At 42.2% G+C, this 57671-nt stretch carries 41 protein-coding genes and 4 pseudogenes (1 of these 45 running past the window's edge); 24 read left to right on the top strand and 21 right to left on the bottom strand.

The window, feature by feature from the left end:
* Positions 1-15, top strand: partial view of a hypothetical protein gene (locus NLP_RS32005; protein WP_104910217.1) — the 3' portion only. It extends 672 nt beyond the left edge of the window; the window shows 15 of its 687 coding nt (coding positions 673-687); the start codon falls outside the window, past its left edge; the stop codon is at positions 13-15.
* Positions 16-200: 185 nt separating this feature from the next.
* Here the strand turns inward: NLP_RS32005 and NLP_RS33900 are convergent, their stop codons facing one another.
* The gene (locus NLP_RS33900) at positions 201-431 is read right to left on the bottom strand and encodes a hypothetical protein (protein ID WP_158680633.1); all 231 of its coding nucleotides are present in this window, start codon (positions 429-431) and stop codon (positions 201-203) included.
* Here NLP_RS33900 and NLP_RS32000 point away from each other — a divergent pair.
* Positions 397-897, top strand: a pseudogene (locus NLP_RS32000) (IS66 family transposase); the annotation flags it as partial. The gene NLP_RS33900 and the pseudogene NLP_RS32000 overlap by 35 nt on opposite strands.
* Here the strand turns inward: NLP_RS32000 and NLP_RS31995 are convergent.
* From NLP_RS31995 to NLP_RS31975, 5 genes and pseudogenes are all read right to left on the bottom strand, one after another.
* Positions 894-1199, bottom strand: coding sequence for a hypothetical protein (locus NLP_RS31995; RefSeq protein WP_158680632.1), 306 nt, complete (start codon positions 1197-1199; stop codon positions 894-896). The pseudogene NLP_RS32000 and the gene NLP_RS31995 sit on opposite strands and share 4 nt — an antisense overlap.
* A 290-nt stretch (positions 1200-1489) precedes the next feature.
* Positions 1490-1699 (bottom strand): YgaP family membrane protein, encoded by a 210-nt coding sequence (locus NLP_RS31990; protein ID WP_104910216.1) that lies wholly within the window; start codon positions 1697-1699, stop codon positions 1490-1492.
* Positions 1700-1851: 152 nt separating this feature from the next.
* Positions 1852-2391, bottom strand: a complete 540-nt coding sequence (locus NLP_RS31985; protein WP_104910215.1) for an RNA polymerase sigma factor — start codon at positions 2389-2391, stop codon at positions 1852-1854.
* Between the two features lie 122 nt (positions 2392-2513).
* A pseudogene (locus NLP_RS31980) lies at positions 2514-2699 on the bottom strand (hypothetical protein); the annotation flags it as partial.
* 204 nt (positions 2700-2903) lie between these two features.
* Positions 2904-4211, bottom strand: a complete 1308-nt coding sequence (locus tag NLP_RS31975; protein ID WP_442946664.1) for an IS4 family transposase — start codon at positions 4209-4211, stop codon at positions 2904-2906.
* Positions 4212-4404: 193 nt separating this feature from the next.
* Between NLP_RS31975 and NLP_RS31970 the strand changes: the two genes are divergently transcribed.
* The 8 genes and pseudogenes from NLP_RS31970 to NLP_RS31935 all read left to right on the top strand — a co-directional run bounded on the left by NLP_RS31970 (position 4405) and on the right by NLP_RS31935 (position 22868).
* Entirely contained in the window at positions 4405-4785 is a 381-nt protein-coding gene (locus NLP_RS31970) for a hypothetical protein (protein WP_104906665.1), read from the top strand.
* Positions 4786-5294: 509 nt separating this feature from the next.
* Positions 5295-5450: pseudogene (locus NLP_RS35395) on the top strand (transposase); the annotation flags it as partial.
* A 1128-nt stretch (positions 5451-6578) separates the two neighbouring features.
* Positions 6579-8180 (top strand): vanadium-dependent haloperoxidase, encoded by a 1602-nt coding sequence (locus NLP_RS31960; RefSeq protein WP_104910223.1) that lies wholly within the window; start codon positions 6579-6581, stop codon positions 8178-8180.
* Between the two features lie 423 nt (positions 8181-8603).
* Positions 8604-10868 carry an AMP-binding protein gene (locus tag NLP_RS31955; RefSeq protein ID WP_104910214.1) on the top strand — a complete coding sequence of 755 codons (2265 nt, stop codon included), beginning with the start codon at positions 8604-8606 and terminating at the stop codon, positions 10866-10868.
* 24 nt (positions 10869-10892) lie between these two features.
* Positions 10893-12149 (top strand): cytochrome P450, encoded by a 1257-nt coding sequence (locus NLP_RS31950; protein ID WP_104910213.1) that lies wholly within the window; start codon positions 10893-10895, stop codon positions 12147-12149.
* Between the two features lie 68 nt (positions 12150-12217).
* A complete protein-coding gene (locus NLP_RS31945) occupies positions 12218-16462 on the top strand; it encodes a type I polyketide synthase (protein WP_104910212.1) in 4245 nt (1414 codons plus the stop codon).
* Positions 16459-20658, top strand: a complete 4200-nt coding sequence (locus NLP_RS31940; RefSeq protein ID WP_104910211.1) for a non-ribosomal peptide synthetase — start codon at positions 16459-16461, stop codon at positions 20656-20658. The genes NLP_RS31945 and NLP_RS31940 overlap by 4 nt, the downstream gene beginning before the upstream one ends.
* A 698-nt stretch (positions 20659-21356) precedes the next feature.
* Entirely contained in the window at positions 21357-22868 is a 1512-nt protein-coding gene (locus tag NLP_RS31935; RefSeq protein ID WP_104910210.1) for a DHA2 family efflux MFS transporter permease subunit, read from the top strand.
* Positions 22869-23443: 575 nt separating this feature from the next.
* Here NLP_RS31935 and NLP_RS31930 read toward each other — a convergent pair.
* A complete protein-coding gene (locus tag NLP_RS31930; RefSeq protein ID WP_104910209.1) occupies positions 23444-23902 on the bottom strand; it encodes a helix-turn-helix domain-containing protein in 459 nt (152 codons plus the stop codon).
* 76 nt (positions 23903-23978) lie between these two features.
* Here NLP_RS31930 and NLP_RS31925 point away from each other — a divergent pair, with 76 nt between their 5' ends.
* The 6 genes and pseudogenes from NLP_RS31925 to NLP_RS31900 all read left to right on the top strand — a co-directional run bounded on the left by NLP_RS31925 (position 23979) and on the right by NLP_RS31900 (position 29420).
* Complete coding sequence (locus NLP_RS31925) at positions 23979-24881, top strand: tyrosine-type recombinase/integrase (RefSeq protein ID WP_104910208.1); 903 nt, start codon at positions 23979-23981, stop codon at positions 24879-24881.
* Positions 24882-25063: 182 nt separating this feature from the next.
* A pseudogene (locus NLP_RS31920) lies at positions 25064-27242 on the top strand (Tn3 family transposase).
* 365 nt (positions 27243-27607) lie between these two features.
* Positions 27608-28201, top strand: a complete 594-nt coding sequence (locus NLP_RS31915) for a ParA family protein (protein WP_104910207.1) — start codon at positions 27608-27610, stop codon at positions 28199-28201.
* Positions 28198-28605 (top strand): hypothetical protein, encoded by a 408-nt coding sequence (locus tag NLP_RS31910; RefSeq protein WP_104910206.1) that lies wholly within the window; start codon positions 28198-28200, stop codon positions 28603-28605. Before NLP_RS31915 ends, NLP_RS31910 begins: the two co-directional genes overlap by 4 nt.
* A gap of 129 nt (positions 28606-28734) precedes the next feature.
* Positions 28735-28974, top strand: coding sequence for a DUF2281 domain-containing protein (locus NLP_RS31905; protein WP_104910205.1), 240 nt, complete (start codon positions 28735-28737; stop codon positions 28972-28974).
* A gap of 2 nt (positions 28975-28976) precedes the next feature.
* Positions 28977-29420, top strand: coding sequence for a type II toxin-antitoxin system VapC family toxin (locus NLP_RS31900; RefSeq protein ID WP_104910204.1), 444 nt, complete (start codon positions 28977-28979; stop codon positions 29418-29420).
* 79 nt (positions 29421-29499) lie between these two features.
* Here NLP_RS31900 and NLP_RS31895 read toward each other — a convergent pair whose 3' ends face one another.
* Positions 29500-30492: a tyrosine-type recombinase/integrase gene (locus NLP_RS31895; protein WP_104910203.1), complete on the bottom strand. Its 993-nt coding sequence runs from the start codon at positions 30490-30492 to the stop codon at positions 29500-29502.
* A gap of 235 nt (positions 30493-30727) precedes the next feature.
* On the opposite strand from NLP_RS31895, the gene NLP_RS35390 reads away from it, so the two are divergent.
* The gene (locus tag NLP_RS35390; protein ID WP_234017408.1) at positions 30728-30922 is read left to right on the top strand and encodes a hypothetical protein; all 195 of its coding nucleotides are present in this window, start codon (positions 30728-30730) and stop codon (positions 30920-30922) included.
* Between the two features lie 327 nt (positions 30923-31249).
* Here the strand turns inward: NLP_RS35390 and NLP_RS31885 are convergent, their stop codons facing one another.
* Positions 31250-31414 carry an EVE domain-containing protein gene (locus tag NLP_RS31885; RefSeq protein ID WP_442946682.1) on the bottom strand — a complete coding sequence of 55 codons (165 nt, stop codon included), beginning with the start codon at positions 31412-31414 and terminating at the stop codon, positions 31250-31252.
* Positions 31415-31433: 19 nt separating this feature from the next.
* On the opposite strand from NLP_RS31885, the gene NLP_RS31880 reads away from it, so the two are divergent.
* Together NLP_RS31880 and NLP_RS31875 are read left to right on the top strand one after the other, a co-directional pair.
* Positions 31434-35744, top strand: a complete 4311-nt coding sequence (locus tag NLP_RS31880) for a non-ribosomal peptide synthetase (protein WP_104910202.1) — start codon at positions 31434-31436, stop codon at positions 35742-35744.
* Between the two features lie 8 nt (positions 35745-35752).
* Positions 35753-39028, top strand: a complete 3276-nt coding sequence (locus NLP_RS31875; RefSeq protein ID WP_104910201.1) for a non-ribosomal peptide synthetase — start codon at positions 35753-35755, stop codon at positions 39026-39028.
* Positions 39029-39221: 193 nt separating this feature from the next.
* On the opposite strand, the gene NLP_RS31870 is transcribed toward NLP_RS31875, so the two are convergent.
* A complete protein-coding gene (locus tag NLP_RS31870; protein ID WP_104910200.1) occupies positions 39222-40331 on the bottom strand; it encodes an alpha/beta fold hydrolase in 1110 nt (369 codons plus the stop codon).
* A 423-nt stretch (positions 40332-40754) separates the two neighbouring features.
* Between NLP_RS31870 and NLP_RS31865 the strand changes: the two genes are divergently transcribed.
* Positions 40755-45464 carry a non-ribosomal peptide synthetase gene (locus tag NLP_RS31865; protein ID WP_104910199.1) on the top strand — a complete coding sequence of 1570 codons (4710 nt, stop codon included), beginning with the start codon at positions 40755-40757 and terminating at the stop codon, positions 45462-45464.
* Between the two features lie 220 nt (positions 45465-45684).
* On the opposite strand, the gene NLP_RS35385 is transcribed toward NLP_RS31865, so the two are convergent.
* The 11 genes from NLP_RS35385 to NLP_RS31810 all read right to left on the bottom strand — a co-directional run bounded on the left by NLP_RS35385 (position 45685) and on the right by NLP_RS31810 (position 52129).
* The gene (locus NLP_RS35385; protein ID WP_234017407.1) at positions 45685-45858 is read right to left on the bottom strand and encodes a hypothetical protein; all 174 of its coding nucleotides are present in this window, start codon (positions 45856-45858) and stop codon (positions 45685-45687) included.
* Between the two features lie 210 nt (positions 45859-46068).
* A complete protein-coding gene (locus NLP_RS31850) occupies positions 46069-47892 on the bottom strand; it encodes a hypothetical protein (RefSeq protein WP_104910198.1) in 1824 nt (607 codons plus the stop codon).
* On the bottom strand, positions 47889-48467 hold the full coding sequence (locus NLP_RS35380) for a hypothetical protein (RefSeq protein ID WP_104910197.1): 579 nt from the start codon (positions 48465-48467) through the stop codon (positions 47889-47891). The genes NLP_RS31850 and NLP_RS35380 overlap by 4 nt, the downstream gene beginning before the upstream one ends.
* Before the next feature lie 71 nt (positions 48468-48538).
* Complete coding sequence (locus NLP_RS31840) at positions 48539-49210, bottom strand: hypothetical protein (protein ID WP_104910196.1); 672 nt, start codon at positions 49208-49210, stop codon at positions 48539-48541.
* Between the two features lie 8 nt (positions 49211-49218).
* Positions 49219-49662 carry a hypothetical protein gene (locus tag NLP_RS31835; RefSeq protein WP_104910195.1) on the bottom strand — a complete coding sequence of 148 codons (444 nt, stop codon included), beginning with the start codon at positions 49660-49662 and terminating at the stop codon, positions 49219-49221.
* A gap of 91 nt (positions 49663-49753) precedes the next feature.
* Positions 49754-49948, bottom strand: coding sequence for a hypothetical protein (locus NLP_RS33890; RefSeq protein ID WP_158680630.1), 195 nt, complete (start codon positions 49946-49948; stop codon positions 49754-49756).
* Between the two features lie 8 nt (positions 49949-49956).
* A complete protein-coding gene (locus NLP_RS31830; RefSeq protein ID WP_104910194.1) occupies positions 49957-50193 on the bottom strand; it encodes a hypothetical protein in 237 nt (78 codons plus the stop codon).
* A 28-nt stretch (positions 50194-50221) separates the two neighbouring features.
* Entirely contained in the window at positions 50222-50440 is a 219-nt protein-coding gene (locus NLP_RS31825) for a hypothetical protein (RefSeq protein ID WP_104910193.1), read from the bottom strand.
* A 94-nt stretch (positions 50441-50534) separates the two neighbouring features.
* The gene (locus NLP_RS31820; protein ID WP_104910192.1) at positions 50535-50780 is read right to left on the bottom strand and encodes a hypothetical protein; all 246 of its coding nucleotides are present in this window, start codon (positions 50778-50780) and stop codon (positions 50535-50537) included.
* Positions 50777-51010: a hypothetical protein gene (locus tag NLP_RS31815; RefSeq protein ID WP_104910191.1), complete on the bottom strand. Its 234-nt coding sequence runs from the start codon at positions 51008-51010 to the stop codon at positions 50777-50779. Before NLP_RS31815 ends, NLP_RS31820 begins: the two co-directional genes overlap by 4 nt.
* A 3-nt stretch (positions 51011-51013) precedes the next feature.
* Positions 51014-52129, bottom strand: coding sequence for a ParM/StbA family protein (locus tag NLP_RS31810; RefSeq protein WP_104910190.1), 1116 nt, complete (start codon positions 52127-52129; stop codon positions 51014-51016).
* A 276-nt stretch (positions 52130-52405) separates the two neighbouring features.
* On the opposite strand from NLP_RS31810, the gene NLP_RS31800 reads away from it, so the two are divergent.
* The 4 genes from NLP_RS31800 (at position 52406) to NLP_RS31785 (ending at position 56963) form a co-directional block, all read left to right on the top strand.
* The gene (locus NLP_RS31800; RefSeq protein ID WP_158680629.1) at positions 52406-52585 is read left to right on the top strand and encodes a ribbon-helix-helix domain-containing protein; all 180 of its coding nucleotides are present in this window, start codon (positions 52406-52408) and stop codon (positions 52583-52585) included.
* A 76-nt stretch (positions 52586-52661) separates the two neighbouring features.
* Complete coding sequence (locus NLP_RS31795) at positions 52662-53387, top strand: hypothetical protein (RefSeq protein WP_104910188.1); 726 nt, start codon at positions 52662-52664, stop codon at positions 53385-53387.
* Between the two features lie 277 nt (positions 53388-53664).
* Positions 53665-53904, top strand: coding sequence for a hypothetical protein (locus NLP_RS31790; RefSeq protein ID WP_104910187.1), 240 nt, complete (start codon positions 53665-53667; stop codon positions 53902-53904).
* The gene (locus tag NLP_RS31785) at positions 53904-56963 is read left to right on the top strand and encodes a DUF5906 domain-containing protein (RefSeq protein WP_104910186.1); all 3060 of its coding nucleotides are present in this window, start codon (positions 53904-53906) and stop codon (positions 56961-56963) included. Before NLP_RS31790 ends, NLP_RS31785 begins: the two co-directional genes overlap by 1 nt.
* The last annotated feature ends 708 nt before the right edge of the window (positions 56964-57671 follow it).

Genomic DNA, 57671 nt, shown 5'->3' with positions numbered 1-57671 from the left:
TGCTTAACGGTGTAAATAGCGATTTTATTGAGAAGTTGTTGTGAAGCGATTTTGAAGAAAAGGTGATCACCGAAGACATTCACCGACAGTTCATTCTAAGATGGGCACATATACAGAAATCTTTATAGCGAACTCTCATTATTCGATTGTGTCCTTTTAGGCACATCAACCACATCAATTGCCCCCAGAAGGGGGTATTTTTATGGCGGTAGTGGCTCAAGCGAGGTAACAATCAAATGAGCGTGGCTCACTACCTCAGATGGTAGTGTTAGGCGATCGCTGTAGACATCAATGAATCTAGAAGACTTTGGGGCATCGATTCCACCTTTGACTAAATAGGTGTAACAGAAGTCCGGGGGTAAATGAGCAATCGTACAGATAGTTACGCTGGGGTGTTTCCTTAAACTAATTATACTTCCAGGTCTCCACAACCAAGCTATTGGCGAAGCGTTTGTTAATTTAATTGATGAAGCCTTTAGAAATTACGCTCAGTGGTTTGAGACTCTTGACTCCTTCAGTTACAACGATTGGGTCAATCAATTCAAATATAAGTTGCAACAAACACTCCATCAGTGGATTGCTATAGCAAGAGCTACAGTTGGTCACCTTTTACGTTTTTTGCGTGATAAAGCAAGTCAATGGTGGTATTTTCTTGACTACCCTGAAGTTCCTCCTGATAACAATCAGGCTGAACGTTCCCTTCCTTTGGCTGTAACGAAACGTAAGGTTAGTGGTGGCTCCCGTTCAATGGACAGGTTTAAACACACTGCCCATCTGTTGACAGTGGTGCAAACCTGTCGTCGTCAAGGTAGGTCTGTGATTGATTTTTTTGCACAAGCACTGTTGGCTAATTCTAATAATTATCTGTCTCGCCCATCCCTGCTTCCTAAATATTAGACCTGAATCCTTACCTCAATTCTTAAATTTAGAATTGCTGAGATGCTTCCTCTTAAGTTGCCTATCTCGCCAGGACATTCTGGATCGGAAACGCTGGATTTGTCGGTACAGGGTTTCAAAAAATCCAATTGTCCAGCAAATTGGGCATCCTCGGAACAAGATAAGTGAGAATATACCCAGCCCAAGCGAAGCTGGAGTCGCCCACCATGTGGTGGGGTTTTGCCCCAGTTTAATAGCAAAGTAAATAGCGGCAATCCCAAATATACCTCTAATAAGATGTTCGCCCAAAGTCTGGCTGGCAAATAAGTTTTTGCTTGAAGACATAATTTTCAGTAAACTCGGATATTCACAAATTCCAACTGGACTTTGATGCACTTACAAATGATTTCGTGATCCTGCTTACACCTATGAGTCTTTTACAGGATGTTTGAAAAGTCCTCTTGCCAGTATTAAAAGTTTTAGATACCTCTAAATCCCCCGATAAATTGGAGGTTTTAATTCCGGTTCCACCCTTTTTAAAGGAGGTTAAGGGGACTCTAAAAGTGCCTAAAGTTACAGCGAAACACTTTTCAAACAACCTCTTAGACCGCGATCACTTGGAGGATTTAGGTTTTCGCCCTAGCATTGCACAGGCTGGGCAAAACCCAAAAAATCCGGTTAATCCAACACATACTCCTGATGTGGCAATTAAATAGCCAATCGGCATTCCCTTGAGTCCAATGAGTCCACAGATTGCTATTGCGACACCAGCAGCACCGCGCATCATACGCTCCCACATTGGTAAATTTTTTTTGTACCACATAGACTTTTTCCTATTTTGGTTAATCGCGTATTTATAAAGAGTGCTTATTAATAAAGAGGCCTAGGAGGACTAAAAGGATTCATTTAAATTCCCATCAATGCCTGTTATTTACAACTTTCTACTCTAAGATCCCTATTCAGAGTCATTTTTGATCAATCAACTAGATACTGTTGCAGGGTTGCTCTGATTATTTTTCTTGCTCGGTGAAGACGGCTTTTTACTGCCTCTACAGTAATGCCTAGTGTCATTGCTGTCTCTGGAGCAGTCATTTCTTCGATATCTCGCATAATCAGGACTTGCCGATAAATTATTGGTAGTCTTGTAATGGCAGTTACAATCTCTTGACTAAGCAAAGTTGATTGTATTCTATTGTATTCAGATGTATCCTGTACTTCGGGGAGGGTATCAGTGAGTAATTCCTTAGTCCTTAGCCTGAGCAGACGATAACACTCGCGCTTTACCACTCTGAATAGCCATGATGTAAAGGCAGCAGCGATTCGCAAGGTATTTATCTTTTTTGATAAAATAATTATGGTTTCCTGAAGGGCGTCTTCAACATCTTCAGGAGTCGCGCAGACAGTGCGTGCAAATCGCTTAATATCGGGAACACATTGGGTTAACAGAGTATTGATAGCTTCACTGTCGCCTTGCCGTGCGGACTCAATCAGTTGGTAATCGTATTTTATTGCCATATTAAGTCAATGCTGTGATTGTGATTACACGTAAACCCTGCTCCCAACTATATAAATTTATTATCTTGAAGGCAGTCTCTTCCAGCCTGGGAGCAGAGGGACTGGCATAAGTATTATCCTCTCACTCCTGCTACGTCTCGCCACAGTAAGGTTAACACCGCAGCCATCATCAACGGTAAATTCAATATCCGCTCTCTGAGTCCTAATTTTCGGTAGTAATTTTCTTGATTTGTAATGGCTGGTGTCAGTAATCTTTCCAGTTGCTCTGCAATTACTTGGGGTTCAGCCGGGAGGTAGAGTCGAGGCAATACTGTTCGGTTAAGGGGAAATAGGTGGTGGAGTCAAGGAGAATTAGTTCGCGTGTTGACTACGAGAACAAAATTAGCTAAAGAGTTTGTCTATACCTAAAGGCACTCTCAAAAAACTTAATTGTCAATTGCTTAGAATATCTTTAAACTATTGAACTATAAATTGATGATGAACAATTTAGTGTATCGAACAAATTGACAGATTTAACTTGCCTTTCTCAGAATTTGAAAAGATAGTTGTTGTCGGAGAGTACCATTACTTCTGTGACTTCGCTTTTTACTCTTAAACTTTGAACGTGCTTTCTTGACTACTCTCGGATTACTTCTGTGTTGTGGTAAAGGGATTTCTAAATCTAATATTTCGGAAATTAACCAGCTATAATATATGTTAATATCCAATTGATTATTTATCTGACGTTGAAATTCAGGGATGGCACGTCGAAGAACTCGTAAACTACCAGTAAAACTTAATCTTAATGGAGAAATATTTTTCAAGGCTGCACTTTGAAACATTAAACAACGTAGGCAATAATGCCCTAACAACCAACCATAAATTTCTTGGACTACTTCACGAGGATTCTTAGAACGGATGGGGATTTTTCGACCATTTAGATGTACCTTTAATTCATCTAAAGTATTCTCAGCCTCCCATCTTTGATGATATTCTGATGCTAATAGCAAAGCCGGAAAGTTGGAAATATCCATTAAATCAGTAATCAAACGGTAAGTCTTTTCTGTACCATTCTCTTCAATAACATATTCAATTATGCGGACAGAAATTCGGGTCACACCCTTTTTTTTCGACTCTCCATCTGGTGCAATCCATGATTGATAAGAGCCATCTTTGAATATTTCAACTACTTCAAATTTTACATGGGCTGGGACACGACCAAGGAAATGACCTTTTTGTTTAATGACTGCATTGACCATTTTGAAAGAATGTAATCCTCTGTCCCACATCAATAACATACTAGAGTTAATACTGCGTAGGAGTTTTAAAGCACTTCTTCTCTCTCCAATGCGATAGGGGGAACAGAATGCATCTACAATTAAATGAGTACCTGCTTCCACTAAAAATACTAATCTAGCTTTGGGAAAAGCCGGATATGTACCAGGGCGAGAACCAGGATAGCCAAATACTCTTGCGTTTGTTTCTGTTTCGGGAACATCAAAAACTGTTCCATCCATCGCCATGATTCTTAATCCTCCCAAAAAAGCACCAGGTGTTAATACTGTGGCTTTTGGCTTGGCTACCATTTCAAATAACCGAGTCATTACCGCCGCTCCTGTCCTTTGACGAGCTTCTGTAATTGATGAACTTACTGGTATTTTCCAGCGTATCAAGAAAGGTATTTGTAAATAACTTAAGCCATGAATGAGATTTTTGAACACATCTACTATTGAATCACCAGACCAAAAATTCATAGCGATTACTAAAGCTACAATTATGTGAGAGTTCAGTTTTCGTCGTCGTTTTTCCTGACTGGAAGTACTAATAATTGCTCTGGTTATGGTTTGAGATGGGATTACTTGTGATACAGCCAGAAGTAATTCACTTGGATTAATGCAGGCTAGGCTTCTATGATCTCAAAGTTAACAAGTGACATTTCAGTTGTAAAATAGTGTGGGGTAAATTTACCATGTTCTCGTAAATTATACGCGAACACATTCTGCTCTTTCTGCAACTTCCAAGGAGCATTAGTCAATGCCTGCTCCTGACTCGGACATTATTTCTAGGGCTGAACTCCTACAACAAGCGATTGCCACTTTACAACTCTCTATCCAACAAATTCAAGCTTCGGGGGAAGTAGCGCCACCTGGTTGTTGTGTTTTGCGTTACCAAGCACGCGGAAAAAAACAAGCTTATTGGTACTATAAATTACACGCTACCAAACCAATTTTTTCCACAACTCAACCCAACAAATTGAGCAAATATAGGCATTTGGGTAAGGCTGGAAGCCCTGCTCATATTAATGCTGTCCTCTCCGTCGCTAAAAGAACCCAAATCGATCACTTAACTTCATGCATCGACTCTCTTCGTCAAAATTGGGTGGACTTGTACGATAGCCTCAAAGAGAAAAAGTAGTCGAATTATCTCATTTTGTTCTCGTAACTAATACGCGAACAAATTTTTCTTTGTTTTACCCTTCATTTTCCTTAACCGAGCAGTATTGCCATTTATGGGCAAGTTGGTAAATCAATAAAACACGTTCCGCAACATTTATTTACAAGGTGTGCCAATTTACACGTATCCCGGCTGAACCCCTACTTCATCTTCCACCATTGATCTTTGTTTTTTTTCGCATGGTCTCAATTGGTTTTTCGGCTCGTAGTCATGGCTGGTCACAATCGCTCAATTATTTGTCTATCCTGAATTTCCCACGATTTTGACCCATGCAAATACTACCCTTGACAATTTCCCTTTTTCCTTAACTTGTCACCAATAGACTTATCCGTAAATGCGAAATGCATACTATGCAATGGTTTTAGCGATTTTATCGGAGGTGCGATCGTAAGCGCTTCATGGACGTAACAATAAGGCTTTGGGGAATAAATCGAGCTAAATCATTAGTTAGTAAGGGAAAAATAAAAGACTTGTACAAAGCACGACATCTAATCGAGAATTTTTTTGCCCAACTCAAACAATATCGAGCGATTGCCACACGCTATTAGAAGCGAGCAATAAGCTTTCTCGGTGCAATTTATCTTGCTGCTGTTATCTGGGTTAATTTATTACACGCCCTAGTGTAGATTAAAAGCTTTTATTTACAGTAATTTGATAGAGCTAGTGTAGATTAAAAGACTAACCAACCAATTAAGCTGAATTTTAATTTCAAGATTAGTGTCAAAACTTCCTTTTATAAAGGCTTTGAGTCGATATAGATTATTTTAATTAACAACTATTTAATTATTATAATCAAGGAATTAATCAGAGTTTGGGCAGATTACTGCTACCAAATTTACCCCGTTTTTTGCATAATCGGAAAAGTTAGACAAGTTAATTATTAACTTTTGTAACTTTTGCGTAAACCTTCTTGTTAGAATTGAATAACTAATCAGGGTTTGCAATTTGTACTTTGCATCTGTTTAGCTCGACTTTATCCTTTTTTTCGTAACGCGATACTCCTGCAGAGTCGTTGTACGAATGCTATTGCTAAAACCTTTGCAGAACGCTAGTTTTACTTTTTTAACTTTATATATAATCTATGACGTTGAAAAAGTATTTACCAAAAAGCCAGGGTTTTTAGTTGATAAACAAAACCCAGTTCTTAATATTGGATAAAGTCGAGTTTAGAGGATGTTTAAAAAGTTCTGTTATCGGTAGCAAAACGTTTTAGATTCCTCTCAATCGAGCCGCTTGCTTGCCTATTGGCAGAGCCGCTAAACTCAGTGGTTCCCCAAATGAAGCAAGTGACTTGGGTTAGGGGAGGGATCAATAAATGCCTAAAATCATAGCTACAACTTTTCAAACAACCTCTGAGTTTAGTACATAAACCATTAGTAATATCCCTCTTCCGTCACTTACTCTAGATAAAAAGATGTAACCCTTACCAAACAAGAGTTTTAGCCTAGCAATGATTATATCCATCATACTTAGAAAATGAAGCCACAAAATCAATCCCAGTCAGAGTTTTAAAAGTTGCCTTCGATTTGTGTTTTCGGAGAGTGACAGAAGAGGCAGATAGCGGTTCACGATCTAGTGAGGTAGGTTTTCAAAGCTACTAACGTTGGTAAACAAGATTTGGGTGTACCTCAGTTGCTTAGGAAAGGCTATATATCCTTTAATTTCTGTCAATGTATAAAATCTTGATTCAGCCCTTTCAAGGTTTATCTAAGAATTTTTGTAAAGTTTATGCAGTTTTAGGAATCAAAAAAAAGATGACCAAGTTGCTCATTAACAACTTCTTAAAATTTCCAAGAAACACTTTGTTATTAGAACATAGTAATGACTTGAAGAAGTACAAGCCTTTACCTTCATTAATACCTTTGGGAGTAGCTGTAGTAGGTGTATTTTTTAGCTTGCCAGTAAAAGCTGTAAGCCTGACTGCGGATAATACAACAAATAATGTATTTTTATGGAATAGTGTAGCTTTTGAGGCAATAAGGGCTACACGCCCCGGTCCCACAATATCAGGGCGTTCCCTCGCTATGATGAGTACTAGTATGTTTGATGCTTGGGCTGCCTACGATCCGGTTGCTATAGGCACTCAATTGGGAGGTACCTTCCGACGTCCTCAGGAAGAGGATACCATTGCCAATAAAAATGAGACTATTAGCTATGCAGCTTACAAAACTCTAGTAGATTTATTCCCTATTCAAAAACCTAAGTTTGACAATCTAATGACCAGCCTCGGCTACAATCCCACTAATAACTCGACTAACACGAGTACTGCGGCAGGAATTGGCAACGTGGCAGCGCAGGCATTACTTAATTTCCGTCATTACGATGGTTCAAACCAATTAGGCGATCTACACCCTGGTTCTTACTCGGACTACACAGGATATACGCCAGTAAACGATCCCGATCGCATCAATGACCCCGATCGCTGGCAGCCACAACGTGTTACTGATAGTAAGGGGAACTTAGTTGTTCAAAAGTTCTTAACTCCTTATTGGGGCAATGTAACGCCTTTTGCATTGACATCAGGTTCGCAGTTTCGTCCCACTGAAGGTCCTAAAAGTATCTCTTCCGATCCTGATGGTTACAAAAAGCAAGCCCAAGAAATCCTTGATATCAGCGCTAATCTTACCGATAAGCAAAAAGTGATTGCCGAATACTGGGCTGATACAGGCTGGGCTGAACTTTCTGAGTTCGTTTCAAAGAGAGATCATCACAGCGTAGATGATGATGTCAAAATGTTGTTTGCATTGAATAATGCTAACTTTGACGCTACCATTGCCGCCTGGGATACCAAGAGAGCATTCGATTCTGTACGTCCGATAACTGCCATTCATGAGCTATTTAAGGGACAAACTGTAAAAGCTTGGGGTGGGCCTAATCAGGGGACACAAGAAATCAATGGTGAAAATTGGCGACCTTATATTTCAACTCCATCTTTCGCTGAATATGTCTCAGGGCACAGTACAGCTAGCTCTGCTGCTGCTGAAGTTTTAAAGTTGTTTACAGGTAGCGATGCTTTTGGTCTTTCGCACACATTTGATGCAGGTACTTCATTAATTGAAAAAGGGCCTGCAACTGATGTGACGCTTTCATGGGATACATTCTCGGATGCCGCAGAAGAAGCAGGTATATCTCGGCTTTACGGTGGTATTCACTTTAAGGATGGGCATGTAATGGGTGAAGCTATAGGGCGATTAGTTGGGGCACAAGCTTGGGAAAAGGCACAAACCTATATCTCACCAAAAGCCGTTCCTGAGCCTTCATCTATATTTTCACTATTAGGTCTTGGGGCCTTAGGTTTAGGTTCAGCGCTCAAACGCAAGCAACCACAGAAGTTTTCCTTGAACTGTAAACAATAACAGAAAGTTTTAGGAGGGAGCAACGCGAAAAAGTGAGATCGGGGTTTAATTCTCAGTTACATAGCTTGATTCTCAATAAAAACAGCTATTTCACTGCGATCGCACTATTAAACAGGTCATTTATAACCCTAATTTTTAGCACCTCACAAAATCGCGTTGCTCCCGTTTTAGGACTAGGCAAGCGAGGAGGGGGCTATGATGTACCTCATATGATTGGGAAACGCCATATCCTTCTTCTGTCACTTTCCCTAGAGAAAAAGATGTAACCCTTGCCATACAAGAGTTTTAGTTTAGCAATGATTATATCCATCATACTTAGAAAATAAAGCCATAAACTCAATCCCAGTCAGAGTTTTAAAAGAGGGATATCACAGATATCAAGACTATTATTTTTTGGCAATACTTAGGTAGCATTTTATGAATATGAAGACAAGTTTCGATATCCCACTGATTGAGACAGAAGCACCTGTGGAGCATTCCACCTTAATCGAAATTCTGAGCTGGAGAGCAATTTACCAGGGAGATCAGAAAGCTTATACATTCTTGGTCGATGGTGAGACACAAGAGGTTCATCTGACTTACAGACAGCTAGAGCAGCAAGCTAAGGCGATCGCTTCAACACTACAGTCTTTAGGAGACGTTGGCTCTCGTGTCTTATTACTATATCCACCTGGCCTGGAATTCATCGTTGGTTTTTTTGGGTGTTTGTATGCTGGCTTTGTGGCTGTTCCTGCTTATCCACCCCGAGCTAATCAGTCAATGTTAAGGCTACAGGCGATTATAGCTGATGCTCAAGCAAGCATTGTACTCACTACTACATCTGTACTAACTAACGTGGAGCACCAGGTTGCTCAAAATCCGGTATTGCAAAAGTTGCATTGGCTAGCTACAGATACAATTACTAGTGAGCGAGCATCGGATTGGCAAAAATTATCAGTTAGCAAAAACACATTAGCTTTTCTACAATACACTTCTGGTTCTACAGGTACACCGAAGGGCGTAATAGTAAGTCATGGCAATTTGCTACACAATGAGCGAATGGTCAAGATGGCATTTGGACATACAAAGAAAACTATTTTTGTGGGTTGGTTACCCTTATTTCATGACATGGGATTAATTGGAAATGTATTGCAACCCCTATATTTGGGTATACCTTGCATTCTCATGTCCCCAATTGCTTTTCTTCAGAAGCCTTTTCGCTGGCTACAGGCTATTTCCTCCTATAAAGCGACTACTAGTGGTGGCCCTAATTTTGCTTATGATATGTGCGTTCGCAAGATTACGCCAGAGCAATGTGAGAGTCTTGACCTCAGTAAATGGGAAGTAGCTTTTAACGGGGCTGAAACTATTCGTGCTCAGACACTAAAGGAGTTTGCAACTACTTTTAAGCCTTATGGCTTTCGAGAAGAGGCATTTTATCCCTGCTATGGCATGGCTGAGGCAACTTTATTTGTTTCTGGACAGTTAAAAACACATTCTCCGGTACTTCAACATCTTGAAAGCACAGCACTTGAGCAAAATCAGGTGGTTGTAAAAGCTGCTGAACAAGAAAACACCACAACAATTGTCGGCTGTGGTCAAACATGGTTAGATCAAAAAATTGCGATCGCTGACCCAGAATTGTTAACCCGATGTTCACTTCAACAGGTTGGAGAAATCTGGGTTTCCGGTTCAAGTCTGGCTCAAGGTTATTGGAATCGACCAGAAGATACAGAACGTACTTTCCATGCATATCTAGCAGATACTGGTGAAGGTCCGTTTCTGCGTACTGGCGACTTAGGATTTTTACATAATGGTGAGTTATTTATCACCGGTCGGATTAAGGATCTGATCATCATTCGAGGTCGTAACCATTATCCTCAAGATATTGAAATCACAGTAGAACAGAGCAATCCCTTGTTAAGACCTGGTGCTTGTGCTGCGTTTTCTGTAGATGTTTTTGGTGAAGAGCGTTTAGTTGTTGCTGTTGAAGTTGACCGTAGTTACATAACACAACGCCGTAAGCAAAAAAAGAGTAACCCAGAAAATCAAGGTCAAATAGGAGTTGAACCAAACGTTAATCCTAAAAGCCATCAGCCTATGGTTAAAGAAACGCCAATTGAGGCAATTCGCCAAGCTGTGGCTGAATATCATGAACTACAAATTTATGCCGTTTTACTATTAAAGCCTGGTAGCATTCTGAAAACTTCTAGCGGAAAAATTCAGCGTCATGCGTGCCGAAATGCTTTTCTGGCTGGAAGCTTGGATGTGGTAGAGGATTGGATTGAAAATCCTCCACCTCAAGTAAAATTACAACATTTGCTGGCACAAGTAGAATCTTTGGAACAACAAATTAAAGCTTCCAAAGAGCTACTTCCCAATTTGTGTATTGACAACACCAACGAACTAGTAAATTCACAAAAACAGCTTCACACTGAAGAGTTTATTCAAGCCTGGTTAGTTTCCCAATTAGCGAAGTATCTGAAAGTCGAGCCTGGTGACATAGATGTTGGGCAGCCTTTCGCTCGCTATGGTATGGATTCAGCGATCGCAATCAGCCTCACAAATGACTTAGCAGCTTTACTTGGACTTAAGCTGGAAGCCACCTTGTTATGGGATTATCCCAGCATTGAGGCTCTTACCAAGTACTTAGCTAAGGAATGCCGTCTCTCGGACTCAGAATCCAAAATCATTGAAAAGAAAGTTTAAATAAATGGAGTCATTAGTAATTCAATGCAAGACGTTATCAGCACGAGTGGTACTAACAAAAATGGTTTCACAGGAACAGCCCTGTTTAATCCCTTTCTGCCCGAATTTCGCTCTGATCCTTATCCATTTTACCACCGACTCCGTTCCAAAGATCCAATACACTGGAGCTATTTAGGCTTTTGGGTGATTACTCGCTACGCTGACAACCTCACTCTTCTTCGTGATTCTCGTTTCAGCTCCGATCTTCGTAATTGGAGTGGCTATGAGCAACGATATATCCGGCGGGAGCATGTAGAATTCAGCCCTCTGGCACAACTAGTCAGTAAATGGATAACTAACCAAGATCCGCCTTATCACACCCGGTTGCGGGGGCTAGTGAGCAAGGCATTCAACCCTCGGAGTATCGAGGCGATGCGTCCGCATATCCAAGACATTGTGAATCAACTGCTGGATCGAGTACAGGATGCTGGAGTCATGGATGTGATTGCTGACCTTGCCTACCCACTACCCATTACTGTCATCGCCCAGATGCTAGGAGTGCCTGTTGAGGATCGCGATCGGCTCAAGCAGTGGTCGTTCGATATCTCGCGTACCCTCGATCCCGTGATGACACTGGATCTTTTCAAGCAAGTCAATAGCAGTATTATGACGTTCATTGAGTACTTGCGTCATTTGATTACAGAACGAAGGAATCATCCCCAGCAAGACCTTCTCAGCGCCATGATTGTCGCTAGAGAACAAAGTGATATGCTCAGTGAAGACGAATTGATAGCGACTTGCATTTTTTTGTTTGCCGCAGGTCACGAGACCACATCGAATCTAATTGGTAATGGTTTGTTGGCTCTGCTACGTCATCCCGACGAGCTTGACAAACTCAAACAGAATCCGACGCTGATTCAGAGCGCCATTGAAGAACTACTACGCTACGAAAGCCCAGTCCAATTATGGTGGCGGACAGCGCTGGAAGATATTGAGTTTGGTAACAGCATAATCCGTAAAGGTCAGATGGTAATAGTTCACTTGGGGGCAGCTAATAGAGATCCAGATCAGTTCCCCGACCCCGACCGGCTCGACATTACCAGACGCGAGAATCGGCACATCGCTTTTAGCAATGGCATTCACACTTGCTTAGGTGCTGCACTAGCCCGGCTTGAGGCGGAGATTGTCTTTAACACTCTCCTGGAACGGATGCCCAATTTGAAGCTCCAAAGTAACGCAGTAGAGTGGCACGAGACCATGAGCTTGCGCTCCTTGAAGGCTCTGCCCATAGCCTTCAATTAATAAACAATTGCTACTCAGATTGGGAGTTGATAGTTAACTAAACATAGATGAGAAAAAAGCATATTGCTATGGAACCTATTGCCATCATCGGCATCGGATGCCGTTTCCCTGGTGCTAACAACCCAGAGGCCTTTTGGAAACTTCTGAAAAATGGGGTCGATGCGATCGCCGAAGTTCAAGCAAATCGTTGGGATATAAACACCTTATACGATCCAAATCCAGAGACACTAGGTAAAATAAATAACCGTTGGGGCGGTTTTTTAGAGCAAGTAGATCAGTTCGATCCTCTCTTTTTTGGAATTACTCCCAAAGAAGCAAACTTTATAGATCCCCAACAGCGATTGTTGCTGGAAGTAGCTTGGGAGGCGTTAGAGAATGCGGGGATTGTGCCCGATCGTCTGACAGATACATCTACTGGTGTATTTGTAGGTGTCGGTTCTCATGATTACTATTTACAAGCATGGCGGAATTTTAATAGTATTGGTGCTTATACCAGTAGTGGCACATCGTCATCGATCGTGGCTAACCGCATTTCTTATTTCTTTGGACTGCGCGGACCCAGTATGGCCATTGATACAGCTTGTTCCTCCTCACTTGTTGCGGTACACCTTGCCTGTCAAAGTTTGTGGAATGAGGAGTCTACTCTGGCGATCACTGGCGGTGTGAATTTAATTCTTTCGCCAGAAGGAAACATTGGGATGACAAAAGCAGGTGCTTTGTCTCCTGATGGCCGTTGCAAAACCTTTGATGCTAAAGCAAATGGTTATGTTCGAGGTGAGGGAGCTGGTGTAGTCATTCTCAAGCCTTTATCACAGGCGAAAGCAGACGGCGATCTGATTTATGCTGTCATCCGTGGCAGTGCAATTAATCAAGATGGTCGTACCAACGGGCTGATGGCTCCTAATCGATGGGCCCAAGAAGCACTGCTGCGAGAAGCTTACCGACGTTCTGGGGTTTCGCCAGGGCAAGTCCAGTATGTTGAGGCTCATGGTACAGGTACTTTGTTAGGCGATCCAATTGAGATGAAAGCTCTAGGATCAGTTCTGGCAACTGAACGTACCCCTGGGAATTACTGTGCTGTTGGTTCACTCAAGACAAATATTGGACATTTAGAGGCAGCAGCAGGTATTGCTAGTCTGATAAAAGTTGCATTGTCACTCAAACATCTGCAAATTCCCCCAAGTCTGCATTTTCAGGAACCAAATCCTTACATTCCTTTTGACGAGATCCCTTTAAAAGTTCAGCAAACTCTGGGTACATGGTCTGAGGTTGCGGGTGCAGCGCTCGCTGGAGTAAGTTCCTTTGGCTTTGGCGGTACTAATGTTCATCTGGTTCTGGAAGAAATAGCAGTACAACCACTCAGAAGCCATGAATTTGAACGCTCCCAGCACTTACTTACCCTATCAGCAAAAAGCGAAACGGCTTTACAGGCACTGGCGCAAAGTTATGAAACTTATTTAACATCCGATCGTTCGGTTTCACTAGCCGATGTTTGTTTTACGGCCAATACAGGGCGCTCTCATTTTACCCACCGCCTTGCAGTTGTTGCGGAATCTGCCATACAGTTAGCTGAACAACTAGGCGCTTTTGCAACCGGCAAAGAGACTTCTAGACTAGTGAGTGGAAAAGCCAACACAAGTAAGCATTCGAGGATAGTCTTTCTCTTCACAGGTCAAGGCTCTCATTACGTGAATATGGGACGCCATCTCTATAATACTCAGCCCAAATTCCGTCAAATATTAGATCAGTGTGATGAACTGTTGCGCTCTTATTTACCGCAGCCACTTTTGTCTGTACTTTATCCAGTATCCGATGCCCCAAATCTTTTAGATGAAGCTGCATACACTCAACCTGCATTATTTGCTTTGCAATATGCATTAGCCGAATTATGGCGCTCTTGGGGGATTGTACCTGATTTAGTCATGGGCTATAGTCTGGGTGAATATGCAGCTGCTTGTGTTGCAGGTGTCTTCAGTTTAGAAGATGGACTTAAGCTGTTAGTCGAGCGGGGATGCCTGATGCAAGCTTTGCCTCAAAATGGAATTATGGCGATGGTATTCGCCGATGAAGTGCAGGTAGCAGATGCGATCGCTCCTTTCAAAGATCGTGTTGCAATTGCTACTTTAAATGCTCCGAAAAATATCACGATCGCAGGGGAAAAAGAGGCTGTACAGTCCGTACTGCAAAAGTTAAAATCAGAAAATATTGGCTTCCAGTATTTGAGTATTCCTCATGCTTTCCACTCATCATTGATGGAACCAATGCTTGATAGTTTTGAACAGTCGTTACTATCAGTACAGTTTCAAGCTCCTTGTATTCCCCTAATTTCCAACTTGACGGGGCAAATTCTCCAACCAGGAGAAATACCTGATGCAACTTACTGGCGTCGTCATGTTCGAGAGCCGGTGCAATTTGAAAAGGGAATGCAAACTATTTTTGAGCAGGGCTATGACCTATTTATTGAGTTAGGTTCACATCCTATATTGTTGAGCATGGGCAAACGCTGTCTACCTAAGAGTTTTGGTACTTGGTTGCCTTCTCTGAAGAAAGGTCAAGATGACTGGCAGATACTCTTGAACAGTCTTGGTGCATTATATACCAGAGGCGTAAATGCAGACTGGGTTGGATTTGACTATAACTACCCCCGCAGTCGTTTGCCATTGCCAACTTATCCTTGGCAAAGAGAACGGTTTTGGTTGGAAGAAATTCAACCAAATCAGCTTACACCTAAAAGATCAGAAAATCAACCTTTTTGGGAATCACTAGTAGAGGCTGGTCGTCAACAGTCCCTGATGGGCCCGTTAGATTTGGCCTTAAATACATACGGTGTCAAATCCCAATTTATGGATCGCCTGGTCACTGCTTACATTGTCAGCGCTTTCCACGATCTAGGCGTTGACATCAAACCCAGTTCTAGTTATTCCGCAGATACCTTGCTGCATCAATTCAAAATTTTACCTATTTATCGAAAACTTTTGCATCGTTGGCTAGAGAGGTTGGCAAAAGAAGGGTTTTTACAGCAACAAGAAGAAGTTTTTGTTGGTCTTCTCCCACTACTGACAATATCGCTTGATTCTCTTGCAACTGAGGCAAAAAAGCAGTGGTTTGATTCTACCTATGCATTTGACTTCATGGAGCGCTGTGGTCAAAATCTTGCAGCTATACTTGTTGGTGAGGTCAAGCCAGTTAATTTGCTATTTCCTAGCGGTTCCTTTGAAACAGCAGAAGGTATTTATCAGTACTCACCTGAGGCTCGCTACTTCAATGGTATCGCTAAGGCAGTTTTGGAATCAGTAGTGAAAACCTTTTCCAACGATAAAAATCTGCGGATTCTTGAAGTTGGTAGTGGAACGGGAGGAACCACTGCATCTTTGTTACCAGTGTTACCACTCAATAGAACGAGCTACTATTATACAGACCTTTCTGAGTTTTTTTTTACTCGCTCTCAGCAGAAGTTTCAAGATTATCCATTTATCTATTATGGACTGCTAGACATTGAGCAGAATCCTCAAGAGCAAGGTTACGATCCCCACAGCTTTGATGTAATTGTGGCAGCTAATATCTTACACGCAACTCAGAATTTAGGAGAAACCTTACAGCATATTCAGTCTCTCCTCGCCCCCAATGGTATCCTACTGATTTCGGAAATCACTGAGCATCAATCTTGGCTTGATATCACATTCAGTTTATTTGAAGGTTGGCAGCGCCATGATGATGAGTACCGACAGGATCAACCACTGCTATCAGTGCCGCAGTGGAAAAAGACTCTACTAACGAATGGGTTTGAGGAGGTAATAGCTTTACCTGAATTTAGTTGTGCAGCAGCCATTTTAGGACAACATATTTTGGTGGCTCGTTCGTCAATGTCAGTAACTAGCCCAGAAAGTTGCACATCAGATGATTTGTCCGTGCAGCATCTCAATCAGCATTTAGACAATAACTTTGAACAAGTCCAGCATCATAACTCGCTACCAATCGATAGCTCACTCACAAACTTACATTTTACCCAAAATTCAGTCTTTTCTACACAACCAGAAGGGCGCCAGTTGTTGATTGAGGGTTATCTGCGTGAACAAGTATGCAAAGTGTTGAGACTTTCTCCACACCAACTGGATATGCAGCAATCTCTCAATAACTTGGGGGTTGATTCCTTAATGGCTCTTGATCTAAAAAACCAAATTGAAATCAATTTAGGGATACCTGTAAGCATTACTGATTTACCAAGTAACAGTGTATCTTGTCTTGCAATGCTGGTACTTGAACAACTAACACTAATAACAACTGGTGATACCTGGGAGGAAGGAGAACTATGACGACAACTAATATTTTGACGGAAGTTTCTAAACTAGGTGTGCAGGTATGGGTTGATGGTGAACAATTACGATACCGTTCTCCCAAGGGAGCGCTAACACCTACACTCCGTGCTTACTTTGCAGAACACAAGGTGGAAATTCTGACACTGCTGCGTCAAAGCAATAATCAAGATTCTGTTTCTTCTGTATCTCCATCTATAGTACATGCACCAGATGAACAGTATTTACCCTTTCCACTTAACGATATGCAACAGGCATACTGGTTGGGTCAAAGTGATAGCTTTGAGCTGGGTAATGTTGCGGCTCATTACTATACAGAGTTTGAATTTGTAGATTTTAACCTGGAAAGATTTAACCTGGCTTGGCAGCACTTGATTAAACGTCACAGTATGTTGAGAGCTATTGTCCTACCAGATGGCCAGCAAAAAATTCTGGAGCAAGTGCCTCCTTTGGAAATTGAAGTTCGAGATTTGCGGGGCCAAAAAACTCTGGTTGTAGAATCTGTATTAGAGAGTGTCCGTCAGCAGATGTCTCATCAAGGACCAAGCACAGATCGGTGGCCGTTGTTTGAAGTTTTAGCTCACCAACTCGACAATCAACAAGTCCGACTTCATTTCAACTTTAGCCTCTTGATTATAGATGGATGGAGTTTTAATATTCTGCTACAAGAACTGGCAGCACTATATCAAAATCCCGATTATTCTCTACCACCACTGGATATTTCATACCGGGACTATACTCTAGCATTAGGTGCATTACAAAATTCGGAAATATATCGGAAATCTCAAAACTATTGGTGGAATCGTTTAACAACTTTACCTCCTGCACCAGAGATACCTCTAGCCAAGCATCCAAGTATAGTAACTCATCCTCAATTTGTTCACCGCAAAGCAATATTAGAGCCAGAAACCTGGCTAAAGTTGAAGAATAGAGCCTCAGAAGAAAATCTTACACCCACATCTGTATTATGTGCTGCCTATGCCGAAGTTCTTGCTATTTGGAGTAAGGAACCGATTTTTAGCATCAACCTCATGTTCTACAATCGTCGTCCTTTGCATCCACAAGTCAAGGACATTCTCGGCTCTTTTGTCAACACAAATTTGCTGGAGGTGGACAATTCTCTACAGGATAGCTTTGTCTCTCGAGTTCAGCGCCTTCAAAAACAACTTTGGAATGATCTGGAGAACAGTTATGTCAGTGGTGTAAGAGTTCTGCGGGAATTAAACCGAACTCATGGTGGAACTTTGAGAGCTACAATGCCTGTGGTCTTTGCTAGCGGTCTCAATTTGCGGGAAGAAGAAGCTGCTTCTACAGAATGGGTATCTAAAGTAATATACACTTGCGTACAGACTCCCCAAGTTTGGCTAGATCATCAAGTTGTAGAGAAAGGTGGGGCTTTAGTCTTGATTTGGGATGCCTTAGAGGAAATTTTTCCTCCGGGTCTTTTGGATAATATGTTCAGCACATATTGTAGTTTCCTACATCGCTTGGCTGATGAGAAAGATGCTTGGCAAAAAACTGCACGACAGTTGATGCAACTAGCGCAGCTTGAGCAGCAAACGGATGTCAATATTACCCAAGCACCCATACCAACAGGGATGCTTCACACCTTATTTGCGGCACAGGTGGCTCTGCGATCGCAACAATCAGCAGTTATTTCTTCCCACCGGACTTTGACCTATGAGCAATTGTCCAGTCGCTCCAATCAGGTAGGGCGATGCTTGGAACAGTTGGGAGCCCGTCCCAATGTTTTGGTGGCAGTAGTCATGGAGAAAGGTTGGGAGCAAGTTGTGGCCGTTTTGGGAGTTCTCCAGTCGGGAGCAGCTTATCTGCCTGTTGATCCCGCGCTTCCTAAAGAGCGACTTTGGTATCTAATCGGGCAAAGTGAGGTCGGGCTGGTTCTGACTCAATCTTGGCTTGACAAAAAACTGGAGTGGCCTGATGGCATCCAGAGGCTTTGTGTAGACAGCGAAGACTTAGAGAAAATAGACGACCGACCCTTAAAACCAGTTCAGAAACCAGAGGACTTAGCCTACGTTATTTTCACATCCGGCTCTACAGGGTTGCCTAAAGGTGTGATGATCGATCATTGCGGTGCGGTCAATACTATTTATGACATCAACCATCGCTTCGGTGTTGGACCCGAAGATCGGGTGCTTGCTATATCTTCATTGAGTTTTGATCTATCAGTTTACGACATCTTTGGCACGCTGGCAGCTGGAGGAACAATCGTCATTCCCCAGGCTGAGGCAATGCGAGATCCTGCTCATTGGGCAGAATTGCTGGTAAGAGAAAAAGTGACGATCTGGAATTCAGTACCAGCCCTAATGCAGATGTTGGTAGAATATGCAGACGGCAGGCTAGAGAAAATCCCTTCCAATTTGCGTCTGGTGCTTCTAAGTGGAGATTGGATACCAGTTAGTTTACCAAATCAGCTCGCATTCCTAGTTCCAGGCATCCAAGTAATTAGTCTAGGAGGTGCTACTGAAGCTTCTATTTGGTCTATCCTTTATCCAATTGAAGATATCGATCCGGCTTGGAAAAGCATCCCTTATGGTCGGCCGATGCTCAACCAAAGTTTTTATGTACTTAATGAGATGCTGGAGCCTTGCCCAGTCTGGGTGACAGGTGAACTCTATATTGGGGGAAGAGGGGTAGCAAAAGGCTACTGGCAGGATGAGGAAAAGACCCGCGCCCGTTTTATCAAGCATCCCCAAACAGGAGAATATTTGTACCAGACCGGAGATTTAGGGCGCTACCTTTCTGATGGCAATATCGAGTTTCTCGGAAGGGACGATTTTCAAGTTAAGGTTCAGGGATACCGTATTGAATTGGGAGAGATTGAAACTGCTTTGGAGCAGCACCCAGCAGTGCGTGCTGTAGTAGTAACGGCATTGGGTGAATTTCAGGATAGCAAGCGATTGTTAGCTTATGTTGTTCCTATTCCTGATACAGCCCTAGATGTTAATCAGCTACGTGGTTTCTTGGAAGGGAAGTTGCCTGAGTATATGATGCCTTCCGCCTTTATTTTGTTAGATACCTTGCCTCTAACATCTAACGGTAAGGTAGATCGCAAAGCACTTCCTACACCCGAAGCAAATAGTTATGAACGGGAAAAAGCATTTGTCTCGCCTCGTAACACTCTGGAATTTCAACTTGCACAGATATGGGAAGACTTGTTAGATAAAAAATGTGCTATTAGCGTCAACGACAACTTCTTCGATCTTGGAGGTCATTCCCTTCTAGCTGTACGCCTCATGACTCAAATTCAAAAACTGTTTGGGCGGGATCTGTCTCTATCTACACTCTTACAAGCACCAACTATCGAAGATTTAGCTAGTCGGTTAAGCCAGCAAACTGCCCCTGAGACTCGATCTCCATTAGTAAAGATTCATCCTGCTGGTTCAAAGCGGCCTTTATTCTTTGTACATCCAGTTGGTGGAAATGTTCTGTGCTACGTTGATTTAGCTCGCCATCTTGGCCCTGAACAACCATTCTATGGGCTGGAAGCAGCTGGTATTCAGGGGGAAACAAAACCTTTTAAGCAAATTCAGGATATGGCAACTTACTACATCGACGCGATCCGGTCCATACAGCCTGAGGGTCCGTACCTTTTAGCTGGCTGGTCTATGGGAGGCTTTGTAGCTTTTGAAATGGCCCAGCAACTGCATAAGCAGTGTCAAGAGGTTGCCTTACTTGCTTTACTAGATAGTCGAGTACCAGTTAACAGAGTAAAGGTTGATGATGCGACACTCCTGGCTTGGTTTGTTAGGGATCTAGGAGGCAGGTTTGGGAAGACACTGACTTTATCGCATAACGAAATTCGGCGGCTCAGTCCGGATGAGCAATTACACTACGTCTTGGAACAGGCGAGGACAATCAACCTTGTACCTCCAGATGTAGGATTAACACAGATTCAGCGTCTTCTAGAGGTTTTTAAAGCCAATATGGAATCTATGCTTAACTATAAACCTCAGGTTTATGGAAACCAAGTTACTCTCATTCGTCCAAGTGAGTCTTTTTCTGAGGATTTCGAGTATCCTATTTCTGAGTTTGGGTTAGGTTGGGAAAAGTTTGTTTCTGGCTTGATAGAGATCCATACTGTCCCAGGAGATCATTACACAATGCTTGCAAAACCCCATGTTTATGCCTTGGCAGAACAATTAAAATGCTGCCTTGATAAGCTTGTCAGATGAGTGACGTGTATGTTACGGTTCTGCAAGGCCTGAACGATATGGTTAACACTCTTTTATCACTTTGGGAAAACGCAATCGCTGAAAGCCTTTGGGAGCTTTAATTTCTAGGTTTTAGCTAAGTAGGTGGGTGGGAAAATTTATAACTATGTCATTGCGAACGTAGCAAAGCGAAGTGAAGCAATCACAAGGGTTTCGACTCTTTTACATTTCGTTACATAGTTAGGTTTATTTGAGCCAACCTACTTATAAATTATAGTTACTGTTAGAAAATAAAGACTCAAAGCTTGATTAAATCAAAGTTTCAGAATCTTGCTTCGATTATTGTTTTCCGAGAGTGACAAAATAGGGTTAAAGCTGAATGGCACTAAGAGAAGGGCAAAACCATTATTTATAAGGCTTTTGGGAGTGGGGTGTAGTGAGGAAGAAGTTGATTAATGTCAGCACTTATTTCTACTTTTCTTAATTTTTTCTATACCCTACATCCTACCCCCAACAGCCTGCCCTGGCAAAGGTTTCATCTTTTCTTAGTGCCATTCTATTGTGACGCTGATGAGACAGAGGGCGAAAGCGACGGCTGGGCATTTTGCATTTTTTTACTTGTAAGCACCTAAATCCGTGACGGATTGAGTGAGATACTGGCAATGGTCAAAGGCACTCAATATCGTGAAATGAGATGAAAACATTAATTTGTCAAACTTATGACTGGACAATCTTCTCCTGTACCCCCACAAAAGCGATCACCTAAGGCAGTAGCAAAAGTTAATAAGTGGCTGATCACTTTCACTATCATGATTAGCACCTCGCTCGCTGTTATTGACACGAGCATTGTCAACGTGGCAATTCCCAAAATTCAGGCGAGTTTTGAAGCCTCGATAGATCAAGTTGGTGCTGTAACAACGTTTTATATCATCAGCAATGTGATTGTTATGCCTCTAGCTGGCTATCTAAATAGCTTATTAGGGCGCAAACAATTTTTTGCTGGTGCCATCATATTATTTACAATTGCATCCTTATTGTGCGGACTGTCCTGGAACCTATCATCTCTTATATGCTTTCGTATCCTTCAGGGAATAGGCGGAGGTGTCCTAATACCAACTGCTCAGGCAATTTTATTAGAGACTTTTCCCAAGGAAGAACATGGCAAAGCTATGGGCATTTTCGGCTTAGGGGTAATTGTTAATCCCGCTATTGGTCCTGTTTTAGGGGGGTATCTTACTGATACAGTTGGTTGGCGCTCAATCTTTGCTGTCAATCTGCTGCCTGGAATTTTTGCTGCGGTAATGGTACTTTTATTCATTCACAATCCACCTTTTTTGAAAAAACCCGAAGGTAAATTCGATTGGCAGGGTTTAACTACTTTGCTGATTGGCTTATCCACCTTACAGTATCTTCTAGAAAATGGGCAGAGGTTAGGCTGGTTTAGTTCTAAGTTGGTTATTTTTCTGACTCTGGTTGCACTTGTCAATTTGGTTTATTTGGTACGACGAGAACGGATAATTCACTATCCTATTATCGATTTATCGGCGTTTGGCAATAGCACTTTTGTCGCGGGCAATATTATCAGTTTTTTGACTGGATTCAGCCTTTATGGACTCCTATTTGTATTACCTATTTTTATGAGCCATATCTTACATTTCAATACAATTCAGATGGGTCTAGCACTTATGCCAGGCGCATTATCTATGGCTCTAATGATGCCAGTTGCTGGTCGACTAGCAGATCACTTAGATCCCCGTATTTCTCTAGGATTAGGGATTGGTATATTTGTGGGAGCTACGTGGCAGTTCAGCTATTTAACTGTGCATTCAGGCTACTGGGATTTGTTCTGGCCTCAAATCGGGCGGGGGATTGGATTGGGGTTAGTCTTTGTACCTCTATCTACGGCTACTTTAGGTAGTATTAGTATAGCTAAAAGGGTCTCGGCATCTGGATTGTACAACTTGATTCGGCAGTTAGGGGGTAGTTTAGGCATTGCCATCTTGACAGTAATGGTTCAGCGCTTGCAAGCGTTTCATTTTTATAAGCTAAACCAAGGGGTTACGGCTCAGGCTCTCATCACGTTACCCGATTTGCATCAAACAGCAGCAGTCTTAGCCTACAATGACTTGTTTAGATACAGCGCCCTTATATTCACTGCTAGCTATTTGCCTCTACTGTTTTTGAAAGTTAAGAGAACTTCCCGAGAACAAGCATCAATTCCATTGGATTAATGTCAGTAGACCGAAAAGTTGGCGTTGCAGAATAGCTATTCACGTAGCAATTATGCTCGTTATTTTTGAAATAAACAGCATACCCCTGTTTTGTTACTCTGGCGATAGTATAATAAAATACAATGCCTATAACCAAGATACAGAGTATGGTACAGCATCGTCCAGCCGCACCAACAGTCAAATTCGTGGACGAATATTGTCAATGGTATAAAAGCCCAGGGTTAGCGCGTCTCAAAGCCTATTGACAAGCGGACTTGCCCGATGAGCAATCAAGTTGGCGTAGATATAGCGAAGCTGTCACCGGGGGCAAGATAGCCTGAAAGGACTGCGGTTGTCGGTGGAACCATAATATTGCCGTTTTTACGTGCTTATGCTTCTAATTCAAATAGGCAATATTATCCTTCCAATGTCTCTAATCCTTGCAGGCTATACATTTGACGATAAAAGGGTTAATAACGCACCCAGACTAAAAATGTAGGATTGAAATCCCCTAAAACTGAAACCCTTTTGGTATTGAGCCGAGATACATGTAAAAACCTGCAAGATGGTCTGGAAAGCGTTGCTATATCTAGCTTTCATCGATTTCCACTCCCCTCCTTATAAGGCTTTCCACATAGTGGACAAAATTTATACCTCAACGACACCACTATCTCACCACAATTCCGACAACTAGCCCGCAACTGCGTACCGCACAGATAACAAAACTTAGCCCTAACATTCCCCCACATCGGGTCAGCAGCACCACCAGGATTCCAGCATTGGGGACAAAACTTAATCGCTGGCATTGCCACAACCTCTTCCCCCCTAACAACAGCCTGCAAATACTCAACCGGCACGGACAAAGCTAGCGCCAGCCCACTAAGAGTTTTATGGCTGAGTTTCATCGTCAGTCCCCGTTCAATCTTGCCCACAGACCGAGAATGAATACCAGCAGCATCGGCTAACTCAAACTGAGTTAAATTCAGTCCCTTCCTGATCCGCAAAACATAGTCAGCTAGGGATTCTCCATGTTTTGGTGTCTTAAAAGTATCCATAAAATGCTGTCAATGCTCTTACCTAAAGATATATAATTTATGAATAAATTACCTTGCTAAAAACACACTTTTTTCAGTGAAGCAAGCTGTCACATTAGCCACCGTTGCCGTCAAATTTTTAGAACGGACTGGGCTAGCACCCAGTACCATCAAAACCTACGAAATAACTCTCTTGAGCTTACTAGCAGAGTATGGAAGTTGGTCAATCGAAATTATCAGTAAGCAAACATTAGTTGAGTATCTAGATACACTCTCACATTTAAAATACACAAGCCACCATAAGCATCAAGCAATACTGCAAAGCCTATTTAACTTTGCAGTTGAGCAAGGGTATATAAAATCCAACCCAATTCGGGGATTAAAACAGCGTCCTCCACAACGAGAAAAAGGCGAACATAAAAGTGACGATACAATAAAATACCTAACACCAGAACAGCTAAATATACTCTACAAAGTAACCGAAGATGACCTGCGGATGTCTGCAATAATTCATTTATTGCATCGCACAGGATGCAGAATTGGAGAGCTTTTAGCCCTGAATTTATCAGACCTAGATATCCAAAATCAAAAATTTCAGGTATTGGGAAAAGGAAACAAACAGCGTTGGTGCTTTTATAGTGATGATGCAGCCGAATCCCTAGCTCAATATTTCCAGTACTCACGCCATCAAAATATCAATGCACTGTTTACAGCAGGACATCCAGTTACCCTCAAAGTCAGTAGAATTAGCTACTACACATTACACGATTATTGGCGAAAAATCACCAGCACATATCCCGAATTAAACGGTGTACGCATCCATGATTTACGTCACACTTATGCTACCGAACGGGTAGGATTAATCAGTATAGAAGAGTTACGCTCCCTAATGGGACATGAAAGTATCCAAACCACTTTACGTTATCAGAAAGTTACCTCACAAAAAGCAGAATCAGCCGCACGTCATGCTTTAAATATTCTCATAAATCCAGACAGTTAGAAGCAACATTTATTGCCTATTTGTCATCTCCATCAACAGCACTTTTAATCAAAAAAGTGCTGAAATTAATTCAATTAATTATCTGTATCCAAAAGAATATAAAATACTATGGGGTTGAACAGTGAGGGATCAACCGTTATCTAGTTATTTTGGGCATTTTTTATGTTTTAAATATCACCTGAATGACCTTAATTGACCGTACTGCATATCCTAAATTCAAACAATTTCCTAACCCAAAAGAGCTTGCAGAGCTTTATACCCCACAAAGCGAAGAAATCAAGCTTGCAAAGTCCAAAACTAAGAGCCACGAAGGATTTCTTAGTTTTATGGTCATGCTAAAATCCTTCCAACGGCTTGGTTATTTTCCCCACCCCGAACTAGTACCAATTGCGGTTATTAAACATTTACGGTCGTGTTTAAAGTTACAAGATTGGGTAAAAGCAATTCCATCCGAACGCCAACGCTACACTTATCTTCAGGCGATTCGGGATTACCTGAAAGTCAAACAGTATGATAAAACAGGTCAAAGATTAATAGCCGCATTAGTTGCAGAAGCTGCCCAGGTAAAAGACCACCCTGCTGATTTAATCAATGTAGCCATTGAAGAATTAGTTAAAGAACGATACGAGTTACCAGCATTTAGTACCCTTGACCGATTAATTCGCCACATTCGTTCAATGGTCAATAATCGCTTGTTTGCACTTTGTTCTGAGGGGCTTTCCATCAACGAGCAGATTTATTTAGACCAATTGCTAGCGGTTACAAATAATGAGGTAAATGAAAATGCCACTCTTAATTTACTGAAATCGCCACCTAAAAGCGCCAAACTTAGTGGGATAAAACTCCTACAAAATAAGTTTGATATTCTTATGACCTTTGATAGAAGAATACTGTCGCTTACTTGAATTTCCTGCTAACCCGGATGACTTTGTTAAACACCTACAAGATAAATTAGCGCAAGTAGCTTTCGTTGTAGATGAGATTTGTGCGGTTGATAAACAATTCACTATCAATAAAGACGGAGAACCTGTACTTAAAAGAATCCCATCCCTAGCTCAAACGGATGAAGTGGAAGAATTAGAATCAAAAATTCGGGCTTTGATACCGGAGCGCAGTATCTTAGAAATCCTTTGCAATGTTGAGCATTGGTTGAACTGGACAAGGCATTTTGGTCTATTTTCAGGAAGCGAACCAAAAATATCTGAGCCTGCTGAACGTTATATTTTTACTACCTTTAGCTACGGCTGTAATCTTGGCCCTAATCAGATGGCTCGTCATTCCCAAGGTGCAGTGACAAGTCACATGATTTCTTATACAAACCGTCGCCATATTAGTGCTGCCAAAATTGAAGCTGCAATTCGGGATATTATCAATACGTACAACCGATTTAGTTTACCGTCTTGCTGGGGTACAGGGAAAAAGGCTGCTGCTGACGGAAGCAAGTTTGAGATATACGAGAATAATTTACACAGCGAGTATCACATCCGCTACGGTGGTTATGGTGGTATCGCCTATCACCATGTCTCTGATAAATATATTGCTTTGTTTACTCACTTTATCACCTGTGGTGTGTGGGAGGCTGTCTATATTTTGGATGGGTTGTTGAAAAATCTCTCAGATATTCAACCTGATACTTTGCACGCAGATACTCAAGGTCAATCTGGGCCTGTGTTTGCTATTTCCTATCTTCTCGGTATCAAATTGATGCCGCGTATCCGTAACTGGAAGGATTTAATTTTTGTTCGCCCCAGCGCAGATGTTACCTACAAGTATATCGAACCGTTGTTTAAGGGCGTGGTCAATTGGAATTTAATCAAGACTCATTGGTATGACATGATACGTGTAGTACTGTCAATTAAGGCAGGCAAGGTGATGCCTTCGACGCTTCTACGTAAGTTGGGTAGTTATAGTAAGAAAAATCGACTTTATCAAGCTTTTCTTGAGTTGGGCAAGGTAGTGCGAACAATGTTTTTGCTCGACTATGTTTCTAATGTGGCTCTTCGGCATGAGATTACAGCGATAACGAATATTGTGGAGATGTACAATGCCTTTCTCGACTGGGTGTTCTTCGGTAAGCTGGGAGCGATTACTGAAAATGATCCTATTGAACAGGAAAAGCGGCTGAAGTATCTTGATTTGGTAGCAAGTGCAGTTATTTTGCAGAATACGGTTGATATGTCGTTGGCTATCCAAACGTTAATGTCACAGGGCGAACTGATTCCCATGCGACACCTTGCAGCAATGAGTCCATACATAACAAGACATATCAAAAGATACGGTGATTATGTGGTGAATTTACATAATATTCCCCAACCATTGGAAGCTGCGATTAATCTCCCACCAGAAATCTTTGAAACGTAGATATAGCAACGGTTTCCAGGCCATCTTGCAGGTTTTTACACGTATCTCGGCTCAATACCGTGTACGGGGTCGTCTTTGAGACTTTTGTCTAGTGCCTGAGTATTGATCCATTGTCCTAAGTTATACAGGATGTCTTAGTTTATCATGTATATACATGGTTGAATGGTTAATTTTTCAAGATTTTTTTCTTATCCCGGTTTTCTGTTCCGTTGCTACTCACGCCCCGTTTACTAACGGTTGCCACTTGGGAGATTTTTGAATTTGCGAAATGCTATATTGTCGCCAAGGGAAATTGTTAGAAATAAAGAAATACAAATTTTCGTTATTTAAAGGGTAAACTAGCAGCATTTACTGGAGTACATCTTGTGATAATCACCCTTGCTAGTTTCAAGGGTGGCGTAGCTAAAACGACAAGCGCCATCCATATTGCTTGCTATCTATCTCAGAAGGGCAGCACCTTGTTGGTTGATGGCGACCCAAACCACAGTGCTACAGGATGGGCAAAGCGAGGAGCATTACCCTTTAAAGTTGTGGATTTACTACAAGCGACTATGCACAGCCGTAATTTTGACCATGTAGTTATAGACACAGCAGCTAGGCCAAGCCACGAAGATTTAGAAGCACTCGCAGATGGGTGTAATCTATTAATCTTGCCTACTACCCCTGATGCTTTAGCGATGGATGCGCTGTTGCAAACTGTAAGCACTCTCAAATCATTGGGCAGCTCGCGCTATCGTGTGTTGCTCACAATTATTCCCCCAGCCCCCCGCTTAACAGGACAGCAAGCACGGGAAGCATTGGAGGCGGAGGGAATACCACTATTTCAACATGGGATTAGACGATTTGCTGTTTATGAAAAAGCGGCATTGGAGGGGCTGCCAGTTTACCAAGTAAAAGACCGCAGCAGCAAAATAGCATGGCGCGAGTATCAAGAGGTGGGTAAGGAGATATTGTCATGACCAAGCCTAAGCCTAGCCCTTTTAAAAAGTTATTTGAAACCAAAGAGGAAGAACCACAAATTGAGCCAGAACAACCGTTAGAAGTAATCACAGAGAGTAACGTGACACAGACTCCAACACCACAAAAGACAGCGCCAATTCAAGAAGAACCCCGTAAACGTGGCAGACCTGCAACAGGTAAGCGGTCTGATGATGCTTGGATTGGGCGCACCTATTATGTGAAACGCTCAACAGATTTAGATGTAGAGGAAGAATTACTTAAACTCAAAAGGCGTGGCGTAGAGATTGATAAAAGCGAATTGGTGGATTTTCTCATGTCCGTCTGGGTGAAATGGCAGCAAGGTGAAAATATAGATTTACTAATTGACGAATTTACGCCAAGGCGAAATTCTAAATTAGATTGAGTCTTTGCTGAATGAGGAGAGCGTGCAGGTGAACTAGCACGGGAGAAAGTGCGTCAGCAGCACGGCCCCTGAACCGCTATTCCTACCGTTTACAATGTGGAAAGTAAGGACGATGATTAGAGGTAGAAGATGACTAGCAAAGAATTATTAATCCAAGAAATAGAAACTTTACCACCAGAATTGTTAACAGAAGCACTTAATTTTATTCGAGAAATCAAAACCAGTCATACAGCAAAACAGTCAAGTACAAATAACTTACGTGGTTCTACATCTGAAGATTTACTAGAATTTGCAGGAACTTGGTCAGGTGATGATATCAGAGAATGTCTTCAGCTTGTTCATGATACTCGTATGCCACTGGAATTTTAAGAATGTATTTGCTTGACACAAATCATTGCACTTTTTTGATAGAAGGTGAACCAAAAGTCGTCAATCACTTTCGGGAACTAGGTAAGGTGACACTCGCCACCAGTGCTATTGTCGCAGGTGAACTCAGATTCATGGCACAAAACTCCCAACAAAAAACTGCAAATCTCATCAAAATTCGCGCCTTTCTCAACCGAATTGATATTTATCCAATTGATGATGAAACGGCAGAAATTTACGGAGATTTCAAGTCAGAAATTATTAAAAAATTTGCAGCCAAAGAAAAGAGTAAACGCAAAACAACTCAACTACAAGAAATTGGCATTGGTGAAAATGACCTGTGGATTGCTGCTACAGCTTTACGCCATTCCTTAATTATCGTTACATCAGATAGTGATTTTCAAAGAATGCGTCAAGTCAGGGAATTGACTGTAGAAAGTTGGATTTGATTTATTTTATTTAATTCGCTAGTTAACTTGCACAGGCAACTATTAATAATTATTTAAATTCTAACTTTACCCCTATTTCCTAAATAAGTTCTGATATTGAGTCGCTCATCTGCTTTTGCAAACGCTGGCGGTTATCATCATATTTCAATACCGTCTGCACTTGGGCGTGCCTGCTGAAACGCTGGGTAGCACGGTAGTTGCCATTATTCAGATCCAATACTGTAGTAATCGCACTGTGGCGGACACGATGTGGTGACATCTTCTTAGTAATTCCAGCTTGCTTGCATAGCCCATCTACCAGTCGCCTGATTGCCTCCCCGGTTAATCTCGCTCCATTTTTGTGATAGGCCAGCACGGTGAAAAGCGGTTCATTGCTACGTTTCTTCTTACTGGCTTTTATCCAACTGGCGATTGCGTCGGTAGTTTTCTCCGATAAATCAAGAACTTCCTTCTGGCTACCCTTGCCTTTACCCAGGATAAAGAGAGTTTTTTCCTTGGCGTTAAAGTCAAGCACATTTAAATTGACTATCTCCTGACGACGCAAGGCATTATCCCAGAGTAATCGCAGTAGTGCATAATCGCGCTTACCCTTTAGGGTGTTCTGATCAACCAACGCTATAACTAAAGCATAGTCCTCGGCTGGAATGCCCATAGTGTCACGGTAGGTTTCAACCTTCTCACCTTTGACATCATCTAGGGAGAAATTGCAGACTCCCAGCCGTCGCCCCATCTCAACCATTGACTTGATAGCACTGAGACGGCGATTCACCGTAGCTTCAGCCAGTTTTTTCTTAATCAGGTGTGCTTTGTACTTGAGAACCACAGCAACGGCGTGACGCTGTTCCAAGTGAAGAAACTCTAGAACCAAATCCCGGCTGGGTTCTTTTTTGGCAATGAACAGAAAGAAATCTTTCAAGTCTTTCTGATATTCGCGCTTAGTGTTCAGAGATCGCTTATCGCCAATCAACTGCTGAATCACATCGGGGTCATTTTCTAAAGAAAAGTCCTCTCCGATCGCTAAGGAGAGCGAGTTTTCTAGAACACTCAGATTTTCAGGGTGGATCTGTGTCATTGGTTAGTCAGCAGCACAGGGGCAGCGTCAGTTTAACGCTATTTCAACATCTTAGTTGTTAAGGGCGTGTTTATTACTCTAAGTGGTGTGAAAAGTACTATTGTTGCACTATCTTGCAGTGGGGCTGGGGGTGGAGTTTGAGGAGTTATTGTCAGTTGATTGACAGTTACCCCGGGCGACGAAGAGAAATTAAATTAGATGAAAGTGTAAGGGCTGACGATTTGACTAAGTAATAATGCTGCTTTTGGTCTGGAGATTGCGGTTTTGCCCTAAGCGAAATCAGAAGAGTCCCGATCGCTGTGGTGAAGCGATCTCTCTTGGCGGGCGGTTGCGCCATCGCTCTTTGTGGGGCATTGATATCATTCCTTCCCTATGCAGTAAAATGTCACCACACAGGGTAAGGCTAAAGGCTCCCGAAGGCGGCGCTTGATGTCACAGGCGGAAATATCAGAAAGGTGCAGAAATTGAGCCTGAATGCCAGGGCGAATGTTGATGATTTCTGACGATAATAGGAATAAAGACCTGTGGGAGATGTCAGAATTGTTGACTGGAATGCTCAAGGATTCGGATAAATAAAAATTAATAATTCGACTAATTATAGGAGATTTTTATTTAATAAATGCTAATTAAATCTATTTAATAATATTTAACTAAAAACTCAAGTAACCTAGAAAACGAAACTCAGTCTAAATAAAATTTCAAGGGTAGGAGTATGAAATCAGATGCATTACAGCCTGGATCTATTTTGAGCGAGCATTTAAGAGGTTTTCATCGCCAAAATCTTCAAAGCCACTGCTTGGTGAACGGGCATCATTGATAACCGATTTCCTGGTCTGACAACCATTAGTTCTTCAGAGCTAAACTCCTCTTGGAGCGTTGATAACAAGATGGGCTGAGAAAAAGTTTCCACAAATTCCACCACAATTGTTTGCCATTCACTTATGAGCCAGTATATTCTCAGTAGTCTCACAGCTGATGAAGAACTTAATTTTTCTGAAGAAGCAGAGGTTTTCGTTTTTCCCACTTCTTTCGCCCAGCAGCGATTGTGGTTTCTCGACCAGTTAGCACCGGGGAATCCATTTTACAACGTGTCAACAGCACTTCGCCTGACAGGTTCCCTCAACTTCACCGCCTTAAAGCAGACATTCAACGAAATTGTACGTCGCCACGAAACCTTACGCACTACGTTTGTTATGGTAGAGCAGCAACCAGTGCAGGCGATCGCACCCAGCGTAACAATACCTCTTCCCCTAATAGATCTACGCAATTTCGAGAGCCAAGAACGTGAGACACAAGTGCAGCAAATCGTAACCCAAGAGGCTCAACATCCTTTCAATCTCACCACCGGGCCATTGCTGCGAGTAAAGCTGCTACAACTGGATGAAGCAGAATATCTGCTGCTGCTTAATCTACATCACATTGTTGCCGATGGCTGGTCAATTGGAGTGCTAATTAGAGAATTGGGAATATTATACACAGCCTTTGCAGAGGATCAGCGATGTCTAACTACAAGCGACTCCCGAAGTTCCGAATCTCCTTCCCTGCGGGACGCTGCGCGAACAAAGACGCTACGCGAACAAAGTCAGCCTCCGCTCAGACTTCTCTCCATGTCTACCTCTGTGCCAGAACTACCCATTCAATATGCAGATTTCGCCCAATGGCAACGGGAGTGGCTGCAAGGAGTGGGAGCAAACGGTTGTTCGCCTCTACAAACCCAGTTAGCTTATTGGCAAAAGCAATTAGAGGGGATTTCGGTATTGAATCTCCCCACCAAGCAACTGAGACCAGCAGTTCCTAGCTACAGGGGTGCAAAACAATTTCTAGAGCTACCACACTCCTTAACTCAAGCGCTAGAGGCACTGAGTTACCAAGAAGGCGTTACCTTGTTCATGACAATGCTGGCAGCGTTTCAGACTTTGCTCTATCGCTACACGCAGCAAGAGGATATTGTAGTAGGTTCACCTATTGCTAATCGCAATCGTAGCGAACTAGAAGGATTAATTGGTTTTTTTGTCAATAGCTTGGTGCTACGTACAGATTTATCAGGTAAGCCGACGTTTCGAGAATTGTTGAATCGAGTCAGAGAGGTAACTTTAGGAGCATACAGCCATCAGGACTTGCCTTTTGAAAAGCTGGTGGAGGAAGTGCATCCAGAGCGAGATTTGAGCCGCAATCCCTTATTTCAGGTTGTATTTAGCCTCCAAAACACTCCAATCGTTGCGCTAGAGTTACCTGGGTTAACGCTTTCGCTATTTGAATACGACAGCAAAACTGCAAAGCTTGATTTAGAGTTGCATCTGTGGCAGGACTTGGATAGTTTGAAAGGACAAATGGTTTATAGCACCGATTTATTTGATGACACGACCATTACCCGGATGCTGGGACATTTCCAAACGCTGCTAGAAAGCATTGTCGCCAATCCAGAACAGCGGATTTCAGATTTGTCTTTGCTTACTGAGGAAGAACGACAAGAGTTATTAATTGATTGGAATGACACTAAAAAAAACTACCCAGAGAACAGGTGTTTTCATCAGTTATTTGAAGCGCAGATGGAGGAAACTCCCGATGCGAACGCAGTGGTCTTTGACAAGCAGCAGTTAACCTACCACGAACTAAATATCCGAGCTAATCAACTTGCACATTACCTACAAAAATTGGGGGTAGTCCCTGACGTTATAGTAGGCATTTGCGTAGAGCGATCGCTAGAGATGATCGTCACATTATTAGGCATCCTCAAAGCGGGTGGAGCATACTTACCTTTAGATCCGAGCCTACCTCAAGAGCGTCTTAAATTTATGCTAAAAGATGCACAAGTTTCAGTATTGCTGACACAAGAAAAGTTGCTCAAGCATTTTGAAGACTTCTCGAATCCAATTATTTGCATAGATAAAGATTGGGCAACTATTACACAACACAGCCAAGAAAACTCGACCAGTTGCGTAACATTGGACAACTTAGCTTATGTCATCTACACCTCTGGCTCAACAGGAAAGCCTAAAGGCGTTTTGCTTCAGCATCGAGGATTATCCAACTTAGCAAAAGCTCAGATTGAGGTTTTCAATTTACAACCGAGTAACCACATTCTGCAATTCGCCTCATTAAGTTTCGATGCCTCAATTTTTGAGATTGTCATGGCACTGCAAACAGGAGCAACTCTTTATTTAGCAAACAAAGAATCGCTTCTACCCGGACAACCTTTGCTCCAATTATTGCGAGAAAAAGCTATTACTCACGTCACCCTTCCGCCAGCAGTATTAGCAGTCCTACCTACAGAATCACTTCCGGCATTACAAACTATTATTTGTGCAGGCGAATCTTGCACTGATGATATCGTAAAACGTTGGTGGAACTCTCAGCGGCGATTTTTTAATGCTTATGGCCCTACTGAAGCAACGGTTTGGTCAACCATTGCAGAGATTAGTACTATGAGTGAAAAACCGCCCATTGGTCGCCCTATTGCTAACACTCAAATTTATATATTAGATAAACATTTACAACCTTTACCAATTGGAATTGCTGGCGAATTATACATAAGTGGTGAGGGATTGGCACAAGGCTATCTAAATCGCCCCGAATTAACTACTGAAAAGTTTATTCTCAATCCTTTTAGTGATAAAAATAAAGCGCGACTTTATCAGACAGGTGATTTAGCTCGGTATCGACAAGACGGGAATATTGAATTTTTAGGACGCATCGATAATCAAGTAAAAATTCGTGGATTCCGTATTGAGTTGTCAGAAATTGAAACAGTGCTGACTCATCATCAAAGTGTGCAAAAAGCAATAGTAATTGCTAAAGATAATCTATCTGATGAGAAGTACTTAGTGGCTTATATTGTTCCCAATGTAGAGACACAACAGCAGTCGCTACAACGGGGAGCCACTGCTTTGGTGAGGCAACGCGCTGCCTCAAATTTCCCGTCTCTACTACGTAAATTTTTAAAAGAAAAATTACCAGAATACATGATTCCAAAAGCTTTTGTAGTGCTGGATTATCTACCTATAACAGCTAGTGGGAAAGTGGATCGTTTGGCGCTAACAGAACTCGACAGTTACGCTAGCCGTTTAATAGATAAAACATTTATTGCTCCTCGGACTCTAACCGAGTCAACTTTGGCAAAAATTTGGGCTGAAGTCCTTAATGTTGAGCGTGTGGGTATTTACGATAATTTCTTCGACTTGGGAGGAGATTCGCTTTTAACTGTACGCCTAATGAAGCAGATACACAAGCAATTTGAGCGTGACTTGCCCCTATCTAGCTTATTTTTAAATCCCACAATTGAAAGTTTAGCAACTTGTCTATCCTCAGCAACAGACTCTCTGCCGTGGTCTCCCTTAATACCGATTCAACCTGCTGGTTCAAGTCCACCTTTCTTCTGCGTCCATCCAATTTTTGGTGTTGTCTTTCCTTATTACGAATTAGCTCATCATTTGGGAAAAAATCAACCATTTTATGGGTTACAGCCTATTGGACTTGACGGAAAAAGTTCTCCACTAACTAACATTGAGGATATGGCTGCTCACTACATTGAAGCATTGCGCTCAGTGCAGCCCAAAGGCCCTTATTTTTTAGGAGGTTGGTCTTTTGGAGGTTGGGTTGCTTTTGAAATGGCTCAACAACTCCAAAAGTCTGGAGAAGAAGTGGCTTTACTTGCTGTGCTTGACACTCTAGCACCAATTCCGGGCAATATACCTTCTTTGGGTAATGGTTTAAAGTTTATGCTGACTACAGTGGCGCGATATATATGGCCCTTTTTCCTCGATTATTTATATCTAATTATTGCGATCGCCAGGAATCGAATTAACAGTTTAACTTCTCGGTTGACTAATTTTAATAAAATTGCGCGAAACTCCTTTTGGGAGCCGCTAACGCGATCGCTCCAAACAAATCTCTTCTCTCACCTCATCCTCAAAGGGGATGCCACAGTCAACGTTATACCGGAAGAATCCAAGTTAAGGCTTTTAAGCGAGTTAGCAATTCGTCCAATGCTTCGTGTTTTCTATGCCAATAGCCAAGCAGTTCTCAACTACGTTCCACAAGCCTACCCTAAAGGAATTAATCTTTTTAGAACAAAGGTTCAATTAAGCATTGCCAAGGAAGATCCGAGTATAGGTTGGGATCAGCTAACTGTGGGAGGAACGGAAATTCATCATATTCCTGGCAATCACCTAACTATGCTGAGAAAACCCCATATCCAAATTCTCGCCGCACAGCTAAAAACCTGTATTGAGAAAGCACAAAATTTAAAATAAGGATCAATATGTCTTCTGAAGAAGTCTTCGTCTTTCCAGCATCTTTTGCTCAACAGCGACTATGGTTCCTCGACCAGTTGATCCCCGGCAATGCTATCTACAATGTGCCCACAGTAATACGCTTGACAGGTTCACTTAAGTTAGCCGCACTAAAACAGACTTTTAACGAAATCGTGCGTCGCCACGAAATCTTACGCACTACATTTATAGTGTTGGATGGGCAACCTCTACAGGCGATTGCACCCAGCTTAACAATACCTCTGTGTGTATTAGACCTCCAGGAATTGCCAGCTGATAAACAAGAGGTTAAAGCAAAGTCTATTATTACCGCAGAGATAGAACATCCCTTCGACTTATCCTCCGGGCCATTGCTGCGAGTAATACTCCTCGTGCTTTCCGAGACGGAACATATTCTATTACTGAATATGCACCACATTATCTGCGATGATTGGTCTATGGGGGTACTGATTCGGGAACTGGGAACGCTTTACGCAGCTTTTGCACAAAACCAACCTTCCCCTCTATTAGAACTGCCTCTTCAGTACGCCGATTTTGCTCACTGGCAGCGCGAGTGGCTGCAAGGAGAAGTACTCCAAACCCAGTTAGCTTACTGGCGGGAGCAATTAAACGGTATTTCCATACTGCATTTGCCTACTGACAAACCAAGACCAGCTATACAAAGCTATCGAGGAGCAACACAATTTCTAGAGTTACCAAAAAAGCTAATTGATGCACTAGAAAAGCTGTCACAGCAAGAAGGTGTCACCTTATTTATGACACTGTTGGCAACATTCCAAACATTACTTTACCGCTACACACATCAAGAAGATATCGCGGTAGGTTCACCAATTGCTAACCGTAACCATAGTGAAATTGAAGGAATAATTGGTTTTTTTGTCAATAGTTTAGTGCTGCATAGTAACTTATCTGGAAATCCCACCTTTCGAGAACTACTAGGCAGAGTACGGGAGGTAACATTAGGAGCATATAGCCACCAAGATTTGCCGTTTGAAAAGTTAGTTGAAGAACTACATCCAGAGCGAAACTTGAGCCACCATCCTTTATTTCAAGTGGTATTTGGTTTCCAGAATGCGCCAATGTCAGCGCTAGAACTGCCTGGATTAGTACCCAGCTTTATGAATATTGATTTGAAAAAAACACGTTTTGATTTGGAACTGCATCTGTGGAAGTGTTCTGAGGATTTTAGGAGCTTATGGGGCGGAAACTGGGAGTATTCTGAAGGTCTCCGAGGTGTAATCGTTTACAACACAGATTTATTTGCTCGAGCCACCATTAGCCGGATGGTGGAACATTTTAAAACTCTATTGTCAGCTATTGTTGCAAATCCAGAACAACGAATTACAAATTTACCGTTATTAAGTGAAGTGGAGTTACATCAGGTATTGGTGGAATGGAATAACACCCAAGCCGATTATCCTCAAGATAAGTGTATCCATCAATTGTTTGAAGAAAAGGTACAGCAGTATCCTGATTCTATAGCAGTCAACTTTGCTAACAAACAACTTACTTATCAAGAGTTGAATACTTGTAGCAATAAACTAGCGCACCACTTAAAAAAAATAGGAGTAGGTTCAGAAGTTTTAGTTGGCATTTGTATTTCACAGTCTATAGAAATGATAATCGGGTTATTGGGAATTCTTAAAGCAGGGGGAGCGTATGTTCCATTAGACCCCAGCTATCCCGAAGAACGCCTAAATTTTATGCTGGAAGATGCACAAGTTTCAGTATTACTGACACAAGAAAACTTACTCAAGCATTTTGAAGGTTTCTCAAATCCATTTATTTCTATAGATAAAGACTGGAAAATTATTACCCAAGAAAAGGAAGACAATCTTAAAAGCGATTTAAATAGTGATAATTTAGCCTATATTATTTACACCTCTGGTTCTACAGGAAAACCCAAGGGAGTGGCTGTCCCTCACAAAGCTGTAAATCGGTTAGTGTGCAATACTAACTATATAAAATTGTCACCATCTGATAAAATCGCCCAAGCCTCAAACACTTCTTTTGATGCTGCGACATTCGAGATTTGGGGAGCGCTACTTAACGGCGCTCAACTTGTAGGGATTAGTAAAGATGTAACCATTTCGCCTCATGAATTGGCATTACAACTACGAGAAAAAGGTATCAATATTCTATTTTTGACCACCGCCTTATTTCAACAGGTTGTTAGAGATGTTCCGCAAGCTTTTGCAACCTTGAAATATTTCCTGTTTGGTGGCGAAACCGTTGATACGAGATGGATTAAAAAGATTCTCCAATCTGGTGCGCCAAAGCACTTAATTCATGTTTATGGACCTACAGAAAATACAACATTTTCCTCTTATTACTGCGTAGAAGAGTTCCCATCAGCCACATCTTTACCTATTGGTATCCCCATTACAAACACGCAGATTTATATATTAGATACCCATTTACAACCTGTGCCTATTGGCGTTACTGGCGAATTATATATGGGTGGGGAGGGGCTGGCGCGAGAATATCTCAATTGCACTGAATTAACTGCTGAACATTTTATTACTCATCCTTTTAGTAACAAACCAAAAACACGTCTTTATAAAACGGGTGATTTAGCTCGTTATTTACCAGATGGCAATATTGAATTTTTAGGTCGCATTGACACTCAAGTAAAAATTCGTGGCTTCCGCATTGAGTTGTCAGAGATTGAAGCAGTGCTGAGTCAACATCCAGCAGTGAAAGAAACTATAGTTATTGCTGGTGAGGACGTACCTGATGATAAGTATTTGGTGGCTTATATTGTTCTCAAGCAGGAACAGATACCAATGGAAGACGTGCAAAGCTTTGCATATTTACTTCGTCAATTCTTGAAAGAAAAATTACCAGAATACATGGTGCCAAGAGCATATATGGTATTGGAATCTCTACCTCTAACACCTAATGGCAAAGTCGATCGCCATGCTTTACCCATACCTGAGACAATTACTTTCTATAATCAAGATTATGTGGCACCGCGATCGCAGGTTGAAGAGTTACTTGCAGAAATTTGGGCTAAAGTCTTGGGAAAAGAGCAAGTAGGCGTTCACGACAATTTCTTTGAATTGGGCGGTCATTCTCTACTAGCTACTCAGCTAACTTCCCGCATTCGTGACACCTTACAAATAGATTTGCCTGTACGCAATTTGTTTGAAACACCAACTGTTGAACAACTTGCTAAGTACATTAGTGACACAATGTGTTGGGCAGCAAAAGGTGGGGATAATACTGAAACTACGGGAATTCAGCGAGAAGAAGTGGAATTTTGAGAAACCCCTGAGTTAGGAATCACCATGCCATTTATGCCATCCGGTATATGTGTACGAGCCGCAGTAGCGATTAACTCAAGCTGTTAGGAAAATGTGCGAATTGGGTGGCGACCTCTACTTTGGAACTAATCAAAAGGTACTAAGTACATCTAGCCCGTGAAGAAGCAAAGGAAGTTTTAGGTAATCATCCCAGCTATAAGCAGCCAGCACAAAACGTGCTGACTGCTTTGGCAAACTGTTGGTTTTGTTCCATCAATGCCATGTGTCCACCTGGTTTTATGGTGACTCTTTGAGAGTAAGGCAATTCTGCTTTCATGCGATCGCTTGCAACAGGTTTAGTTGCTATATCTGAATTGCCGCAAACAACCAATACAGGAATGTTAATAGTTGCAAGTGTTTCTGTTTCATCAAACTTCAACATTGCCAGTGTGCCACGAGCCAGAACACCAGGCGAACCCAATGCTGATAATAGACCTGCAAAACTTAGTTGACCACGTGTTTCAGTACCCGTAAATCCAGACAGTTCGACAGTGATGTACAGCGAACCATTCAAATACGAGAGCCAAGTCATCAACCAAAAAATCGGCCACAGCACAGTAGTCAGGTACAACACAGGTTCGAGTACCGGTTTCTGCAATTTACGTACCAGACCGCTAAAAATACAAGTTTTTACCGGATTGGTGTAAGTAGTATCTACAAGAATTAAGCCAGCCACCCGACTCCCTAATTGCTCTGGAAACAGGCGACAGAATGTCAGGTTAATCATCCCACCCATGCTGTGTCCTACCAAAATAACAGGTTTATCCCCTGCTATGGCAACAACAGCTTCCAAGTCACGGGCATATTTTTCTATAGAGTGATCGTTGTTTTTCGGTTTGGAGGATTTTCCTAGCCCTGGTAGATCCCAAACAATTACTCGGAAGCGATCGCTCAGTTGTCGTTTGGCATAATACCATACAGTACTGTTTGGCCCCCAACCGTGTGACAAAATAATTGGTTGACCATCTTCAGGTCCAAAAAACTCTACTTGCAACACGCTCCCATCTGGACGTGACAAGCGCTGCACGGTTTTGCTACGCATAAACTTGGGTTCCTCGACTCCAGGGCGGCGCAGCAGTGGCAAACTGATAAAACGACCGCCAAAAGTCCACAGAACCATTATTAGTCCAGCCACCAAGTAAGATGTTCCTACAAGTTCTCGTTCGTACCACTCATAGAGAATGTATATTCCCCCACCAAGTACCCCAACGGACAGCAGTTGACTCAACCATACGAGCAGTAAATTATGAGGCATGAACAGCATGAGCCTAAACCTTGCGATACGTCATTAACTGCATTGTCTTTTAGGTTCATACCACAGTTACAACCATCCGATTTTCAACCTCAAGAATGATTTATACCCTGTTATAAGTGTGATAAAAATATTGGGTTAGTTAATAAGCAGTGCAGCTAAGTAGAAATAACTATTTATTTAAAAAAGCTTAAAAAGCTTATAATTCAGAAGGCAGAAGTACGAAGGCAGAAGGCAGAAGGGAACCCACGTTTAAAAACGTGTGATTTATCTTGGACGCTTTCTATCTCGCGCTACGCGTCTCGATACAATTCCTTTTTTAAACTGGGCTTTAGACCCTGCAAATGCAAGTTTTTTATTAATGCTTTTTTCCTTCTGCCTTCTGCCTCCTGCCCTCTGCCTTTGTTGTAACAATAGTTGCGAAGGGGTGTAATTTTGAATACCGTTGAGTTTTTATCTTATCTTCGCAGCTTAGATATTCAAGTTTTTATTGATGGTGAAAAGTTTCGCTGTAACGCCCCTGAAGGAATTATTACAGCAGAACTGCGTGCAGAAATTCAAGAGCGGAAAGCAGAAATTATTGAATTTTTAGAAGTATCTAATCGTACTAAGAATCACAGCTTTAGACCTCTAGTATCTATTTCGCGGTCAGAAAATCTTCCCCTCTCTTTTGCTCAACAACGGCTGTGGTTTCTTGACCAATTAATCCCTAATAATCCTTTCTATAACATTCCACTAGCACTAAATTTAACAGGTTCGCTCAATCAAGCCGCGCTAGAGCAAACTTTTAACGAAATTGTGCGCCGACATGAAGCTTTACGCACCACTTTTGTCATCCAGTCAGGGCAACCAGTTCAGGTAATTAATCCTACGCTCAAAATACCCTTACCAGTAATAGATTTACGGCAACTGCCACAAGCCGAACGAGAAATACAAGCACGACAACTTACTACCCAAGAAGCTCAACATCCTTTCAATTTATCAACTGATTCGTTGCTACGAGTAAAACTGCTGCGGTTGGATGAGACACAATACATCCTGCTGCTGACTATGCACCACATTGTCTGTGATGGTTGGTCTATTGGGGTGCTGATTCAAGAGATAGCAGCACTTTACACAGCCTTTGCCAGCAATCAGCCTTCTCCTCTAGCGAAACTTACAACCCAATATGCAGACTTTGCATACTGGCAACGCCAGTGGTTGCAAGGGGAAGTATTAGAAAAGCAACTGAGTTATTGGCACAAGCAATTAGATGGCATTTCTATGCTAAATCTGCCAACCGACAGACCAAGACTAGCTGCTCAAAGTTACCAGGGTGCAAGGCAACCTCTGCAATTATCAAAAAGTTTGAGCAAAGCACTTTTAGCTCTCGGACAGCAAGAAGGGGTAACTTTGTTTATAACCCTACTAGCAGCATTCCAAGTTTTTCTTTACCGCTACACACAACAAGAAGATATTGCTATCGGTTCACCTATTGCCAATCGCAACCGCAGTCAAATTGAGGGATTAATTGGTTTTTTTGTCAATAGCTTAGTACTGCGTACCCAACTAAGTGGAAATCCAACTTTTAGGGAATTATTGAGTCAAGTCAAAGAGGTAGCTTTAGGGGCATACAGCCACCAAGATTTGCCTTTTGAAAAACTTGTAGAGGAACTACATCCAGAGCGGAATTTAAATCAAAATCCACTCTTTCAAGTAGTTTTTGCGCTCCAAAATGCGCCAATGTCCGCGTTAGAGTTACCTAGTTTGACTTTAAGTCCGCTACCATTTGAAACGGAAACAACGCGCTTTGATTTGGAGTTCCACTTGTGGGAGCCAAATACTCAAAATGGGTTATGGGCAGATAGCTCAGAGGGAATTAGTGGTTTTGTAATTTACAGCACTGATTTATTTGATGACGCTACTATCACCAGGATGCTAGAACACTTCCAAATATTACTGGAGGGTATAGTTGCAAATCCAGAAGACCGAATTGCACAATTACCACTTTTAAGCGCATCTGAGCTAAATCAATTATTAGCTGAATGGAACAATACCCAGGCAGATTATTCTCAGGATAAGTGTATCCATCAGTTATTTGAGAGTTTTGCAGAGCAGAAACCTGATGCCATAGCCTTGGTATTTGGAGACAGACAACTCACCTACAAGGAGTTAAATATACGCAGCAACAAACTTGCACATTATCTAAAAAAATTAGGAGTTGAAGCCGAAGTTTTAGTAGGACTTTGTGTAGAACGCTCTTTTGATATGGTAATCGGGATGTTGAGCATCCTAAAAGCAGGCGGAGCTTATGTACCTTTAGATCCAAGCTATCCGTCTGAACGTTTAAACTTTATGCTTGAAGATACTAACATCTCAGTTTTATTAACTCAAGATAAATGGATTAAACGTCTAGGAACCCATAATTCAGAGGTAATCGCTTTAGATAGTGATTGGGAAATTATTACTCAAGAACTTGAAGATAATCTTACCAGTCAAGTTAAAGTAGATAACCTTGCTTATGTTATTTATACCTCTGGCTCAACTGGAAAGCCTAAAGGGGTTAAAATAGAACATAAAGGATTGTTAAATCTAGTTTTTTGGCATCAAAAAACGTTTACAGTTTCACCTCTTGACCGAGCAACGCAGATTTCGGGAGTTGGCTTTGACGCTTGCGGTTGGGAAGTTTGGCCTTATCTTAGTGCTGGTGCAAGCATTTATTTTGTAAATGATGAAATCAGGCAAATACCTGAACAACTACGAGATTGGCTAGTATCAAAAGCGATAACAATTTCTTTCATACCAACACCTTTAGCAGAGAAAGTTTTATTATTAGATTTTCCGAAGAACGCGGCTTTACGAATATTACTCACAGGTGGAGACAAATTAAATCAATATCCTTTAGCTGACCATCCTTTTCAAGTAGTTAATAATTATGGGCCAACTGAAAACACAGTTGTTACAACTTCTGCTCATATTTATGTTAAACATAAAGATAATTTAGCACCTGCAATTGGTCGTGCGATCGCCAATACACAAGTTTACATATTAGATAAATATTTACAACCTGTACCCCTCGGCGTTTCGGGAGAGTTGTACATAAGTGGTGATGGATTGGCGCGAGGTTATTTAAACTGTTCTGACTTAACTGCTGAATCCTTCATTTATCATTCTTTTACTAATAAATTAAAAGCACGGCTTTATAAGACAGGTGATTTAGTTCGCTATCGAGTAGATGGCAACATTGAATTTTTAGGTCGCCTCGACGAGCAGGTAAAAATCCGCGGCTACCGCATTGAGTTGGGAGAAATTGAAGGGGTACTCAGTCAGCATCCAGCAGTGCAGCAAACTGTAGTTATAATTCGGGAGGAGAAAGGAGAAAAACGCCTAGTAGCTTATGTAGTACCAAAAACCGAATACAGCAGCGAGCAAGAGAATATGCAATTAATGCAATTGCAGAATGAGCAAGTTTTGCAATGGCAGATGCTCTATGACGAAACTTATAACCAACCTGTTGATTCCGATCCAAAATTGAATATTGTAGGCTGGAATAGTAGTTATACAAATCAACCTATTCCATCAGAGCAGATGCGTGAGTGGGTGGATAACCAAGTCGAGCAAATTTTGGCTTTTCAACCTAAACGAGTGTTAGAAATTGGTTGTGGAACAGGTTTAATTATGTTTAGGGTTGCACCTCACTGCACTAAATATTGGGGGACAGACTTTTCCGGAGTTTCACTTAACTACATTCAGCAGCAGTTACAAAAGCAAGAAATGCCGCAGGTAACGCTGTATCAGCAAATGGCTACTGACTTCGAGAAAGTAGAAACAGCAGCTTTTGATGCAGTAATTCTGAACTCGGTTGTACAATATTTTCCTACTATTGATTATCTGATTAGTGTATTAGAAGGTGCTGTGCAGGCAACTGCTCCGGGTGGCTTTATCTTCATAGGAGATGTGCGTAGTTTGCCACTCTTGCAAGCTTTTCATGCGTCAGTGCAACTGTATCAAGCTGAACCTACCCTTAGCAGCTTCGAGTTGCAGCAACGGGTACAAATGCAAATATTTCAAGAAACAGAGTTAGTCATTGACCCAGCTTTTTTTACTGCCATAAAGCAACACTTTCCCCAGATAAATCATGTACAAATTCAACTGATGCGGGGTAAACATCACAATGAGTTAACTGAGTTTCGTTACAATGTGATTCTTCATATTAGTGCCGAAACTGTTAAGAATACTGGAAATTATTCAGTGCTGAACTGGTCTGAAGATAATCTAACAATCTCAGCAGTACGTCAGTTATTAATTGAGAATCAACCAGAAATATTAAGCATTATCAATGTACCTAATGCGCGGGTAATGTCAGCAGTTAAAACAGCAGAATGGCTATCAAACGTAGAAGGTTTTAAAACTGTAGGTCAAATACGTAAAGCTTTGCAAGAACTCGAAAATTTCGGAGTAGATCCAGAAGATTTATATGCGCTGAATGTACCTTATGGGGTTGATATTACCTGGTCACATTCAAGTATTGAAGGTCATTATGATGTGGTTTTTGTACGACAAGATGGAGTAGGTAAGAGAATTATTTTTCCACATAGCACGACTCACTCTCGTCCCTGGCAATCTTACGCCAATAATCCCCTACAAGCCAAAGCAGCGCGTAAATTAGTGCCGCAGTTACAGACTTACGTAGCACAAAAACTGCCTGAGTACATGATGCCATCAGCTTTTGTAGTATTAGAGTCTTTACCTCTAACAGCTAATGATAAAGTCAATCGCCGCGCCTTGAGAGCATTGCATGATGTAATTAAGCCCCAATTGCCTAAAAATTACACCGCACCTCGGACTGCTGTTGAACAAGTGCTGGTGAAAATTTTTGCTGAGGTTTTGGGAATTAAGCGCGTAGGAATTTATGACAATTTCTTTGAATTAGGCGGTCATTCATTACTGGCAACTCAGCTTGTCTCTAGAGTGCGCGACGGTTTATGTGTGGAGTTACCTTTGCGTAGCGTATTTGAAGCATCGACAATTGCACAACTATCTAAAGTGGTGGAAAGCTTTAAAGAAAGCAATACTCAAAATCAAGCCCCAGTTTTAGTACCACTATCGCGTGAAAGTCGGCGGATTAAGTTATCTTCCTTAAACGAACAGAGCAAGGGGCATTAGTAGTATATGAAAAAAAATGCTGACTCAACACTGGCTCCCATTCTTGATTATAGGAGGTTTATTCAGCATGATATTTATTCCAAATATGCTTAAGAAAGACTCTTCTTTATCTCGTTACTCTGAGTTTGATGACTACAAAAATCGTTCTGGACTTTTATTCCCAAAACTGTTTTTAATGCCAGTTTCTAAGCAACAAGAAAAGACTGTTATTTAAAATCAGCTATTTTTTCATTTTATCTTCAAGCTCCTGGAGTGTGTTGTAGGAGTAATAGTCATCTCCTGACATTGTTTGAGTGGCTTCACCACTAACTTCTATGTCAGGAGATTGTGAAATAGCAGTCTTGATACCTAAGAGCGTGAATGGTTCTCGTTCAACGATGACAATTTTTAGCATGATGCGTGATAATCTTCTAATAATAAATGGCTATTTTTTGGCTGATTTATTATTGGTGTCTCTGCCGTGGGTGTCCACGATGCCGTAAAGCAGCCGTAGTCTACGACCTATACAGGGCAAGGATTGCCGTGATTGCTGCCTCCTGACGTAGACACCCAGAAAAGCCAGTTTTACATACCTCCTGCTCACTACGGCATTACGGCAATACGCTCACCAATCAGGGAGGGAGTAGTTATCATTGCCGTCAGAATTTATCTTATGAGCCTTAAGTAATTCAGCTAAACCATCAATTAATTTTTGGTCTGAATAGCCTAATAATCTGTCAGCCTTCTTCAAATCCCGTAATGTTTTTGGCGTTTTGTTCTTCACGTTCTGGAAGTATTCATAAATTTTTTTAGCCACCTCAGATAATGGCTTTTGTTGGTGATGGTGAGTCTGACTTAAATTAAATTCAAGCTCATATACTCTATCTAGATATTCCTGCTCCGAAGCAATCGGCTTGGCTTTATTAGATAATTTTGGCATTAATGCCACAACAAAACCTCCAACGGAAGCAATCATCACTGGACGTAAGTTTTGATAAGAGACTGCTTTAACTGACTGGTATTTAGATTTAATTTGTTCTCTCTCTTGCTTACCTGGAATAATGTCACCTCTATTTAAAATCAACTCCAATACCCCATAAGATTCTTGCTCCCTTTCGTTCTTGATATACCTGTTACCTAAGAGCAGTAAATTGAGACACATCCGGGTTTGAGCATCCATCTTTTCAATGCCCAAAGCCGCCAAATTAAAAGATTGTAGCGAGGCAATAAACTTAGTATTAAACTCTCGACCAATCAGTAAAACATCAAGTAATTTACCCCCATAATTCCAGTCGGAGTAATGCTTGCTTAATTGGTCAGCAATCACTAACCAATCATCCAGAATTAGAATCAATGGTGGTAAGGATTCGCGCTTTGTTTCTGGTAGTTGCTTACGCTTTTTGTAGTCGGTGTAAAAGCTATCAATTACCTCTTTGGCTAGGTCTGGGTTTTCTTGATCAAAGACAATTACTCTCTCCTTCTCTCGTAAACCACAGAAACTATCATTCTTAGCACTAATTACCCAGATATCAGCATTAGGTGAATCTGCCAAAATCTTCTCAATTAAGTAATTGAGCGTTACTGATTTACCGCTTCCCGGTGCGGCAACTAAAGCAGTAGAGCTATCGGCTCTGGCTAGGGCTTGCAAAGTATTCAGGGCAAGAGCTTCTGATGGGTGAAGACTTCCAGCAATATTTTGTTGTAGCGTCTCTTGAGAGCTTCCTTCAACCTTATCCCCAGGATTAGCAATATCCTGCGTTGACTGCCCTGGTAATGCTGCGGCTGGTTGTCCAGTTGCCTGTTGCAGTTGCACCCGTGCTTCTGCCTCTGCCCTTAATCTCACTTGTTCCTGAAAGATGGCTAACTCTTGCGGTGTCATTTGTGACAACTGCGCGGTTCTTACCCGTCTATTCTCCGTCCATTGGTGGAATTCGTAATCTAGTTGTGCGCTATATGCTTCCTTATGGAGCCTTAACCCGTACCAAAGTTTAGAAATTAACCAGTTGCTACGAATTTCTTCCCTAACAGAGGGCATTAGTTGGACTAATCGCCATTCCCTAGCTTTGGATAACCCATAGGCTCCTCCTAGAAAAAACACTGAAGCTAATCCCCACAAAGCCTTATCCGGGTTACTTGGGGGGATTATTCTTAAACGGGTAGCTTTGGTTGGCAGGAAGTTATCACGCTGAAACTCTGGGTTAGCTGGTGCATAAGCTTCAGCATAAAACTCCGCTTCGGGCATTATGTAACGCTTGTTGGGAGTGCAGTACCTTTGACGGTTAACCGGATGAGTGAGCTTTTCGGGGATGAAGCAATATTCAACCAAACTAATCATCGTGCCAGTAAATGACTTTGCCCCACAAATTAAGCCAATGGTTGCCAGCAGCCCCACAGTGATATTGTTGGCTGTTCCTGATCGTAAATAATCCTCAAACTGCTTACGTTTCATTGGCTTCTCCCCCTCGTCATAGCTGCAAGCAACAACACTCCTAATGCTGCCAACCCGATCATTAACCAAGGGGTGTCAGTCTGGGGACTGGGCTTAACTTCGTACTGTCTTACTTCTGAATAGAACCGTGTCTTACCTGTATTAGTTGCATTAGACACCATTCGATACTCGTCAAAAGCCACCCACAGCGAAGCCCCTACACTTGCAGTTTGGGCAGTCGCCACTATGAAGTCTTTACCAATATAGATTCTGCCGTCATAGTGAATTTTCGTGAGAGTGTTGGCGAAAAATAGCCCAAGTACAATGCTGCCGAGTGTGCCAGAAGCGATCGCCCCAATCCCTAGAGTTGTTAGTAGGCTGACTCCAGCATTGGCAGTAAACACACCCAGGAATGTAGCCAGTGCTTTGTTTAGCAGTTGCTTGTTACTGAAGACATCTCTAATAGATTGCTCTAACCGATCGCCGTCTTCGCTCTCTGGGGTCGGTTTTTCTTCAGTAGTTTCACCCCACATTAACGGTGTGGATTGTTCGCCATTCGTTTGGAACTGTGATAATAGGGAATCAATTTCATTCATGTTTACCTCGCCTGGGGTGAAACAGAAAAAGCCAGAGTTTTCCGTCACTACTGGCTTTTAGCTAACTATGGTTAGATGCCCATAAAATTCCTGAACCAGTCGCCTACTCGACTAATCCCAGCAGTACGCGAGTAATTGGGCTTTGGTATGCGGTCGGTTTTGGCTTCACTGCCATTAGTCCACAGTGCGCTAGTTACGGCATTTTCATAAGCTCGATCTGCTGCGTCTTGTGTCTCAGGCAGCTTGTTAGAAGCTTTGATTAAATCAACTTCATACTTAGCCAATGCCATAAGGTCTGCTGTGGCCCCAGATATCTGAATCAAGGATGAACGTTGAGCGTGACGGGTGGCCTCGGCAGTGGTAGCGTTGACGTGTTCCGCCTGCATTTCGGTCATCTCGTTCTTAAAACGCTGCTCTCCTGTCTTACTGGTGTTGATAGCTTTCAGGGTTTGCGTACCGTGTTTTTGGGTCAATTGCACCAGTTCAGCGTAGGCTTGGTTTACATCGCCAGTTGTTTCAATAATCTTCCGATATGCTTCCAAAGCTTTAGGCAGATTGGCCTTAGCTGTGTCAGACAGTCGCGCCATGTCTGCAATTTTGGTGATTACCGTTTGATCTCCCTGTAAGGCTTTGTTGAACTCTGATGCCGACACATCAAACAGTCTCCCCATTGCTCCTAACGTACCGGGGGCATTGTTGGGAATATGATTTTTGAGTTTCGCTCCTCCAAAATTACGTGCCATTTAATCTCCTAATAAGGTATTAAGTCGTAGTTGATATCGCTCGACTCTTGGAGCAATTCATGCCAATAGCCCATCTCTTCAAATCGGCTATAAATTCTCGTTGCTAGTTGCCTTATGGGGTCGTCCAAATCTTCAGATATTAAATCAAATCTGTTGCAGCCAAACGCCAAAGTATTTGCAATGTCCGCGTCAATCCCATTACCCAAGAATTGACCAAATGCAGCAGAGTATGGATGGTCATCGATTGTTTCATGAGTTGCTAAGAATTCAGTTCCGGTGAAGGGTGGGTAATTTTCACTTTCTTCTAGCGGTGTGTCAAGTGCCTCAATATCAGCCGAAATCATTGCTGACCACTGTTCAGGATTTTCTGCTTTGAATTGCTCTAATCTCAGGGCGCGGTCAGTCAGAGGTGAGCGTCCCCAATCGTTGGGATTTTTGTAATCAAGTGTCATTTGTTAGAATCCTTGTAACGATGTGTACTTGATGCACTTTCGGGTGAGGCGATTGCACTTACTTTGGTCGGTCGGGGCAATCGCTTCATCATCAGTTCTCACAAAACTCAACAAGTTCAAAAACCTCCCTCTGGACTTGGTTTTGACTTAATTCTTTACGCCTGCCCTTAGAGTCGTTAAAAACGAAAGGTGCATTGACTCGACAATTAGAGTGGTGGCTATAGCGCAGTTGTTGACCACGGAATTCATAGAGGTGGTTACGTTGTAGGGCTGTCGTTTCTAACATTTGCTTCCTCAAACTTGGGAGTAGAACTCGATATTTAGAATCGCTTCGTGAATCTCCATCAAGGCTTGCACTGCATCACCTATTTTTAGGTCATTCGATGTACTGAACCGTTCGGACGCTTCGATTTGTTGATAATTTGGGGATGCTTGCACGAACCGAAGAATCTGTTCGCAACCCAGGATGATGGTCATGATTTCGGTAGTTGTTAGGCTTGGCTGTGTCTGCATGGTATCTTGGTCGCTCATGACTTGTTTCCTTGACTTTGGGTTTTTATCACGTTTGTTCGCTATTCTTTCGCTTGAGAGTGATTTTGTAAGTCTCCCCGTTTGGCTTCAAAACAGTGTGTTGCTCTAAACCTAATTCGCTAGCTGCCCTTAAAATTGGACTGACATTTTCAGACGGTTCACCATGAAAGGTTGTCTCCCCTTTTTTACCTTTATCGAGGTTTCTAGAAATCATTTCTTTAAGCGCCTCAAACCCGGACTGTGACATAATTCCTCCTATTTTCTATACAATACTCAAATCGAACTACTGATAATGAGAGCTAGTCGCCTTCTGGGGTTGTGTCTGCATCATGTTTGGGATCTCACAACTTATTTCTTTTCCTTTGGGTTTTGATTGGTGCGGTTGGTGCTTCTGGCTCACTGGCTCTTTGTTTCTGCTCACTCGGCTTTTGCAGTACATAGCTGATTGCACCTCCACCTCCGACAGCTGCGGCAATGGTAAACATATTGTTTCTGCCAAGCTGCTGGACTCCGAAGTAGCCAAGGGCTAATGCTGCTGCTGTTGCACCAATGCCTAAAACCGTGTTTCTAAATGTGGTTCTGTTCATGCTGCCCCTTTAAAATTAGTGACCATTGCGCTAAGTGCCGATTTATTAGGCTGTGTAGATGGCGCTGTTTCTGCTTTGGGTGATGCTTGCACATTGCCATGTTGAAAAATCAGCTTCTCTACACCTGCTGATAATGCTTGTGTCGGTGCATCTTGGGGTAAATCAAAAATCTTGCACAATTCAATTACTGCTAGGTAGGAGATGGTTATACGCCGAGATTCGTAATTCATTAATTAAGCTCCCTTTGCAATTTGAGTTAATAGTTTCAACCCCAAAGCATTGATGAATTGAGGATTATTCAAGACCACAAAACCTAAATCGGCTAGGTTCTGATCCACCACTGGCAGCGAAACACCCCCACCCCAGGCGACAAGGTATTTAGCGCGGTCTAGATAATTGCCAGCAGTCACAAAGTTGGCGAATTTCTCAATCCTGGTACTCCACCACTGATCTAGGCATTGGCTGTACTCTGCCTCAAACTTCTTGCCCGTGAGGTGGTTGCCGCCATAAGTGAAAGTGCCTTCAATAATCCCCTGGTTAACGAGACTGGGCGAGTGCTTCACATCCTTGGACAGCAGACTCACTCGGTCGTTTCGTTTGTCGAGCGCTTCTGCAATCATGGTATGCAGTTCACCGCAACCACCTTCAATCAAGTGACGGTCAATCACTGCACCACTGCCGTTAAAGACAGTTACCAACCAAGTTGATGAACCGATATCGAGAGCGATCGCTAATTCTGAGGGGTCAAGCACCAGGGATGCTTCACCAAATAAGCAGTGGGCAATGCTGCCAAATCCTTCGGGATAAATGCCAGTAACCGCGATGTCAACTGTTTTGGTGACAATAGAACGAGTTACAGGGTGCAGATGTTCAAAGGTGTGAGTCCCCGATACTCTGCGTTTAATCTCAGTCGCCCAGCGTTCGGGGTTGTGATTGCTCAAACTAATTTCTAGCTTGACTCCATCGGGAATATTAAGAACTGATAAGTCTGCAAGGATGCTTTCTAGTGCCAGTTCTGCTTTTTTGGCCTTATCCTCGTGCAGCAAGGTGTGGTCACTTTGAGCGATCGCTGCACTGCCCCAAAAGAATTGAACGTCTTTTAAGTCCAGGCGAGAACCTTCTACATGCCGCACCCAGCAGCCATCTTTTGAGATGGTTTCGTGGTGCATGATGTTTCGGTTGCGAACAAGTGAGTATGCGGCAGGCATCATGATCGAAAAATCACCGATGATTGCCTTCCCATACCCTGCACCTGAGTCTTTTCCGGCGATAAGGTCAGTTAGCCCGGATTTGGCTAACAAGTCAGCTTGAACGAGCCAGTTTTTGGCATTGGTGTATACGGTTGTCATGGTTCAGATGGTTGGTGAAAGTCTTGATTTTCCTGGCTTTGGAGAATTTAGAGGCTCAACCGCCTTAAGTCCAAATATCCAGTTAGCGGTTAGCCATAGCATCACTTTCTGGCTTCTATTGCCTTTGTTGGGTGGCTGTTTTTGGCTTGATAATGTTATAGTAGCAAAGTGTGCATTTTGCGTCAATTACTACGAAATAGTAAAATGCTACTGTCTAACAAGAAATAAACTAATGGGAGGAAGTAGTATTCTATGAATTGTTCACAGAATGAGATTATGAGTAAACGAATATCGGTTGTGCTGCCAGATGATATAGGAGAAGCTGTAGAGAACATGGCAGAGTCAGAAATGCGATCGCTTAGTCAGATGGGAGCAATCCTAATCGCTGAAGCAGTAAAATCTCGGCAAGGTGAAACACCAGCACCGAAGGACAAAAAAGATAAGGGTACACCATGACTGACGAAAGCCACAAGCATTAGAATCAGTACAGTTCGTGCTGATTTTAGATCATCATTAATGTTTAAAGTCTCCAATGACTACCCTGAAAGACCCAACAGCAAATTTTCAACTCCCACTGCACAACGAAGCAGCGTTTGAAAAAATTAGGGAGGCGATAGATTATCAATCCACCGTTGCTCTAGCGGCTGGTGGTCTTGCGCTGGGTACGGGTGGTGTCATGCATCCGTTAGGTTGGTTAATTTTTGGATTGGCTTACAAGCCGTTGGTAGTAACTCAAAAACTGGTAAGGTTACAAAGATTAGGAACCTCAATTTTCCACGAGTTTGAAAACGAAGGAGTGCAAGTTTTCCCAACACTTCCGGTAGAAAACAACAACCCTATCGACTTGTTTGTGAGATTTCCACGAACAACTCACCTGTTTATCTCGATCCGGTCAAAAGGAGATAGGGAAATTGTCTACAACGAAGCAAGAGAGGTTTTACAGGTCAAGCGCAAAGATAATAATGGATTGAAACTATGGAACCCTTGCCCACTGGTTGAGTTAGCAGATTATGAAAAGTGGCTCAACAAGAACAAAGATAAGTTTTTGATGACCTCCCGTGAGGCTCAAAAGACTCCCACAGCAAAAGTTTTGGTTTTATGTCCTCCCACTAAGGCATCGCCAAATCACAAGGAACATCTTTATACGGAGATAGGAGATATGAGAGTTCTAGTTCTCAGGAGGAAAGGCAGTGCATTTGTCATTACAGAGTCGGAAGTCAACAACTTTGTTAGGGCTTGGTTATCCAAGTACAAGTAGGCTAAAAGTTGAAAACCTCGTTTCCCGTTGGGAGACCGAGGTTTTCAGATTTTCATTCAATTGGAATTGGGGATTGGGTTTGACCGCCTAATTAATATCCCTAATAGTAATTTTATCGTACACGATTTGGTGTAAAGCTAATGTAACACTGGCTAACCAGATGTCAACAGCGTTTCGGAAATTTTAGCAAAGCGTGATTTTTGAACGTTTGTACTAGAAGATTACTGCCACGGGATAGCTCCAATTCCTCCACTACACATACTGGAGGATTTGTAAAGTGTCAAAAAAACAGCTATTTCATACTGATACTACCAGCAAGCTGCTATTCGCAACTATTGCTAACGCTTGCCCCCACTGCGGTAAACCAGACTGGTGCTATTCAATAGAAGAATTTACAGTCTGCGATCGCGATCGCTTTCATCAGCCTAACTATGCACTGGCTCAACCGAAACAATCGCCAACTTATGTATTAAGCAATTGTCAAAAATTAAATAATGTTCTTCGAGGTATCGCGTAATGGTTGCACAATTCCCCAATCAACAGGCGTTCGCCTCCTTTGATATTCGCAATTTTGTAGACCAGTTAGAACCAGCCAGAGAGAAAAATAAATACATCTGCCCAGTTTGCGGTGGGCATAATTTATCCATTGTCCAAGAAACTGGGAAGTACAGCTGCTTTAACCAGTGTGAGTGCAAAGACATCCGGGAGGCGATTAAACCCTGGGCTGAAGTGGTGGCAGAAAGGGCAGGGGCTAATTACACTCCATCTCTAAACCGTTTGGCAGCGAAGCCCAAGAGAATCTTGCCCAAAAGTGCGCCAATTCCAGATGGTGAATTAGCACTGGTGATGTTGACCCAAGCGGCGACTGACATACCCCAAACTCAAAACATAACTTGCAAGCTCCCAAAGGGAATACCAGGGAATGCAACACAAACAATCTATCCTTACTCACAAACCCAATGGGTAATTCGCTATGAATGGGCAGATTACATCAAAGAGAAGGGAAAAGATAAATCCTTCCGCCAATGGCACAGGCTTCCAGATGGCACTCCAGAGATGAGAAAAGGGGATGAACCCTGGAAAGCTTACCGCATTGATGAAGCGCTAGCTGCTGCTAAATCAGTGAATGTCACCCCGGCGCTACTCCAGCATGAAGGTGAGGGATGCGTAGAAGTTGGTCGGGAGCATGGTCTTGCTGGGATTACGTTTCAAGGCAGTGCATGGGATAAGAAAACAATCACACCCCAATACCAACTTATCAAAGATTCAGGCATAGGATTAATCATTTTTCTACATGACCCAGACGACACTGGACTGAAGAAACTCCAGACTTGCCTTGAATGTGCTGCCGAAGTAGGAATTGCATTTATTGGAATTAACCCGCACGACATCTGCCCCGATTTACCATATAAATCAAGTGACATCAAAGAAATCTTGGGGCAGATGGAAACACCAGAATTTATCCGTCGGTTAGAGCAGGAGATTCACGCGGCTGTGGCGCAGCGATCGCAAGCGCAACAGGCAGAGGTAGATATCATTGATGATGACGACCAAAATCCGGTTGTAGCCTTTACCCAGCAAGCTTTTCAAGCTCTCTACGGCGATAAGAACTGGATTTGTGCTGCTGATAAGCTTTACTTTCACACTGGCAACCACTACAAACACTCTCCAGATTCTACAGAGCGCAAAAGGATTTATGATTTTTGCAATTCCTTTGTGGTCGAGAATGAACAGGGTAAAAAAACTTGTCCTTACGCTTCACCCAGTTCAGTCAAAAAGGTTTTGGAATGGGCGAAAATGGGAACAGAAATTGACCCAGAACTAATCAATCCTCCTGGTGTAAATTGCACCAATGGAATAGTCAAGGTTGAGTGGGAAGGCAGGGATTTTACAATAAGATTAGACCCGCATACGCCCCAGGACTACTTCATTTATGAACCGTTAATTGAATATGACCCTAATGCTGACGATACATATTGTGAGCAACTTTTAGCTTGTTTAGACAAGCCACAGCAAGAAATATTTCTTAGAAATGTTGCTGCATCAATTGACCTTAAAACTGTTAGAAAATTTAGAGGGAGAGAGGTAAAAGCAATGTTTGCAATTGGTCTTGGTTCTAATGGTAAAGATGCTCTGCGCGAGTGTGTATCAACGATTTACGGAAAGAATGGATTAACTTCTGTCTCCTTGGGTGACTTCCAATCCTACGACGAAGGCAGAAAATTCGGACTAGCCCCACTTATATATAGTCGAGTTAACTGGGCTTCTGAAAACCCACAAACATCTAGGATTGATAGACTTCAAAGTTTAAAATTATTTGTCACTGGAGATACACTACATTGCGAACAGAAAGGGAAAGACCATATAGAATTCTCTTCTAACGCAATAGGTATTTTCAACTTAAACGAGACTCCCGCTTTTCAAGGCGTAATACAAGCAATCAAAGATAGGATTGCAATTTTAGAATTCAAAAAAACCTTTGTAGATAATCCTGACCCAAACAATTCAAACGAGATAAAAGGCGACCCCCGATTCCGTTATGACCCAGAGTTTATCAGAACGAAATTAGCCCCCGCATTCCTAAATAGAATGCTAAAAGCTCTCAACAACCTCATAGAGTCAGGGATTGATTACGAATGTACAACCGACGCTTTCCGCAACCTTCAGAGAGAAAATAACCACCTATTTGATTTCATTGAAGACGAAAAACTCGGTTACGTCGAAGGCGGCGAGATGTCGGCAAGCGCTTTGTGGATGCTCCTAGAGAATTGGTACAAGCAAAACGGCACATTAACTATAGATGACAACAATCGTAGGACATGGATCGACCAAGTTCGCCCCAGCGACAAAAACGTGAAGGGCATCAACCAAATCATCGCTCGAATCGCTCAACTCTTCCCCAAAGCAGTTAAAGGGTCTAGATACTGTGATGTTCGCAAAAAACAGATTCCAATACTGAAAGGCATCGGGATTTTGGAAGTTACCCGCCCCACTTTAGAGTCAACCCGCCCCATACCCGCCCCACTACCCGCCCCAGAAACCCAGTCACAGCAAGCAACCCGCCCCACCCGCTCCAGTTTTTCTAATTTTGGAGAAAACAATGAAGAGTCAGATATGAAAATTGAATTGCTTTCTCCGACAATGGAAAAAGAAGAATATGTAACCCCAACTGGGGCGGGTGAGGCGGAAGTCTTACAGGATAAGGAAAATTGGGGCGGGAACTGGGGCGAAACTGGGGCGGTTAGCTCCCAAAGTGGGGCGGAAAAGCTAGAAAGTGGTGCGGAACCCTTACAGAGCATGGAAAACTCATGCGTCACTGGTGCGTCAGAGCTAGAAAGTGGTGCGGGTGAATCCGAGGAGGTGCGATCTTCCGAAGATTCCAAGGTTTTAGCCTCAGAAGCGATCGCTTGTATCTTGGAATCCCTTAATCCAAGTTGGGAGGTGGTTAAGGATATTTTGAGTGAAATGGAAATTCTTTCTTACTCGGAACTGCACGGGTTTTTGACCTTGGGTGAATTCGCGCAACTTGAGATGCTAGTACCAGCCGCCGAGAGGGAGGTTCACTTTGGCTCATAAAAATGGGTGGTCACTGCCACCCGTTAGCTTACTGTTTTATAAATAAACTACTTAAGGGTATCCGCCGTTCGCTATATTTACCCCAACAAACGGAATTGTTTGTTGGGAACTCGGTTGAAGTGCGATCGCTTAGGGCATCACCGTGCCAGAACCAAGATTCAACATTAAATCTACAAAAATTTACCCCGTTTTTGACCCCTTGTTAAGAATTATTCCTAAAAGGCTAAAACGCCTATACCGTAATCCCTTCAGCCTTTGTAAATAAATCTTGTGAAAGATTACAATTGTGCTGTTTTGTGAATTACACCGAAAATCGCCAAAATTCCCGATTTTCACCAATTCTCACCAATTAAACTCAATATATCCCAATCCTACAGAACGCAAATTCAAATTCATCGCTGATTTTTTTACCTCTTCAACATCTTCCAGTCACCAAATTCTCATTAGCTCAATAATTCCCAATAAATCCCAAAAGTCACCCGATTTATCCCCATATTTTCCTACTAATTTAAAACACGCTTTAGAGGGTCTAAGCCTTGGAATCCATCTTTTTCTGACGCACAGTACGCCATCTTTGGCGGAAAGTTTTTTTGAAAAAAAGTGATGATCAAAGCGAATTCAAAATCACTTGAATCAAAATCAACTACTAAAAAACTACTTTTATGCTACAAGACTAACTGTACAGTTCACTACTAGAACGCTGACCAT

Origin of the sequence: Nostoc sp. 'Lobaria pulmonaria (5183) cyanobiont', from assembly GCF_002949795.1 — a bacterium.
GTDB lineage: Bacteria > Cyanobacteriota > Cyanobacteriia > Cyanobacteriales > Nostocaceae > Nostoc.
Note: the sequence above shows the minus strand (reverse complement) of the source record. Positions and strands in the feature narration are given on the sequence as shown.

Excerpts from the sequence above, each read along its gene's own strand:
- NLP_RS31910 (WP_104910206.1), top strand. The coding sequence starts at position 28,198 with ATGACCAAGCCTAAGCCTAGCCCTTTTAAAAAGTTATTTGAAACCAAA.
- NLP_RS33890 (WP_158680630.1), bottom strand. The coding sequence starts at position 49,948 with ATGTTAGAAACGACAGCCCTACAACGTAACCACCTCTATGAATTCCGT.
- NLP_RS31785 (WP_104910186.1), top strand. The coding sequence starts at position 53,904 with ATGGTTGCACAATTCCCCAATCAACAGGCGTTCGCCTCCTTTGATATT.
- NLP_RS31895 (WP_104910203.1), bottom strand. The coding sequence starts at position 30,492 with ATGACACAGATCCACCCTGAAAATCTGAGTGTTCTAGAAAACTCGCTC.
- NLP_RS31985 (WP_104910215.1), bottom strand. The coding sequence starts at position 2,391 with ATGGCAATAAAATACGATTACCAACTGATTGAGTCCGCACGGCAAGGC.
- NLP_RS31935 (WP_104910210.1), top strand. The coding sequence starts at position 21,357 with ATGACTGGACAATCTTCTCCTGTACCCCCACAAAAGCGATCACCTAAG.
- NLP_RS31825 (WP_104910193.1), bottom strand. The coding sequence starts at position 50,440 with ATGTCACAGTCCGGGTTTGAGGCGCTTAAAGAAATGATTTCTAGAAAC.
- NLP_RS35380 (WP_104910197.1), bottom strand. The coding sequence starts at position 48,467 with ATGAATGAAATTGATTCCCTATTATCACAGTTCCAAACGAATGGCGAA.
- NLP_RS31840 (WP_104910196.1), bottom strand. The coding sequence starts at position 49,210 with ATGGCACGTAATTTTGGAGGAGCGAAACTCAAAAATCATATTCCCAAC.
- NLP_RS31930 (WP_104910209.1), bottom strand. The coding sequence starts at position 23,902 with ATGGATACTTTTAAGACACCAAAACATGGAGAATCCCTAGCTGACTAT.
- NLP_RS31990 (WP_104910216.1), bottom strand. The coding sequence starts at position 1,699 with ATGTGGTACAAAAAAAATTTACCAATGTGGGAGCGTATGATGCGCGGT.
- NLP_RS31905 (WP_104910205.1), top strand. The coding sequence starts at position 28,735 with ATGACTAGCAAAGAATTATTAATCCAAGAAATAGAAACTTTACCACCA.
- NLP_RS31795 (WP_104910188.1), top strand. The coding sequence starts at position 52,662 with ATGACTACCCTGAAAGACCCAACAGCAAATTTTCAACTCCCACTGCAC.
- NLP_RS31815 (WP_104910191.1), bottom strand. The coding sequence starts at position 51,010 with ATGAATTACGAATCTCGGCGTATAACCATCTCCTACCTAGCAGTAATT.
- NLP_RS31870 (WP_104910200.1), bottom strand. The coding sequence starts at position 40,331 with ATGCTGTTCATGCCTCATAATTTACTGCTCGTATGGTTGAGTCAACTG.
- NLP_RS31835 (WP_104910195.1), bottom strand. The coding sequence starts at position 49,662 with ATGACACTTGATTACAAAAATCCCAACGATTGGGGACGCTCACCTCTG.
- NLP_RS31810 (WP_104910190.1), bottom strand. The coding sequence starts at position 52,129 with ATGACAACCGTATACACCAATGCCAAAAACTGGCTCGTTCAAGCTGAC.
- NLP_RS35385 (WP_234017407.1), bottom strand. The coding sequence starts at position 45,858 with ATGCTAAAAATTGTCATCGTTGAACGAGAACCATTCACGCTCTTAGGT.
- NLP_RS31880 (WP_104910202.1), top strand. The coding sequence starts at position 31,434 with ATGAGCCAGTATATTCTCAGTAGTCTCACAGCTGATGAAGAACTTAAT.
- NLP_RS31850 (WP_104910198.1), bottom strand. The coding sequence starts at position 47,892 with ATGAAACGTAAGCAGTTTGAGGATTATTTACGATCAGGAACAGCCAAC.
- NLP_RS31820 (WP_104910192.1), bottom strand. The coding sequence starts at position 50,780 with ATGAACAGAACCACATTTAGAAACACGGTTTTAGGCATTGGTGCAACA.
- NLP_RS31950 (WP_104910213.1), top strand. The coding sequence starts at position 10,893 with ATGCAAGACGTTATCAGCACGAGTGGTACTAACAAAAATGGTTTCACA.
- NLP_RS31830 (WP_104910194.1), bottom strand. The coding sequence starts at position 50,193 with ATGAGCGACCAAGATACCATGCAGACACAGCCAAGCCTAACAACTACC.
- NLP_RS31900 (WP_104910204.1), top strand. The coding sequence starts at position 28,977 with ATGTATTTGCTTGACACAAATCATTGCACTTTTTTGATAGAAGGTGAA.
- NLP_RS31945 (WP_104910212.1), top strand. The coding sequence starts at position 12,218 with ATGGAACCTATTGCCATCATCGGCATCGGATGCCGTTTCCCTGGTGCT.
- NLP_RS31875 (WP_104910201.1), top strand. The coding sequence starts at position 35,753 with ATGTCTTCTGAAGAAGTCTTCGTCTTTCCAGCATCTTTTGCTCAACAG.
- NLP_RS31940 (WP_104910211.1), top strand. The coding sequence starts at position 16,459 with ATGACGACAACTAATATTTTGACGGAAGTTTCTAAACTAGGTGTGCAG.
- NLP_RS35390 (WP_234017408.1), top strand. The coding sequence starts at position 30,728 with ATGCTGCTTTTGGTCTGGAGATTGCGGTTTTGCCCTAAGCGAAATCAG.
- NLP_RS31970 (WP_104906665.1), top strand. The coding sequence starts at position 4,405 with ATGCCTGCTCCTGACTCGGACATTATTTCTAGGGCTGAACTCCTACAA.
- NLP_RS31800 (WP_158680629.1), top strand. The coding sequence starts at position 52,406 with ATGAGTAAACGAATATCGGTTGTGCTGCCAGATGATATAGGAGAAGCT.
- NLP_RS31955 (WP_104910214.1), top strand. The coding sequence starts at position 8,604 with ATGAAGACAAGTTTCGATATCCCACTGATTGAGACAGAAGCACCTGTG.
- NLP_RS31960 (WP_104910223.1), top strand. The coding sequence starts at position 6,579 with ATGACCAAGTTGCTCATTAACAACTTCTTAAAATTTCCAAGAAACACT.